At 61.5% G+C, this 57671-nt stretch carries 46 protein-coding genes (2 of these 46 only partly in view); 32 read left to right on the top strand and 14 right to left on the bottom strand.

Going from position 1 to position 57671, the window contains the following annotated elements:
* The 22 genes from spoT to AD665_RS11045 all read left to right on the top strand — a co-directional run.
* Positions 1-769, top strand: the 3' end of a protein-coding gene (spoT, locus tag AD665_RS11145; protein WP_024780259.1) for a bifunctional GTP diphosphokinase/guanosine-3',5'-bis pyrophosphate 3'-pyrophosphohydrolase. Its footprint begins 1337 nt before the window's first position; the window shows 769 of its 2106 coding nt (coding positions 1338-2106); its start codon lies off the left edge, out of view; it ends in the stop codon at positions 767-769.
* A 34-nt stretch (positions 770-803) separates the two neighbouring features.
* Positions 804-1184: a RidA family protein gene (locus AD665_RS11140; protein WP_024780260.1), complete on the top strand. Its 381-nt coding sequence runs from the start codon at positions 804-806 to the stop codon at positions 1182-1184.
* Between the two features lie 55 nt (positions 1185-1239).
* Complete coding sequence (locus tag AD665_RS11135) at positions 1240-1980, top strand: hypothetical protein (protein WP_024780261.1); 741 nt, start codon at positions 1240-1242, stop codon at positions 1978-1980.
* 316 nt (positions 1981-2296) lie between these two features.
* A complete protein-coding gene (locus tag AD665_RS11130; protein WP_024780262.1) occupies positions 2297-2959 on the top strand; it encodes a site-specific integrase in 663 nt (220 codons plus the stop codon).
* 25 nt (positions 2960-2984) lie between these two features.
* Positions 2985-4301, top strand: coding sequence for an AAA family ATPase (locus tag AD665_RS11125; RefSeq protein WP_024780263.1), 1317 nt, complete (start codon positions 2985-2987; stop codon positions 4299-4301).
* Complete coding sequence (locus AD665_RS26840) at positions 4298-4759, top strand: hypothetical protein (RefSeq protein WP_055136696.1); 462 nt, start codon at positions 4298-4300, stop codon at positions 4757-4759. The genes AD665_RS11125 and AD665_RS26840 overlap by 4 nt, the downstream gene beginning before the upstream one ends.
* A 906-nt stretch (positions 4760-5665) precedes the next feature.
* The gene (tssA, locus tag AD665_RS11120; protein ID WP_024780264.1) at positions 5666-7222 is read left to right on the top strand and encodes a type VI secretion system protein TssA; all 1557 of its coding nucleotides are present in this window, start codon (positions 5666-5668) and stop codon (positions 7220-7222) included.
* Positions 7223-7253: 31 nt separating this feature from the next.
* Positions 7254-7757 carry a type VI secretion system contractile sheath small subunit gene (tssB, locus tag AD665_RS11115; protein ID WP_024780265.1) on the top strand — a complete coding sequence of 168 codons (504 nt, stop codon included), beginning with the start codon at positions 7254-7256 and terminating at the stop codon, positions 7755-7757.
* A gap of 25 nt (positions 7758-7782) precedes the next feature.
* Positions 7783-9258: a type VI secretion system contractile sheath large subunit gene (gene tssC, locus AD665_RS11110; protein WP_024780266.1), complete on the top strand. Its 1476-nt coding sequence runs from the start codon at positions 7783-7785 to the stop codon at positions 9256-9258.
* A 9-nt stretch (positions 9259-9267) separates the two neighbouring features.
* Positions 9268-9678 carry a type VI secretion system baseplate subunit TssE gene (gene tssE / locus AD665_RS11105; RefSeq protein WP_024780267.1) on the top strand — a complete coding sequence of 137 codons (411 nt, stop codon included), beginning with the start codon at positions 9268-9270 and terminating at the stop codon, positions 9676-9678.
* Positions 9679-9684: 6 nt separating this feature from the next.
* Positions 9685-11469, top strand: coding sequence for a type VI secretion system baseplate subunit TssF (gene tssF / locus AD665_RS11100; protein ID WP_024780268.1), 1785 nt, complete (start codon positions 9685-9687; stop codon positions 11467-11469).
* Positions 11433-12455, top strand: a complete 1023-nt coding sequence (gene tssG, locus AD665_RS11095; RefSeq protein ID WP_024780269.1) for a type VI secretion system baseplate subunit TssG — start codon at positions 11433-11435, stop codon at positions 12453-12455. Before tssF ends, tssG begins: the two co-directional genes overlap by 37 nt.
* Positions 12452-15037 (top strand): type VI secretion system ATPase TssH, encoded by a 2586-nt coding sequence (tssH, locus tag AD665_RS11090; RefSeq protein ID WP_053192097.1) that lies wholly within the window; start codon positions 12452-12454, stop codon positions 15035-15037. Before tssG ends, tssH begins: the two co-directional genes overlap by 4 nt.
* Before the next feature lie 10 nt (positions 15038-15047).
* A complete protein-coding gene (locus AD665_RS11085) occupies positions 15048-16625 on the top strand; it encodes a sigma-54 interaction domain-containing protein (protein ID WP_024780271.1) in 1578 nt (525 codons plus the stop codon).
* Positions 16618-16758 carry a hypothetical protein gene (locus tag AD665_RS11080; RefSeq protein ID WP_024780272.1) on the top strand — a complete coding sequence of 47 codons (141 nt, stop codon included), beginning with the start codon at positions 16618-16620 and terminating at the stop codon, positions 16756-16758. The genes AD665_RS11085 and AD665_RS11080 overlap by 8 nt, the downstream gene beginning before the upstream one ends.
* A 15-nt stretch (positions 16759-16773) precedes the next feature.
* Complete coding sequence (tagH, locus tag AD665_RS11075) at positions 16774-17973, top strand: type VI secretion system-associated FHA domain protein TagH (protein ID WP_053192095.1); 1200 nt, start codon at positions 16774-16776, stop codon at positions 17971-17973.
* Between the two features lie 5 nt (positions 17974-17978).
* Complete coding sequence (gene tssJ / locus AD665_RS11070; protein WP_053192093.1) at positions 17979-18482, top strand: type VI secretion system lipoprotein TssJ; 504 nt, start codon at positions 17979-17981, stop codon at positions 18480-18482.
* The gene (gene tssK / locus AD665_RS11065; RefSeq protein ID WP_024780275.1) at positions 18479-19810 is read left to right on the top strand and encodes a type VI secretion system baseplate subunit TssK; all 1332 of its coding nucleotides are present in this window, start codon (positions 18479-18481) and stop codon (positions 19808-19810) included. The genes tssJ (AD665_RS11070) and tssK (AD665_RS11065) overlap by 4 nt, the downstream gene beginning before the upstream one ends.
* Before the next feature lie 5 nt (positions 19811-19815).
* Complete coding sequence (gene icmH / locus AD665_RS11060; protein ID WP_053192091.1) at positions 19816-20679, top strand: type IVB secretion system protein IcmH/DotU; 864 nt, start codon at positions 19816-19818, stop codon at positions 20677-20679.
* A 12-nt stretch (positions 20680-20691) separates the two neighbouring features.
* The gene (gene tssM, locus AD665_RS11055; RefSeq protein WP_053192089.1) at positions 20692-24105 is read left to right on the top strand and encodes a type VI secretion system membrane subunit TssM; all 3414 of its coding nucleotides are present in this window, start codon (positions 20692-20694) and stop codon (positions 24103-24105) included.
* Positions 24105-24833: a PP2C family protein-serine/threonine phosphatase gene (locus tag AD665_RS11050; protein ID WP_024780278.1), complete on the top strand. Its 729-nt coding sequence runs from the start codon at positions 24105-24107 to the stop codon at positions 24831-24833. Before tssM (AD665_RS11055) ends, AD665_RS11050 begins: the two co-directional genes overlap by 1 nt.
* Positions 24830-25774, top strand: a complete 945-nt coding sequence (locus AD665_RS11045) for a serine/threonine-protein kinase (RefSeq protein WP_024780279.1) — start codon at positions 24830-24832, stop codon at positions 25772-25774. The genes AD665_RS11050 and AD665_RS11045 overlap by 4 nt, the downstream gene beginning before the upstream one ends.
* 149 nt (positions 25775-25923) lie before the next feature.
* Here the strand turns inward: AD665_RS11045 and AD665_RS11040 are convergent, their stop codons facing one another.
* Positions 25924-26781 carry an SDR family oxidoreductase gene (locus tag AD665_RS11040; RefSeq protein ID WP_053192087.1) on the bottom strand — a complete coding sequence of 286 codons (858 nt, stop codon included), beginning with the start codon at positions 26779-26781 and terminating at the stop codon, positions 25924-25926.
* Positions 26782-26969: 188 nt separating this feature from the next.
* Here AD665_RS11040 and exbB point away from each other — a divergent pair, with 188 nt between their 5' ends.
* The 6 genes from exbB (at position 26970) to AD665_RS11010 (ending at position 33936) form a co-directional block, all read left to right on the top strand.
* Positions 26970-27965, top strand: coding sequence for a tonB-system energizer ExbB (exbB, locus tag AD665_RS11035; RefSeq protein WP_024780281.1), 996 nt, complete (start codon positions 26970-26972; stop codon positions 27963-27965).
* Between the two features lie 6 nt (positions 27966-27971).
* Positions 27972-28400, top strand: a complete 429-nt coding sequence (exbD, locus tag AD665_RS11030; RefSeq protein ID WP_003206888.1) for a TonB system transport protein ExbD — start codon at positions 27972-27974, stop codon at positions 28398-28400.
* A complete protein-coding gene (locus AD665_RS11025) occupies positions 28397-29155 on the top strand; it encodes an energy transducer TonB (protein WP_024780282.1) in 759 nt (252 codons plus the stop codon). Before exbD ends, AD665_RS11025 begins: the two co-directional genes overlap by 4 nt.
* A gap of 298 nt (positions 29156-29453) precedes the next feature.
* Positions 29454-30374, top strand: coding sequence for a hydrogen peroxide-inducible genes activator (locus AD665_RS11020; protein WP_024780283.1), 921 nt, complete (start codon positions 29454-29456; stop codon positions 30372-30374).
* Positions 30375-30383: 9 nt separating this feature from the next.
* A complete protein-coding gene (recG, locus tag AD665_RS11015) occupies positions 30384-32459 on the top strand; it encodes an ATP-dependent DNA helicase RecG (RefSeq protein WP_024780284.1) in 2076 nt (691 codons plus the stop codon).
* A 79-nt stretch (positions 32460-32538) separates the two neighbouring features.
* Entirely contained in the window at positions 32539-33936 is a 1398-nt protein-coding gene (locus AD665_RS11010) for an aminoacyl-tRNA deacylase and HDOD domain-containing protein (RefSeq protein WP_024780285.1), read from the top strand.
* A gap of 176 nt (positions 33937-34112) precedes the next feature.
* Here AD665_RS11010 and AD665_RS11005 read toward each other — a convergent pair whose 3' ends face one another.
* The gene (locus AD665_RS11005; RefSeq protein WP_024780286.1) at positions 34113-34490 is read right to left on the bottom strand and encodes a helicase; all 378 of its coding nucleotides are present in this window, start codon (positions 34488-34490) and stop codon (positions 34113-34115) included.
* 474 nt (positions 34491-34964) lie between these two features.
* On the opposite strand from AD665_RS11005, the gene AD665_RS11000 reads away from it, so the two are divergent.
* On the top strand, positions 34965-35330 hold the full coding sequence (locus AD665_RS11000; RefSeq protein ID WP_053192085.1) for a DUF6124 family protein: 366 nt from the start codon (positions 34965-34967) through the stop codon (positions 35328-35330).
* 1663 nt (positions 35331-36993) lie between these two features.
* Here AD665_RS11000 and tagQ read toward each other — a convergent pair.
* From tagQ to tagH (AD665_RS10940), 12 genes are all read right to left on the bottom strand, one after another.
* Positions 36994-37923: a type VI secretion system-associated lipoprotein TagQ gene (gene tagQ, locus AD665_RS10995; RefSeq protein WP_024776814.1), complete on the bottom strand. Its 930-nt coding sequence runs from the start codon at positions 37921-37923 to the stop codon at positions 36994-36996.
* Positions 37924-38007: 84 nt separating this feature from the next.
* Positions 38008-39753, bottom strand: coding sequence for a formylglycine-generating enzyme family protein (locus AD665_RS10990; protein WP_024776813.1), 1746 nt, complete (start codon positions 39751-39753; stop codon positions 38008-38010).
* The gene (locus tag AD665_RS10985; RefSeq protein WP_053192082.1) at positions 39746-40942 is read right to left on the bottom strand and encodes an ABC transporter permease; all 1197 of its coding nucleotides are present in this window, start codon (positions 40940-40942) and stop codon (positions 39746-39748) included. Before AD665_RS10985 ends, AD665_RS10990 begins: the two co-directional genes overlap by 8 nt.
* A complete protein-coding gene (locus tag AD665_RS10980) occupies positions 40942-41658 on the bottom strand; it encodes an ABC transporter ATP-binding protein (protein WP_053192121.1) in 717 nt (238 codons plus the stop codon). Before AD665_RS10980 ends, AD665_RS10985 begins: the two co-directional genes overlap by 1 nt.
* Positions 41658-44747, bottom strand: coding sequence for a serine/threonine-protein kinase (locus AD665_RS10975; protein ID WP_024776810.1), 3090 nt, complete (start codon positions 44745-44747; stop codon positions 41658-41660). Before AD665_RS10975 ends, AD665_RS10980 begins: the two co-directional genes overlap by 1 nt.
* Complete coding sequence (locus AD665_RS10970; protein ID WP_033034115.1) at positions 44744-45475, bottom strand: PP2C family protein-serine/threonine phosphatase; 732 nt, start codon at positions 45473-45475, stop codon at positions 44744-44746. The genes AD665_RS10975 and AD665_RS10970 overlap by 4 nt, the downstream gene beginning before the upstream one ends.
* The gene (gene tagF / locus AD665_RS10965) at positions 45476-46129 is read right to left on the bottom strand and encodes a type VI secretion system-associated protein TagF (protein WP_053192080.1); all 654 of its coding nucleotides are present in this window, start codon (positions 46127-46129) and stop codon (positions 45476-45478) included.
* Complete coding sequence (tssM, locus tag AD665_RS10960) at positions 46126-49626, bottom strand: type VI secretion system membrane subunit TssM (protein WP_053192078.1); 3501 nt, start codon at positions 49624-49626, stop codon at positions 46126-46128. Before tssM (AD665_RS10960) ends, tagF begins: the two co-directional genes overlap by 4 nt.
* Complete coding sequence (locus tag AD665_RS10955) at positions 49623-50927, bottom strand: DotU family type VI secretion system protein (protein ID WP_024776806.1); 1305 nt, start codon at positions 50925-50927, stop codon at positions 49623-49625. Before AD665_RS10955 ends, tssM (AD665_RS10960) begins: the two co-directional genes overlap by 4 nt.
* A gap of 6 nt (positions 50928-50933) precedes the next feature.
* Positions 50934-52268, bottom strand: coding sequence for a type VI secretion system baseplate subunit TssK (tssK, locus tag AD665_RS10950; RefSeq protein ID WP_024776805.1), 1335 nt, complete (start codon positions 52266-52268; stop codon positions 50934-50936).
* 15 nt (positions 52269-52283) lie between these two features.
* Positions 52284-52784 carry a type VI secretion system lipoprotein TssJ gene (gene tssJ, locus AD665_RS10945; protein WP_024776804.1) on the bottom strand — a complete coding sequence of 167 codons (501 nt, stop codon included), beginning with the start codon at positions 52782-52784 and terminating at the stop codon, positions 52284-52286.
* Between the two features lie 60 nt (positions 52785-52844).
* On the bottom strand, positions 52845-54371 hold the full coding sequence (tagH, locus tag AD665_RS10940; RefSeq protein WP_053192076.1) for a type VI secretion system-associated FHA domain protein TagH: 1527 nt from the start codon (positions 54369-54371) through the stop codon (positions 52845-52847).
* Positions 54372-54791: 420 nt separating this feature from the next.
* On the opposite strand from tagH (AD665_RS10940), the gene tssA (AD665_RS10935) reads away from it, so the two are divergent.
* From tssA (AD665_RS10935) to tssC (AD665_RS10925), 3 genes are all read left to right on the top strand, one after another.
* On the top strand, positions 54792-55829 hold the full coding sequence (gene tssA / locus AD665_RS10935; protein ID WP_024776802.1) for a type VI secretion system protein TssA: 1038 nt from the start codon (positions 54792-54794) through the stop codon (positions 55827-55829).
* An 81-nt stretch (positions 55830-55910) separates the two neighbouring features.
* Positions 55911-56417: a type VI secretion system contractile sheath small subunit gene (tssB, locus tag AD665_RS10930; RefSeq protein WP_003177230.1), complete on the top strand. Its 507-nt coding sequence runs from the start codon at positions 55911-55913 to the stop codon at positions 56415-56417.
* 2 nt (positions 56418-56419) lie between these two features.
* Positions 56420-57671 carry the 5' portion of a type VI secretion system contractile sheath large subunit gene (gene tssC, locus AD665_RS10925; RefSeq protein WP_024776801.1) on the top strand. Its footprint extends 245 nt past the window's final position, so only the first 1252 of its 1497 coding nucleotides appear in the window; it begins with the start codon at positions 56420-56422; the stop codon falls past the right edge of the window.

The raw sequence follows: 57671 nt of genomic DNA, 5'->3' as shown, positions 1-57671 counted from the left end.
CGTCAGCGCCCCCGGTGCGCGGCCGAACCCGGCGTGGCTCAACTTCGTGGTCACCGGCAAGGCCCGTACCCACATCCGCCACGCCCTGAAGCTGCAACGCCGCTCCGAATCCATCAGCCTCGGCGAACGCCTGCTGAACAAGGTGCTGAACGGTTTCGACAGCTCGCTGGAGAAGATCCCGACCGAGCGCGTGCAGTTGATGCTCCAGGAATACCGCCTCGAACTGGTCGAAGACCTGCTCGAAGACATCGGCCTGGGCAATCGCATGGCCTATGTCGTTGCCCGCCGCCTGCTGGGCGAAGGCGAACAACTGCCAAGCCCCGAAGGCCCGCTGGCGATCCGCGGCACCGAAGGCCTGGTGCTCAGCTACGCCAAGTGCTGCACGCCGATCCCGGGCGACCCGATTGTCGGCCACCTGTCCGCCGGCAAGGGGATGGTGGTGCACCTGGACAACTGCCGCAACATCAGCGAAATCCGCCACAACCCGGAAAAATGCATCCAGCTCTCCTGGGCCAAGGATGTCACCGGCGAATTCAACGTCGAGCTGCGGGTCGAGCTGGAACACCAGCGCGGCCTGATCGCCCTGCTGGCCAGCAGCGTCAACGCCGCCGACGGCAACATCGAGAAAATCAGCATGGACGAGCGCGACGGCCGCATCAGCGTCGTCCAACTGGTGGTCAGCGTGCACGACCGCGTACACCTGGCCCGCGTGATCAAGAAACTGCGAGCCCTGACCGGCGTTATCCGCATCACCCGCATGCGCGCATAACCCCCAATAGCCCAGCCATTACAAGGAGTCATACATGACCAAAACCGTCATCACCAGCGACAAGGCCCCAGCCGCCATCGGTACTTATTCCCAGGCGATCAAGGCGGGCAACACCGTGTACATGTCGGGCCAGATTCCCCTGGACCCGAAAACCATGGAGCTGGTGGAAGGCTTCGAAGCCCAGACCGTACAGGTCTTCGAAAACCTCAAGGCCGTGGCCGAAGCCGCCGGCGGGTCGTTCAAGGACATCGTCAAGCTCAACATCTTCCTCACCGACCTGAGCCACTTTGCCAAGGTCAACGAGATCATGGGCAAATACTTCGAGCAGCCCTACCCTGCCCGCGCCGCCATCGGCGTAGCAGCCCTGCCAAAGGGCGCGCAGGTCGAGATGGATGCCATCCTGGTCATCGAGTAACAAGGCCGGCGCAGCGTCCCCCGCTGCGCCGTTTTCGTTTTGAAAGGATTCCACCATGCGCAAAGCGCTTGCTCTCCCGCTGCTCGCCCTCCTCCTGGCCGGCTGCGCCAGCGACCCTGCCGACCGTGACATCAGCGGCACCTGGATCAACCAGGCCGCCATCGACGCTGCCGCCAAAGGAGGCCCCCTGCGCGAAGCGCTGCAGGCCTATGGCCCGAACCTGGAATGGGACGTCAACACCCGGGCTGGCCAGGCGCGCTACACCAACGGTTTTGAAAACGTCGAAGGCAAGTTGCTGGCCGAAGAAGACGGCCTGTGGAAAGTCGACATCTACGGCAGCGCCGCCAGCGAACTCAAGCGCGACGGCAACCAACTGAGCCAGGCCGCCACCGAGAACGAGCCGCAGCAAGTGTTCGACCGCGCGCAACTCCAGGTACCGGAAGGCGCCCCCATCGGCGCGAGCTTCGAGCGTGCGCTATACGCCGCCTACCTGAGCGGCACCTGGAACATCGTCAACGGCCCCGGCCAAGGCACCACCGTACAGTTCCAACCCGACGGCCAAGTCAGCGGCCTGCCGGGCGTAGACCGCTACGCCCTGTGCCTGGCAGGCGACTGCGCCACCATGAGCAACGGCAACGACACCATCTGGCTGCAACAGCGCGGCCATGGGAATACCTGGATCTTTGCTCGCGATGGGGAGCAACTGGAAATCTTCCAGACGGTGAATGCGTCGTTGGCGGATGAGATACCGTCTTATACGGCGGGGCCTCGGCAGTGGGTGCTGGAAAAGCAGTAAGCTCGCTCTCTGTACCAGTCCGCCCGTCTCAACGACGGGCCGTCACGCTATCACCGGGAGCATGCTCAGCGCCCGCAAGGCTGCCCTCTCAACCACAAGCCTCGGGAAACTAAAAATCTAATTCGCGAGGGTGCTACAGCCGCTTTCGGGCGAACGGCTACAGACCTGAACCCATTTTCCTCACCCCACTTATGTCCCTTCAACTGTTCTGTAATTTTCCGTGAACACGAGCAGCACCAATAGGCTGAGGTATCCTCGGCCTTTTTGATACCTTACTATGTCAGGATTGATGCGTATTCGACACCCAGAGTGATTCATGCCCAAGGCAATCGTTATTGAAGATGAACAACTTGAACATGCTGTAGAGGTCGCCAAAGTAAGCAGTCCCGAGAACGGCGGTCGTGATGCGGCGTTGTTGCTGACGTGCTTTGGCACTGGCATGACCGTGACGGAGATTTGCCGTCTACGCGTGAGCGATTACCTGACTGAGTCCGGCGCTGTACTGATCGACTCCCAGGTACGAGCAGAGATTGCTTATAACCATCGTTCAAGACCGCTGTGCTGGACCAGTAAGAAACTGACCAATGCGATAGATGCGCACCTCGCAGAACGGCTGGTGCGTGGTCACGGAGTTTCAACCAGAGTGATGGCTTTCCGTGGCCTCGATCCTGAGTCGCCGCTGTTTGTCTCCGGGAGAACCGGCGAAGGCTTGAAGATCAGCAGCCAGCGCCGTGACGGAAAGACGTACTACAGCGCGAACCAGCTCAGTCGTTTGTACACTAGGCTATTCGCTCAAGCAGGTATTGAGGGAGCCAGCGCACAGTCGGGGCGGCGAACCCTTGCCGTCAAGCTTAAGCGCCAGGGTATCGATCCACGGCATATCAGCAAAATACTGGGCGTCGAAAGCCTTGAAGCAGTCAAGAAGCTCTGCGCCGGAGACCCTGTGCGCTTGGGCGACATTGTACGGAGAATTATTTAATGACGCTTATACGAGCATCAGAAGTATGTTGATTTCGATTGAGCTGAAAAACTTCAAGAGTTACGAGAGGGCGAGCCTGCCTTTGTCGGCCATGACCTTTTTGATCGGCGCCAATGCCTCAGGCAAGAGCAACGTGCTTGAGGCTATCCGCCTGCTTAACTGGCTGGCCAAGGGCAGTCGTCTTGATGACATTACGCGCTCCATTCAGAGTGGAGATGCGGTAGTCCGTGGACAGGCAAATGATTTGTTACGCGACCCTCTTGTCAGCTTTAGCCTAGGAGGTCGATTCGAGAGTATGCCTCAGGGCTGGGGCAAATTTGAGATATCGATCGGCCTGGTGGCCGATCAATTGGTAGTCACGGCGGAAAGTGTTGCAAAGCCAGGCGAAGCAGTTCCTTTGTATCAAGTGGACGGTTTGCCGAACACCCACACTGATGAGATCAGTGTGGCTTATAACAATTTTAAGCGAGGGAGAAATAAACCCCATATTCCTTGCTCGAACCGGCAAGCAATTTTTTATCAGCTTGAAACACCCGGTCGATTTGAATCGGGTCACCAAGACTCACAGCGCGTGATCCCAGCAGTGACAAAGGCCATACGCGAGACCTTGCGTAATGTCGTGTTTCTTGATCCGCGTCCTGCGCTGATGCGTGACTATGCATATGTGAAAGACGACCTCATCAAAGAGGACGGCAGCAACCTTTCCGCTGTGCTGTATCAAATCTCTCAAACGTCGGCACAGAAGACCAAGCTGCTTGCGTTCATCAAGTCTTTACCCGAACAAGACATCACTGACATCGATTTCATCAAGACTGACCGCAACGACGTTATGGTTCGACTGGTCGAATCCTTTGGCCAGAAAAGCAGGACGGTGGATGCACCGTTACTTTCTGACGGTACGCTTCGTGTTCTGGCTATCGGAGCCGCTCTGTTGACTGCTCCGGTGGGGGCTTTGGTGATTATCGAAGAAATCGACAATGGTGTTCACCCCAGCAGAGCGGAAACCTTGGTAAGGCAACTCCAGGCCATTGCCTCCGAGAGAGGGCTGCGGGTTCTGCTCACTTCACACAACCCTGCCCTGTTGGACGCATTGCCTGATAGTGCTTTGGCTGATGTCGTTGCTTGTTATCGCGATCCTGAAGAAGGTGACAGCCGTCTGGTGCGCCTGGGTGACCTTGACCGCTACCCCGAACTGGCAGCTCAGGGGCCATTAGGTCAGTTAATGACGCGGCGCGTTCTTGATCGCTTTTTAAAGGACAGCACAACCCCAGAAGATCGTAAGTCAGAGGCGCTGGATTGGTTAAATGAGCTTCGCCAGAGCACGCAAGGAGGTGGTGAGTGACTGCAGTTTGCTTGGTAGATACGTCAATCTTCGTCGAAATCCTTAACGTGCCCATGAAGGCCCAACAACACAATGAGACACTTCAACAGTTAGAACAACGCATACGTGATGGAGAATCTCTGTTCTTACCGATGGCAACAATACTCGAAACGGGCAATCACATAGGACAGAACGGCGACGGTGGTGCTCGGCGCGGTTGTGCAGAACAGTTTACTCGGCAGGTTGGCGCAGCATTAGAAGGTCGTTCACCGTTCAAAGCGATCAGCTTCTTGCAGGAAGATGAGATGCGCGCTTGGTTGTTGGAATTTCCGGCGCACGCAATGCGTGGCAGTGGGCTCGGTGACCTATCCATTATTCATGACTGGCAACGACTTTGCTCTCTGAATCCGGCAAGACGAGTCTATATCTGGTCCTCGGATATACATCTCAGTGCTTTTGATCAGCCACCTCGACTGTAATTCCATCAATAACGAATGTCCTGCTTCGCCAATACGTTCCTTTTTTTGACGAGTGGCTGTTGTCGTCAGGCAAGGCGCCGCGACGAGTCATAGCCCGCTACGGCAAGGAATGGCAACGCAGTCTGGCAAATCCTGGCGCCGAAGTTGAGTGCACGAATTAGCCACACAGGCCGTTAGATAACACGGGCTACTAAACCCGACCACTGATGGGCAGTGGCAGGAAAACGATAGAGCCCTGGGACAAGCCGCGCAGGCGGGCGGATTCTGGCGTAGTTGTAGGCAACGACGCAAGGATGTGTGGCTTGGCGGAAGCACGACGGTCAGTAGTTGAGCCGCGACCCGGGATTGCCTGGGTTTTGTGGGAACGGGCCGGATCGGAATGCACCTGAACTCAACGGCTGCTGGGATCCTTGTGGGAGCGGGCTTGCTCGCGCAGGCGTCAGCACATCCAGCATCATTGCAAGCTGGACCAACGCTTCCGCGAGCAAGCCCACTCCCACAAAGGAAGTGGTGTTCGGAGAATTGAGCTTCGAGGACAGCAGCCCAATCAACCCATTACCTGCTGAAGAATGCCCTCACCTTTATAAGCAAGTGAATGCAACACTCTGCCTGTAAGAAATTGTAACCCCTCAAAAATCCATCCAATAGTTAACGGAAAGTTATCTCACATTTAAAAGTTCCTTTTGACGAACTCTTTTACAGAATAATCCTACATCGCCCATTTTTTATTTTTGGCATTCTTGGCACCGAGCACAGCCCCCGCATTTGAATAGACTGCGGCTCAAGGCATTCGGTTATGCGATGCGAAAACTCCTACGTGTAATTCTGAAAATACGCATTGAAGTTCGTAGCCATTTGCTGACTGCCGAAAGTTCCAATAACCGTACCACCCCAAAAGGCCATGGATTGTCCTACGCAAACAAACTGTCCGCCCATTACCTTGATCTCGCCAGAACACCTGTTTCCAAGGACAGCTTCGCGGGTGTGGACGTACGTTTTTCAAATGAATTCGAAGCGTTGGAATGCGAACTGGGGAAAGCTCAATCAATCCATGTGTGCGGTCAGGTCGATTGGCTGAAGATCCTTGAACAAAGTGAAGCCATGTTGCACACCCAGTCGAAGGACTTGCGGGTGGCGGCTTGGCTGACATGGGCGTTGTACCAGCTTGAGTCTTTCCAGGGTTTGTTGGCCGGTCTTTGCCTCCTGCACTACTTGTGTAAACACCATTGGCCCGAGATCCATCCGGCCAAGGCAAGAACCCGTGCAGCCAGTATCAGTTGGTTGTTGCCGCGCCTGGAGCAGGCGTTAGGTGAAGATGTTGCGATCAAAGAGCAATTGCCGCTATTCCAAGATCTGCTGGAACAGCTGAAAGGCCTTGAGGCTGTGTGCACTGCTCACCTCGGGAATGAAGCCCCGCTGATACTGCCGATGAGCCGTCGGCTCGACAATATGATCCGGCGCGTGACTGAACACGCATCACAACCCGCCGTCATCGAAACGGTGGTGGCTCAGGTCAAGCAAGCCGCCACCCAACTGCTCAACCCCGGCGCTCATATCGAAACCGAAAAAGAAGCCCACAAGGCGCTGCGTGCCCAACAGGAAAGTGCGCGCGCGCTGTGCGCCTGGTGGCTCAAGCAAAAAGCTACCGACGTTCGTGCCCTGCGGCTGAATCGCGTCCTGCCTTGGCTGGCCATCGACGCAATACCCGAGCGCAACGCCGAACAGATCACCCTGTTGCGCGGGCTGCCCCCGGACAAGCTCAGGGGTTATCAAGACAGCCTCCAACGAGGCAACTATGCGGATCTGCTGGTAGAGATCGAGGCCAGTCTGGCGAAAGCACCGTTCTGGCTCGACGGCCAAAGGCTCGCCTGGGAATGCCTGCAAGGCCTGGGCGCAGAGCTGGCCATGCGTGAGCTGGAGATCCATTTCGCACTGTTCATCCAGCGTTTGCCGGGCATAGTCGAGTTGCGCTGGCATGACGGCGTGCCGTTCGCCGATCCAGCCACCCGGACGTGGATCGCCGCTCAGGTCATGCCCCGTCTGCAATACCCCACCGACTCGCCCGCCGTCGATATCGCCGACAGTCATGCGCCTTGGGAGCAGGCTCTGGAAGAGGCTCAGGCGGCCTTGCTCAGGGAGGGGCTCAAACCTGCCGTGCAATCGCTCCGTCAGGGAATGCAGGCCGCCAAGGGTGCTCGCGAGCGGTTTCTCTGGCGGTTCGCAATGGCTCGGCTGTGCTTTTCGGCCAAAAAATACGAACTCGCCAAGATCCAGCTCGAAGCACTCGATCAGCGACTGCAAAGCCCGGAGTTGAATGCGTGGGAGCCCGAGCTGGCGTTGCAGGTATTGCACCTGCTGCACCACTGCTGCGAGTTGCTGCCGCAGAACCACCCCGTACGTGAACGCAAGGAAGAGACATTCCGCAGGTTGTGTCACCTCGACCTGGAACGAGTCATTGAATAGGCCTCCGGGTCCCCATCGTAAGGAGAAAATCATGGCCAAAGAAGGCTCGGTCGCACCCAAGGAACGCATCAACGTCACCTTCAAGGCTGCCACTGGCGGCGCTCAGGAAGAAATCGAACTGCCGCTCAAGCTACTGGCGATCGGTGACTACACCCACCGCAAGGACGATCGCAAGATCGAAGATCGCAAGCCGATCAGCGTCGACAAGATGACTTTCGACGAAGTCCTGGCCAAGCAAGAGCTGAGCCTGACCCTGAGCGTACCGAACCGTCTTCAGGAGGACAGCGATGCTGACGAATTGGCCGTGCAACTGCGCTTGAATTCGATGAAGGACTTCACCCCCGCCAACGTGGTGGAGCAACTGCCAGAGCTCAAGAAACTGATGGCACTGCGTGATGCCCTGGTGGCGCTCAAAGGACCACTGGGCAATACGCCGGCATTTCGCAAGGCCATCGAAGATGTACTGACCGACGATGAATCCCGTGGACGCGTACTGGACGAGCTGGGCCTGAACGCCCCGGCTACGGACGCTTGACGCAGACAGACAAGGAAGCCGAGACATGAGTACCCAAGCAGCCCTCCAACCGCGCCAGGACACTGGCGAATACAGCATTCTTGAAAGCATCATCGCCCAGACCCGCCTGACTCCGGACGATGAAGCCTATGACATTGCCAGACGCGGCGTGTCGGCCTTCATCGAGGAGTTGCTCAAACCACAGAACAACGGCGAGTCCGTCAAGAAGGCCATGGTCGACCGCATGATTGCCGAAATCGATGCCAAGCTCAGCCGCCAGATGGACGAAATCCTCCATCATCCGGAGTTCCAGGCACTGGAGTCCGCGTGGCGCGGTCTGCAGCTATTGGTTGATCGCACCAATTTCCGCGAAAACATCAAGATCGAAATGCTCAATGTCTCCAAGGGTGATTTGCTGGATGACTTCGAAGACTCACCGGAGGTCATGCAATCGGGCCTTTACAAACATATCTACACCGCCGAATACGGTCAGTTCGGCGGACAGCCCGTAGGAGCGATCATTGCCAATTACTTCATGTCCCCAAGCTCGCCGGACGTGAAATTGATGCAGTACGTCGCCAGCGTGGCCTGCATGGCCCATGCGCCGTTCATCGCCGCGGCCGGCCCGAAGTTCTTCGGCCTCGAAAGCTTCACTGGCCTGCCGGATCTCAAGGACCTGAAAGACCACTTCGAAGGCCCGCAATTCGCCAAGTGGCAGAGCTTCCGTCAGTCGCAGGACGCTCGCTACGTCGGCCTGACAGTACCGCGCTTCCTGCTACGCACCCCGTACGATCCCGAAGAGAACCCGGTGAAGTCGTTCGTGTACAAGGAAACCGTTGCCAACAGCCACGAGCATTACCTCTGGGGCAACACGGCGTTTGCATTCGGCACACGGTTGACCGACAGCTTCGCCAAATTCCGCTGGTGCCCGAACATCGTCGGCCCGCAAAGCGGAGGCGCGGTTGAAGACCTGCCGTTGCATCACTTCGAAAGCATGGGCGAAATCGAAACCAAGATACCGACCGAGGTGCTGGTTTCCGATCGTCGCGAATACGAGCTGGCCGAAGAGGGGTTCATTTCCCTGACCATGCGCAAGGGCAGCGACAATGCTGCGTTCTTCTCCGCCAGCTCTGTGCAGAAGCCGAAGTTTTTCGGCATCAGCGCCGAAGACAAAGAGGCCGAGCTCAACTACAAACTGGGCACCCAGCTGCCGTACATGATGATCGTCAATCGCCTGGCTCATTACTTGAAGGTCTTGCAGCGCGAGCAGTTGGGATCATGGAAGGAGCGTACGGACCTGGAGCGTGAGCTCAATAACTGGATCCGCCAATACGTTGCCGACCAGGAGAATCCCAGCGCCGAAGTCCGTGGCCGTCGTCCACTGCGCGCGGCCAGGATCATCGTCAGCGATGTCGAAGGCGAGCCCGGCTGGTACCGGGTCAGCCTCAATGTTCGTCCTCACTTCAAGTACATGGGAGCCGATTTCACCTTGTCGCTGGTCGGCAAACTGGACAAGGCGTAAGCGCAGCCCATGACTTACGGCAGTCTTTTCGAACGCCTGAACGGCGATACCGAGGACCGGGCGGGCTTGAGCCGCGAGGCCTGCGTCATAGCCTCCGTGGCGGCTCATCTGGCCAGGATGCTGGGTACGCGCGCAGGTAGTGCGCAGACATCACCCGATTATGGCTTACCGGACCTCAACGACATGCGCCGGAGCTTGCATGACGCACGGAGCCAAGCCATTACCGCGATCAGGACGCTCATCGAGACTCATGAGCCACGGCTCCACAACGTCCGTGTCACCTCGATACCGAATGACGCCAATCCGCTTTGCCTGTTCTTCAGCATCGATGCCTTGCTTGATACGCAGGGCCTGAAGCGACGGATGAACTTGTCCGTTTGCCTGGACGGCAACGGTCAAGTCAAGGTCAGCCAAGGATAGCCAACCATGTCATTCAACCACTACTACCAGAGCGAACTGACCGCGCTTCGTCAGTTGGGCAGGCGTTTTGCCGAGCGCAACCCGGCCCTGGCACCGTTCCTGGGCCAGGCCGGACGGGATCCGGATGTGGAGCGTTTACTCGAAGGGTTCGCGTTCCTGACCGGACGCTTGCGCCAGAAGCTCGATGACGAACTGCCAGAGCTGAGTCATTCGCTGATGCAACTGTTGTGGCCAAACTACATGCGGCCGCTGCCGGCTTTCAGCATTCTGCAATTCGATCCGCTTGGGCGATCCGGCCCCCCGTTGCGGGTGGAACGCGATACGCCGGTCGAGAGCAAGCCTGTCCTGGGGGTGCGATGCCGTTTCCGTACATGCTATCCGACTGAGGTATTGCCACTGGATCTGACCGACGTGGGTTATTCGGTAAAGGGCGATGGCTCACTGCTGAACCTGCGCCTGGAGATGCAGGGCGACGGCCACCTGGGTGAGGTGCAGTTGAGCCGCTTGCGCTTGCACTTTACTGGTGAGCGCTACATCAGCCAGATGCTCTATCTCAGCATCCTGCGCAACCTTGAGGGGATCGAGCTGATCCCGCTGGACGGTGCCGGCAAGCCTGTCAACGCGGCCAACGGCACGCCAGTGACGTTCAGCATCCCTGCCAACCATGTCCAACCGGTGGGGTTCGCCGAAGAGGAAGCGCTGGTACCGTATCCATTGAATACCTTCCGTGGCTATCGCTACCTTCAGGAGTACTTCGCCTTTCAGGACAAGTTCCTGTTTGTCGACGTCACAGGCTTGAACGTGCTCGACACCTTGCCGGTATCCATCCTGGAACAGATGCGCGGCCTGGATCTGCGCTTCGATATCGGCAAGAACGCGATCCAGCGGCTGCGTCCGACACTGGACAACGTGAAGCTTTATTGCACCCCTATCGTCAACCTGTTCAAGCATGACGCAGAGCCGATCAGGCTGGATGGAAAGCAGGACGAGTACCTGCTGTTGCCGGCCGGTTACGATCGAGAGCACTGCGGCGTGTATTCAGTGCACAGCGTGACCGGCTGGAACCCCGGCGGCTTGGGGTATCGAACCTATGTACCGTTCGAGTCCTTCGAGCACGACTCAAGCTTTGATGTTCAGAGCAGTCCTTATTACAGCGTTAAGCAACGGTCTTCGCTGCTGTATGACGGCTTGGACACCTGCCTGGGCTTTGGTATCCGGGACGTTGAGCGCCATGAAACCCTGTCGATCGAACTGACGTGCACCAACCAGAACCTGCCGCGTCAACTCAAACTGGGTGACATCGACCAACCCGGTGAAAGAAGCCCTCAGTCGCTTGGCTTTCGCAATATCAGCCCGGTCACCTCCAGCTTCGCACCGCCGCTCAATCAGGATTTCCTCTGGAAGCTGATCAGCAACATGTCACTCAACTACCTGTCGCTGGCAGACGTGAACGCGCTCAAGGTGATTCTCGAAACCTACGACTTTCCCCGCTATTACGACGAGCAGGCAGAAAGAACCAGCAAATGCCTGTTGGACGGGCTCAAGTCGATCAGGCATCGACATGTCGACCGATTGCACCGAGGCCTGCCGGTTCGCGGCTTGCGCACTGAATTGACCATCGACCCGCAGGGCTATCTCGGTGAAGGGGACCTGTTCGTTTTCGCGTCGGTTCTCAATGAGTTCTTCGCGCTTTATGCCAGCCTCAATTCGTATCACGAACTGCGGGTGAACAGCACACAGGGAGAGGTGTACCAATGGACACCCCGCATGGGCCAGCAACCACTTCTATAAGCGCACTGACGCGGGGAATACGCGAGTACTCGCTGTTCCAGGCCGTGTTGCTGGTCATCGGCCGGCTCCGCGAGGCCCATCCGCTTATGAGCGACGAGCATTTGTACGAGCGACTGGAATTCCAGGCCAACCCAAGCCTCGGGTTTGCGGCCAGTGATATCGATCGCGTGGAGTTTTTCGAAGAGCATGGACAACTGCGAGCGCGCCTGCGCCTGAATCTGCTCGGTCTTGTGGGTGCAGGCTCACCGTTGCCCGCGTTCTATGGCGAACAGGCCCTGGGAGATGACGGGGACGGTAATCCGACTCGTCACTTTCTCGACCTGTTTCACCATCGTCTTCAACGGTTGATGCTGCCGATCTGGCGTAAATACCGCTATAGCGCAAGCTTCCAGAGCGGTGCCCGGGACCCGTTTTCCGAGCAGCTATTTGCCCTGGTTGGCCTGGGTGGCGATGCCATCCGCCAGGCCACTCAACTGAACTGGAGACGACTGCTGCCCTACCTGGGCCTCCTGAGCCTTCGCGCTCACTCGGCGGCGCTGTTCGAAGCGGTGTTGCGCTATTACTTCAAACACGCCGAGCTGAATCTCGAGCAGTGCATCGAGCGCCGCGTGCACATCATCGATGAACAACGCAATCGCCTGGGGCTCACCAACAGTCTGTTGCATGAGGACCTGGTACTGGGCGAACAGGTGCGAGACCGCAGCGGCAAGTTCCGCATCCATATCCGCAACCTGGATTGGCAACGTTTCCACGAGTTCCTGCCGATCGGTGTCGGTTACCAGCCGCTGTGCGCGCTGGTGCGATTCATCCTGCGCGATCCACTCGAATATGACATCCGCCTGGTCCTGCACCAGCAGGAAATACGCGCACTCCGCATTGGCGAACACAACACCTGCCACCTGGGGTGGACCAGTTGGCTGGGCCACGAACGCGCCGATGGCGCGGTGATCCTGGGCAGTAAAATTCAATGGGAATGGATGACATGATCAACGTAGACCTGCAGCAACTCATCCAGGCACTGGATGCCGACACCAGGAACGACCTGGAGTGCTCGGCCGGGCAATGCGTGGCCCGTGGCGCTGACAAGGTCCTGGTGGAAGACCTGCTGCTGGGCCTTCTGGAGCGCCCGGACAGCCTGCTCACCCGCGCCCTGCAGGATGCCCGCATCAATCCGGACGAATTGATCGCTACCCTGCAACCACGCCCCGGGCACAGCGTCTCGTGCAATCCGTCATTTGCCCCGGAGCTGGTGCGATGGCTGCAAGACGCCTTGCGAGTGGCCAGTCTGGAGTTGGGTGAGAGCCGGGTCGGACAAGCCGCACTGATCCTGGCGTTGCTGCGCCACCCGGCTCACCATACCGACACGCCCTATCAAGCGGTGCTTGCCGAACTCAACATCGGCCGGTTGAAAGATTATGTCTTGGCGCAACTGGCCAGACCGATCGCCAGTTCATCCACCACCAAGGACGAAACCCTACTGGAGCGCTTTACCCAAGACCTGACCCAACAGGCCCGCGAAGGTCGGTTAGACCCGGTGCTTTGTCGGGATGCTGAAATCAGGCAACTGATCGACATCCTGACACGCCGTCGCAAGAACAATCCGATTGCGGTGGGTGAAGCAGGAGTAGGCAAGACAGCCATCGTGGAAGGACTGGCCTTGCGTATCGTTGCGAAGGAAGTACCGGCGGTACTTGAAGACGTCGAACTGCGTTCGCTGGATATGGGACTGCTGCAGGCTGGAGCCAGTATCAAAGGTGAATTCGAGCGCCGTCTCAAGGGCGTTATCGATGAGGTCAAGGCTTCGCCCAAGTCCATCATCCTGTTCATTGACGAAGCCCACACATTGATCGGCGCGGGCGGCAACGCCGGTGGTTCCGACGCAGCCAATCTGCTCAAGCCGGCCTTGGCCAGGGGTGAGCTGCGTACCATCGCCGCCACCACGTGGAGCGAGTACAAAAAATACTTTGAAAAAGATCCAGCCCTTTCTCGCCGATTCCAGCCGGTTCAGTTGCACGAGCCGACCGTCGATGAGGCGGTCACCATCCTGCGCGGCCTCGCCCCGGTCTACGAGAGTAGCCATGGCATCTATCTGCGCGATGACGCGGTAGTCGCGGCCGCGCAATTATCGGCCCGTTACCTGACCGGCCGTCAACTGCCGGACAAGGCCGTTGATGTGCTCGACACCGCCTGCGCTCGCGTTCGTATCAGCCTGGCCGCTGCGCCGCAAAGCCTCGAGCGGCTGCGCAGCGAGTTGGCTGAAGGTGAGCGCCAGCGCCAGGCAATGCGTCGCGACGCCCAGGCCGATTTGCCGATTGATCTCCAAGCGCTGGAAGCGCTGGAAACGCGTCTGGACACCATCGAAAAAGAGCGCCAGACACTGGAAGCAGACTGGAGCGAGCAGCGCATCCTCGCTGAACGCTTGCTGTCGCTACGTCAGCAACTGACTGCAGCGCAGGAAACACTGGCGGATCAAGGGGAGGACATCGAGATCCTGAAGTCGGTGCTGCGCGAAACCCATGATGCACTAATGGCCTCGCAAGCTCGGGAGCGCCTGGTCAGTTTCGAAGTCTGCCCAAGATTGGTGGCCGAAGTCATCAATGCCTGGACCGGCGTACCGCTGGCCCAACTGGCGCGGGAACACAGCACGAGCGTTGCCGGTTTCGCCGCAGATTTGCGTGCCCGTATTCGCGGCCAGGAACAAGCCGTACAGGCCCTTGACCGCGCGATGCGCGCGGCCGCCGCAGGTCTGAACAGACCCGGCGCCCCGGTGGGCGTGTTCCTGCTGGTGGGGCCGAGCGGGGTCGGCAAGACCGAAACGGCGCTGGCGCTGGCTGACCTGTTGTATGGCGGCGAGCGTTTCATCACCGTAATCAACATGGCTGAGTTCCAGGACAAACACACCATTTCCCGACTGATCGGCGCACCGCCGGGCTATGTAGGCTTTGGCGAGGGCGGCATGCTCACCGAAGCCGTGCGGCATAAACCCTATTCAGTGATCCTGCTCGATGAGGTCGAAAAAGCTGATCCGGACGTACTGAACCTGTTCTACCAGATCTTCGACAAAGGTCTTGCCAATGATGGCGAAGGACGGGAAATCGATTTTCGCAACACGCTGATTCTGATGACGTCGAACCTGGGCAGTAAGCGCATCAGCGAGCAGTGCGGAGGCGGCGCACGACCGAGTGCCGAACGCCTCGAGGAAAGCATTCGTCCGATACTCAGCCGGCATTTCCAACCGGCACTCCTGGCGCGCATGTGTGTGGTGCCCTACTACCCGATCAGCGGCCCGGTGCTGCACGAGCTGGTGGAAATCAAACTGAACCGCCTGGGCAAGCGTCTGCAGGCTCGTCGGCTGGGTTTCAGCTACTGCAAACACCTTTTGGAACACCTGGTTGAACATTGCATTCGCGACGACAGTGGCGCGCGTGCAATTGACCGCCTGCTCGACCTGTATCTGATGCCTCAGGTAACCGATCGCCTGCTCGCAGCCATGGCCAGCGGCGAATCGTTGCGACAGGTGCACGTCACCCTGGATGGCAACAGCGACATCGTCTGTGAGTTCACCTGAAATGGGCGCGATGTTTGAGCAGGTACCGCGACCGCTGGCCTATGCCGAGGCTCTGCTGACTCAATTCTCCAGCCTGTCGGGCGCAACGGATGTCGCCATGTTGCTCGCAGACTTTATCCACGCCGCAGCCCGCCTCAGCGGTTGCGAGCTGACGCAGTTGTATTTGCTCGATGCCACCCATGCCCATCTGCAAATGCACACCGAATGCCTGGAAGGCCAGTTGTGGTTCCGTGACCGGACGTTGCTTCCCTCCGACTACAGCGGCGAGCAACTGCTGCAATTCGCCCTCTGCCAGAACCGTGTAATCAGCCTCGACGCGTTGAACTCAAGTCTTTATGAAACCGGCTTCCTGCCGAGCCGGTCGACACCCTGGCAGTCGCTGCTCTGCGTGCCACTTCTCAATCCACACAAAACCGTTGAGGGCCTGTTGTTATGCGCCACCGGCAAGCACCTCAAGCTGCATGGGTTTTCCAGGTCCCTGAGTCAACTTGGGGCTTTCGCGCTTGGCCAGAAGCACCTGTTGCAGCGCGTGCAGCGTCCCGCCAGCGCCCCCGACTCCGTCACCACGACCATGCCTGGTATCAATGGCTACGGCCTGATCGGCAAGAGCCCGGCGATGCGCCAGACCTGCCTGTTGATCAGCAAAGTCCTGCACAGCCCCTACACCGTTCTGCTACGTGGCGAGACGGGCACCGGTAAGGAAGTGGTGGCCAAGGCCATTCACGATTGTGGTCCGCGTCGAACCAAGGCGTTCATTGTGCAGAACTGCGCAGCGGTCCCCGAAAACCTGCTGGAAAGCGAGCTGTTCGGCTATCGCAGAGGCGCGTTCACTGGGGCTGACCGGGATCGTCTCGGGTTGTTCGATGCGGCAGAAGGAGGCACGCTGCTGCTCGATGAAATCGGCGACATGCCATTGTCCCTCCAGGCCAAGCTGCTGCGGGTGTTGCAGGAAGGCGAGATCCGTCCATTGGGATCTAACAAAACCCACAGGATCGACGTTCGCATCATCGCCGCGACTCACCGCGACCTGAGACAACGGGTAGAGGAAGGTCAGTTTCGCGAAGACTTGTACTACCGACTCGCCCAGTTCCCGATCCAGTTACCGGCGTTGCGTCAGCGTGAAGGCGACATCATCGAACTGGCGCGGCACTTCGCCGACAAGGCCTGCACTTTCTTGCGGCGCGACCCTGTGTATTGGTCCAACGCAGCCCTCGACCATCTGGCTGCCTACGGTTTCCCTGGAAACGTGCGCGAACTCAAAGCCATCGTGGAAAGGGCCGTATTGCTGTGCGAAGGCGATGAGCTGCAGGTCGAGCATTTTGCGCTGCACACCGACACGCCGCCCGCCCGGGCTCCCATGAGCCTGCGTGAGCGGCTGGCGCAGATCGAACGAGGCCTGCTGATCGATTGCTTGCGCAAGAACGCTGGCAACCAGACGCTGGCCGCCCGCGAACTCGGCTTGCCACGCCGCACCCTGCTCTATCGCCTCGGCCGCCTGAGGATTCAGCCGAGGGACTTCGATGACTGCCCCCCAGCGCCTGTTCCTGGTACCCGACCTTTTCAATCCTGGAGACCTTCCAATGCCTGATTTTTCCTGGCAAGTCGTCCTGCTGGCCATCGTCGTGTCATTCGGCCTCGGCGGCTGCAACGGCAATTACAAATTCAGTGACAGCAGTTATCGCCCCTTGGGGGATCCCCAAGCCGTCAATCGCGGCAAGTGACCGCAAGGAGTATCGATGGAGCTCGTTCTTGAAATGCTGAACGCCAGACAGTTCATTCCGGCGCCGTTGTGCCGCAAGACGTTCGGGGCGGCTGGCGGCGTGATTGGCCGGGGCGAAAGCTGTGATTGGAGCATTCCCGACCGCCAGCGCCTTTTATCCAAACGTCACGCGCAGATCAGCTCGCGCGAAGGTGCATTTTTCCTGACCGACACCAGTGGCAACGGCGTGAGCCATCAAGCAAGTGGTGAACGCTTGCCCAAAAGCGAGCCGGTACGCATCCAGGATGGCGATGTCTTCCTCATGGGGGATTTCGAAATCCTGGCGCGGCTGGCTTCCGGTGCAACGAGCAGCACCGCAACGGCAGACCCATTGTCGATCGATAGTCTGATTCCGGACGATGCCTTTCTGGATCTCGACCCACTGAAGGCGCTGGATCAACCACCCGGTGTGTTTTCGGAAACAGATGAACTGATCAGCCCCTCTGGCATACCCGAGGACGCTTTCAAATGCTCAGATTATGCGCCCATCGACATGGAGAACCTGCTGCTGCCGGAGCTGGTCGAAGCGTCGCCCGAAGCCAACCTGGAGCCGGTCTCGCCGGCCACCGCAACCCATCATCCACATGAAGACTTCTGGGAACGTTTCGGCACAGCACTAGGCATGGACCTTGGAAACCTGAACAACGAGGCCCGTGAGACCCTGGCATTGAATGCCGTGAAGTTGCTCAGGCAAAGCATCCAGGGATTGCAGCAAAGTCTGCATACCCGGTCGGAGTTGAAGAATGAACTGCGTCTGGCCCGGACGCTCATCCAGGTTGAGCCGAAGAACCCGTTGAAGGTCGCCGACGACGCCCGGCACGCCTTGCAGATGCTATTGCAACCGAACACACCGGCCCAGTCGGCCGCCGACCAGTCCATTGCCCGCGCCTTCCGCGATCTGCAGGCCCATCAAGTGGCCCTGCTCACCGCAAGCCGCGCCACGTTGCGCGCGACGCTGGAACATTTTTCACCCCAACGACTGATGTTCCGACTGGAACGCGACCACAAGCCGCTGATCAGGACGAGTGGGCGCTATTGGAAGGCCTACATCCGTTATCACCAGGCCTTGCGCCAGGACGACGACTGGGCAGGACGATTGCTTGCCCGAGATTTCGCCCAGGCCTACGACGAGCAGGTTCGCCTGGTCTCCACCCTGCACACCGATCACCATGGATGATGCACATGTCTCGTTGCACGATGCTTTTCCTCACGGCATTGATGGCCGTTGTCACCACGCAGCTGTTGGCCGGTTGCGCCACGTTGTCGCCCTTTTCGGCGATGACCAAGCTCAACCTCACGCTGACGGCCAGCGATCAACTCAACCCGGACCTCAACGGACGAGCATCGCCAGTGGTGGTGCGGCTGTTCGAGCTCAGGCGCCCGGTGGCCTTCGAGAATGCGGACTTCTTCAGCCTTTATGAACGCCCCAGGGAGACGTTGGCGCCAGATCTGCTTTCCAGCGAAGAGCTGGAGCTGCGTCCGGGTGAAACCCTGGAACTGAAGCTCGACATCGCTGGGGGTGGTCGTTACGTCGGTGTCGTCGCAGCGTACCGTGACCTGCCACAAGCTCGCTGGCGTTATACCTTGCCAGTCACTGTGGCGCAGATCACCGAGGCAAGCCTGACCCTCGATCAGGATGGGATTGTCAACGGTGTTGAACCACCTGCCGGGGCCGACGCCCGATGAATCACGATAAAGTCATCTGGCAGGAAGGCATGCTGCTGCGCCCGCAACATTTGCAGCACAACGATCGCTACTTCGACCACCAGTTGAAATTCCGCACGCGCTTCCTGACCCAGTACACCTGGGGATTCCTGGCGCTGGAAATCGATTCCCAGTTTCTCAACATGGGTCAGTTGGTGATCAGCCAGGCCTCTGGGGTCCTGCCGGATGGCAGCCTGTTCGAGCTGAACAGCAGCGCCGCCCCCCTGGTCCTGGAAATCCCTCCCAATACCAGCAACACGCCGATCTATCTTGCTTTGCCGCTGGTAACCGGCAATCGCGTCGAGTCCCGCCGCCCGGAGCAATCTGATGTACTGGCGCGCTACATCACCTACGAAATGCAGGTGGCCGACTGCAACGCCGCAGACGCGCTCAGCAGCCAGATCAGTTGTGGCCGCCCGGATCTGCGCTTGCTGCTCGGCGAACAGCAGACCGATCAGGCGTTCGTAAAGCTCAAGCTCTGCGAGGTACTCGATGCCACATCCGATGGCGTGATCAGGCTCGACCCGGACTTTGTCCCGTCTTTCATCCAGGTCAGTTCGTCCAGTTATCTACGCTCGTGCCTCAAGGAGGTCATCGGCATGCTGGGCCACCGGGGGGACAGTCTCGCTGAACGGATTCGCTCCAACGGCAAGGCAGGAGGTACGCAAGTCGGCGACTTCATGATGCTGCAGTTGATCAACCGTAACGAACTGCTGTTGCGCCATGACCTGAACCTGGAGCAGATACATCCCGAACGGCTGTACCGCACCTTGCTGACCCTGCTGGGTGAGTTATCGACGTTTTCCGGGGAGAGCAAACGCCCACCGTTCAACAACCATTATCGTCACAGTGATCAAGGTGGTTGCTTCCGAAGCTTGATGCAGGGCATTCGCCAAATGCTTTCCATGGTGCTTGAACAGCATGCGATTGAACTGCCGTTGCAGGCGCGCCAATACGGAATCATCGTCTCACCGGTCCACGATCTTTCACTGCTGGGCTCGGCTTCGTTCGTCCTGGCGGCGAGCGCCCATTGCGATGGCGAAGAGCTGCGTCAGCGCTTGCCTTCGCAGCTCAAGGTCGGTCCGGTGGAACGCATCCGTCAACTGGTCAATCTGCACTTGCCAGGCATCCGGATCAGACCCCTGCCCGTGGTACCGCGGCAGATTGCGTTCCATGCCAACAAGACCTACTTCATCCTCGAGCCCAACCCCGAAGACCTGTCCCAACTGAAGCGCTCCGCAGGCTTTGCCTTCCATGTTTCCGGAGACTTCACCGAGCTTGAACTGAACTTCTGGGCTATCAGGAACTGACCGAAATGGACAAGGAAAATCCTCAGGACGAAACCACAGTCCTGCTCGACCACTATGGACAACGCCCGGCTTCGCAGCCATTGACCGACGCCGCCACGCCGCCGCGTATCGAGCAGTTGCAGGAGCGCATGATCTACGCCGCGCACCAACCATCCACACGAACATCAACAGCGGGCCTCAATCCGCTGGTGGCGGCGGCATCCGGGTTGCTGTCGCGGCTGGCAAGGCTTAAACACGGTCGCGACCGTGAGGAGTTGCAGACCCTCAAGCGCGAGCTGACCCGGGATCTGGAGCAGTTCGAGGCCCGAGCGGTGCAAAGCGGTATCGAAAGCAGCCAATTGGTCGCTGCCCGTTACGTGCTTTGCACAGTGATCGATGAAGCGGTGGTCACTACATCGTGGGGCAATGGAAGCGGTTGGTCGCAAATGAGCCTGCTCAGCACCTTCCATAACGAAACCTTCGGCGGCGAAAAGGTCTTCCAGTTGCTGGATCGCTTGTCGAGAAGTCCCACCAGGCACTTGCCGATGCTCGAGTTGCTGTACCTGTGCCTGTCTCTCGGTTTCGAGGGTAAATACCGGGTCCAGGCGCGCGGATCACTGGAGCTCGAAGGCGTCCGTGACAGCCTCTACCGGCTGATCCGCCAAGTACGTGGCGAGGTTCCCAGCGAACTATCACCCCATTGCGAAAGCCTCGATGGGGTACGCCGCGACCCGGTTCGCATTGTTCCAGCCTGGACCGTGGCGCTCTCGACCCTGGTGTGCCTGGGGATGATGTACTCGAGCTTTACCTGGGTTCTGGCCGAGCAACGCAAGATTGTCCTGCACCCTTATCGATCACCAGAACCGGTCACCGCTCAGTCGTTGCCATAACAGGGATGTGTCATGAAATTTCTTTTCAGAAAAGTGGGCGCCTGGGTGCGTCCAGCCTGGGTCTGGACGTTGCTGCTGGTCCTCTGCGCGACACTGCTGGTCTGGTTCCTCGGGCCGCTGCTGGCAGTCGATGACTATAAGTTCTGGGCAAGCCCGACGGCACGTTTGCTGACCATCAGTGCACTGCTGCTGGGTTGGGGGCTGGCAATGGTATTCATCAGCGGGCGTACTGCCGCTGGCACGGAGCCCCAGGCAATCGACATCGACCGGCATCACCGCCTTCGCCAGGCCAGCATGGATGATGAACGACGCGAACTGCACTCGCGCTTCAAGGAAGCGTTGCGCACACCCAGGGCTTCACCTGTGCACTCCGGCCACAACCTGAACCTGCACAACAGGTTGCCCTGGTACTTGCTGATAGGCCCGCCAGCCTGCGGCAAGACCAGCCTGCTCGACCGCTCAGGCATTGAGTTCTTCATCAACAAGCCAGAACGCAAGCCTACGGACGACGCGCCGGCCACCCGGTATTGCGACTGGTACTTTTCCGAGCAGGCGGTGTTGGTCGATACCGCAGGGCGCTATCTGACCCAGGAGGACGCCGAAGTCGATGGCAGTGCATGGAACACCTTGCTCGGACGGCTACGCAAGCGTCGCCGCAATCGGCCCCTGAGTGGCGTGCTGGTCACTGTACCAATCGAGCTCCTGCGTAGCGGGAGCGAGGATGAGGTCATCACCCTGGCCAGTCACATCCGTGGTCGTTTGCAGGATATGCAACGGCAACTGCACGTGGATGCACCGATTTACCTGGTACTGAGCAAGGCAGACTGTGTGCCGGGCTTCAACGAGTTCTTCGATTCGCTGACTCGTGAGGACAGTGATCAGGTGCTGGGGGCGACGTTCGGTCGGAACCAGCGAGGCACTGACGTGACTGTACTGCGGGATGAACTCGAGACACTGCTGCACCGGCTTAACAGCCAGGTAATCATGCGAATGCATGAGGAGCGCGACCTCCAGCGTCGCAGTCATATTCTCGACTTTCCTCATCTGTTGGGACAGATCAGCGCCAACCTGTGCCTGCTGGTCGAAAAAGCTTTCACCGGTAGCGTCTGCCCGCTGCGTGGGTTCTACCTGACCAGCGCCTCGCCGTCCGGCCGCCCACGGTTCATCCAATCACTCCTCAATCGGGTCATTTTCCCCGAAGCCGATCTGGCTGGCCTAGATAAGCGCGAGCGCAGCCTTATCCACTGGGGCCAGCGAGCCCTGTACCTGGGGGCACTGTCAGCACTCGGCCTGTTCGGGCTGTTGTGGGCGAACGGTTTTTCGACCAACCATGAACGCCTGGAACACTTGCGTACATTGGCACAACGCTGGGAGCAACAGCACTCCGCCCTGCAACCGAATGATGATTGGCTCGCTCCGAGGGAATCACTCGATACACGTTTCGCAGCCACGCGGATTTTCCCTCCCGCCGCAGAGATGCCACTGCATGAGCGCACCGGTTTGTATCAGGGCGAACTGAGCGAACCGGCCGTGACTGATGCCTACAGGCGTGAATTGCAAGAGCAATTGCTGCCACGGGTCACGCGGATGCTTGAAGGACATATCCGAGACAATCTGGATAACCGCGAGCATCTGTTCAACAGTCTGCGCGCGTATCTGATGCTGAACCTGCCTGAACGACGCGATGGCCCGTGGCTCAAGGATCGGGTTGCTCGCGATTGGTCCTTGCGTTACCCCGGCAACACGGCACTCCAGGATGGTTTGAGTGGTCACCTCGAGCGCTTGTTGCAACAACCGTTTACCCAACTGCTCAATGAATCGCTAGTGACTGAGGCCCGGGAAGTTCTGCGCAGCGAGTCCATGGCCGCCGTGGCTTATCGCATGCTGCGCGAGCAGGCCAGACACCTGCCGCAATACCGGCTCAGCCAGCACCTGGGCCCACAAGGGCCGCTGTTGGTCGGCATCGACCATCCGATTCCCGGCTTCTATACACGCCGAGGGTATGAGCACTACTTCTCGGTTCAGGGCATGACACTGATCACCGAACTTTTGCGGGACAACTGGGTATTGGGCGAAGGAACAACCCTCAGCGGCGGGGACTTGCGACGCCTGATAACCGAACTCGAACAGCTGTATTTTCACGACTACGCCGACCATTGGAGCGAAGCCATCGGACAGGCAGCCTTGCAATCGCTCGGCGGCACTGGCGAAGGGGCCGAACAACTGGCGGGGCTGACATCCGCCCATTCGCCGATTCTGCAGATGCTGGTGCAGGTACGCGATAACACGCGGCTCCAGACCGCTGCCGAACGTATCGACGAGGCGATGCCTGGAGTCGGAGATGGCGCTGGCGTGCAACTGGTTGCCACCACTCAAAAAATCTCCGGGAGCCTCGTCGAGAAATTACCGAACACCGCACACAAATCCCTGCAGCGGCGCTTCGAACCCTTGCACCGTCTGCTGGCCCCCGACAACGGCCCTTCTGCCGACCTGACCCAAGCCCTGCGTGCCCTCGACGAAGTCCAGCTGCAATTGGCGAGCGTGGCCCGTGCCAGCGTACCAGAGCAGGCCGCATTCGAACTGGCCAGGAGCCGTATGAGCGGCAAGCGTGACGCCCTGAGCAACCTGCGTGATGCCTCCACTCGTCTGCCCCGGCCGATCAGCGCGTGGTTCAACAGGCTGGCCGACGACAGCTGGCGTCTGGTGCTCAACGACTCATACCGTTTTGTGAACCAGCGCTATCAGAGCGAGCTGTACGGTTTCTACGGCAAAGCAATCAACAAGCGGTATCCGTTCAGCGCCCACAGCGCCAGTGACGTTGCGATCAATGACTTCCGGGAGTTCTTCAAGGACGAAGGTATTGTCGATCGCTTCTTCGAGCGTTACCTGCAACCTTTCGTCAGCGGCGCTGCTGGGCACTACCGACTTCGCGGCGTCGACGGCCAGAGTTTGCCGATGTCCCGAGCCTTCCTGGATCAACTGACCGCGGCGCACACCATCCGCCGGAGTTTTTTCGCCGAGAACCCGGCCGAGCCGCAGGTACAGTTCAAACTTGAGCCGTACACGCTCGACCCGGCAGTGAGCCGCTCCGAATTCCGCTTCGGTGACAAGGCGCTTGAGTACCGTCACGGCCCGATCCTGCCCATAGCGTTCACCTGGCCGAGTGACGCGCAAGACGGTCGGGCCGCCCTGGTACTGGAAAAATGGGTCGGGCGCGGCGTGGGCATCGAGAAAAACACCGGACCGTGGTCGCTGTTTCGTCTCTTTGACCTGATGGAAACCGAATACCTGACCGGACGCGACGTACGGGTGCTCAAGGCAGACCTGGGGGGCCTGCGGGCCAACTTCCTGTTGATGAGCCAACGCACGCCAAACCCTTTCGACATGAGCGCACTGCGTACATTCCGAATGCCGGTACAGCTCTGATGCATGGCGCAGATACCTGGCGCAGCGCGGCGCGCACGGACCCTGGCAAACTCCGGTCACGCAACGAGGATGCCTTTCTCGACTACCCGCAGCAGGGGTTGTGGGCGGTAGCCGACGGGATGGGTGGGTATGGCGGCGGTGATATCGCCAGTCAGTTGATTGTCGCCAACCTGGCGGCGCTGCCGCTGCACCAAGACCTGAGGGAGCGTTCCAAGGCCGTGCGCCAATGCCTGCGCTGGACCAATCGACGACTCAGCCAGGAACTGACCATCACCGCCGAACAGCATCCCGCCATCATGGGCAGCACCGTAGTGGTATTGCTCCTGGAAGGTGATCGGGGTGCGTGCATCTGGGCAGGCGACAGTCGTTGTTACCTATGGCGTGGTCGACGGTTGTACCAACTATCCAAGGACCACTCGTTGCAACAACAACTGATCAGCAAGCAACACCTGAGCGTCGACGAGGCCAGCGCCCATCCCGCGGCCAAAGCGTTGACCCGTGCGGTGGGCGCCGCGCCAGAGCTGACACTGGAAGTGCTGGAACTGGACGTTCAGCCCGGCGACACGTTTTTGCTGTGCAGTGACGGCTTGCATCAGGACCTCACCGGCCAAACCCTGGGAGATGGGCTAAGCCTGGCCTCACCACAGATGGCGCTGGATTATCTGTTTGAACAGGTACTGCACGGCTCGGCACGGGATAACCTGACGGCTGTGGTGATTACACAGTGACACTTCCTGAAGCACCCCCGCCCCCTCAGTCCACGTATGTCGCGTTCGCTGGTCGTCCATCTGCCAAGCCGCCAGGACAACGGTGCATCGGCGAAATGCCGGACGTCCTCGCGGGACGCTATCGCCTTGAACACCTGCTCGGTGCTGGTGGCATGGGTGTTGTGTACCGCGCACGAGACCTGCTGCAAGAGCAATACAGCGACCCTGATCCGTACATTGCACTGAAAATGCTCAATGAGGACGTTGATGAGTCCCCCGACGCCAGTGCCCTGCTCTACAGCGAATTCACCCTGACCCGACGATTGCATCATCCGAACCTGCTGCGTCCCTACACCTTCGAAGTGGATGCGAACCGGCAACGGGCTTTCATCACCATGGACCTGATGCGCGGCCTGACCCTGGACAAACTGCTCTGCGAGCGCCCTCTCGGATTGCCTTGGCATGAATGGCGCGCGATTGCCGTGCCCCTGCTTGATGCTTTGGCCTACATCCATCGCCGAGGTGTTCTGCACGGCGATGTGAAACCAAGCAATGTAATGCTGAGCGAAGACGGCGTGCGCCTGTTCGATTTCGGCTTGGGCCTGGCAACAGAAGGCCCCTTGAAAGACCTGCCCCACCTGAATCGCAATCGCCTCAACGCCTGGACCCCAGGCTATGCCGCGCCTGAACTGTTGGACGGCTCGCCGCTGTCGACGGGTGCCGATGTCTATGGCGTGGCTTGCGTGTTGTATGAACTGGTGGGCGGCAGGCATCCATTCCGCCGCGTACCTTCGACCCAGGCCCGCGATGACGGACTGGAACGTGAGCTCAAGGCCCCGCCCAACCTGCCCAGGCGCTGCTGGCCAGCATTCCGAACGGCCCTGGCGCTCGACCCGGGGCGACGCAATATCGGCGCGGCTCAGTTGCGTGATGCCCTGGGGAGTGTTTCGTCCTGGTGGTGAGGGGGTGGGACGAGATGCAATACCTGCCAACCGACCTCAAAAACCTGCCCGCGCAAGCGATCTGTCAGTCGACATCAGTGTTGACTGCTACGGCCTCATCGCGAGCAGGCTCGCTCCCACAGGGGGTTTGCGTTTGGCTCACTGGCCTTTCAGCAACGCCCTTCCAGAATCGCCGCATAGCCTTCGCGAAAGCTCGGGTAGCGCGGAGTCCAGCCCAGGGCTTTGGCCCGGGCATTGCTGCAGCGCTTGCTGCCGGCGCGGCGCACACTGGCGTCTTCGGCCCATTCGGTGACGCCCATGTATTCGCGCAGCCAGCCCACGACCTCGGCGAGCGCGGCGGGGGCGTCGTCGACGCCGATGTAGCAGTCGTCGAGAGTTTTGCCCTGGCGATCCGCCTCCAGCAGAAACGCCAGCAGGCCTGCGGCGTCGTCGGCATGGATGCGGTTGGCGTACAGCGGCGGATCGACCACCACGCGATAGCCTTGGCGCACCTGGCTCAACAGCCATTCGCGGCCCGGGCCGTAGATGCCGGTCAGGCGCACGCGGCTGGCCGGGATGCCGCTGTCGAGGGCCAGTTGCTCGGCTTCAAGCATTAACCGGCCGGAATAACCGCCGGCCTCGGTGGGCGAGGTTTCATCGACCCACTCCCCCGCTTTCTGTCCGTATACGCTGCTGCTGGACACGAACAGCAACCGTTTGGGCTGCTGGCCATGCTGCTTCAACCAGCCCAACACATGTTGTAACCCTTCAATGTAGGCGGCCCGATAGCCCGCTTCGTCATGCTCGGTGGCGGCGGCGCTGTACACCAGGTAATCCAGCGGCCCGGTCGGCCAAGCGGCTGGGCATTGCGCGCTGAACAAATCCCCCGCCACCCCGATAACCCCCGCCGGCAGGCTCGAAACCGAGCGTCGCAAGCCATAGACCTGCCAATGTTCGGCCAGCAACTGGCTGGCGAGGCGGCCGCCAATATCACCGCAACCGGCGATCAAAACAGAAGACGCGGACATCAGGATCTCCTCTGGATAAAGCCGCAGACTAGCGCGCGCAAGAGGCGGGCGGCTAGGAATGCAGGAAAAAAAGATACTCTATTACTTTTGCTAACAAGAATTACTTGCAATAATGCACCCCACTTTTGTTCTCGGCCTCACGAGGCCTGGAAGAACATCGACTTCTTTTCCTCTCAGGTCCGGCCAGCATGAAACGCTCTCTATCCTCCGCTTCGCCAACCAACCGACCTCGCGCCTGGGGCGCCGTGGCAGCGCTGTTTTTCAGCCTGTTGCTGCCGCCTGCTGCCGCGTTCGCCGACGCCGCCATCCCTGCAGCCGCCAACGAACCCGCCGCGAACACCCAGGCAGACGTACCGAGAAACCCTGACGGCAGCGTCGATACCTCGGCCCTCTCGCCCGAAACACAAAAGGCGCTGGCTGAATTCGGTGAAGCCATGAAGCATCTGGGAGAAGAGCAGAAGGACGACAACTCCCTGGGCATGGCCCACGACCTGTCCCCATGGGGCATGTACCAGAACGCCGACATCATCGTGAAACTGGTGATGATTGGCCTGGCGATCGCTTCGATCATCACCTGGACCATCTGGATCGCCAAGGGCTTCGAGCTGATGGGCGCCAAGCGTCGCTTGCGCGGTGAAATCGCGGCCCTGAAGAAAGCCACCACCCTCAAGGAAGCCAGCGCCACGGCGGCGAAGGAAGGCACCCTGGCCAACCTGCTGGTGCACGACGCGCTCGAAGAAATGCGCCTGTCGACCAACAGCCGCGAGAAGGAAGGCATCAAGGAACGCGTGAGCTTCCGCCTCGAGCGCCTGGTGGCTGCCTGCGGTCGCAACATGAGCAGCGGCACCGGCGTACTCGCCACCATCGGTTCCACGGCGCCGTTCGTGGGCCTGTTCGGCACCGTGTGGGGCATCATGAACAGCTTCATCGGCATCGCCAAGACCCAGACTACCAACCTTGCCGTCGTCGCCCCCGGCATTGCCGAAGCGTTGCTGGCAACCGCCCTCGGGCTGGTGGCGGCCATTCCTGCCGTGGTCATCTACAACGTGTTCGCTCGCTCCATCGCCGGCTACAAGGCCCAGGTGTCCGACGCTTCGGCCGAAGTGCTGCTGCTGGTCAGCCGCGACCTCGACCACCAGCCCCCCGAGCGCAGCTCGCAACCGCACATGGTGAAAGTGGGGTAAACAGCCATGGGCCTGCATTTGAAGGAAGGCGCAGACGACGATCTGGCCGAGAACCACGAAATCAACGTCACGCCGTTCATCGACGTGATGCTGGTGCTGCTGATCATCTTCATGGTGGCCGCTCCGCTGGCGACCGTGGACATCAAGGTTGATCTCCCGGCGTCGACGGCCAAGCCATCGCCGCGTCCAGAAAAACCAGTGTTCCTCAGCGTCAAGGCCGACCAGCGCCTGTTTCTGGGCGAAGACGAGGTCAAGGCCGAAACCCTCGGTGCCACCCTCGATGCCAAGACCCAGGGCAAGAAGGACACGACGATCTTCTTCCAGGCCGATAAGGGTGTGGACTACGGCGACCTGATGAGTGTGATGGACGCCCTGCGCGGTGCCGGCTACTTGAAGGTCGGCCTGGTCGGACTCGAGACGGCGCCGAAAAAATGATCAATACGCGCCAAAAGCTGACGCGTTACGGGGCTAGTCTGGCGGTGGTGTTGGGCGTGCATGCGCTCGCCATCGCGCTGGCGCTGAACTGGACATCGCGCCCGCCCATCGAATTGCCGCCCCAGGCCATGATGGTCGAGCTGGCACCGCTGCCGGCTCCACCACCGCCGGCACCGCCGAAAGTCGTCACGCCGCCGCGGCCACCGGAGCCGGTTGAAGAACTGCCATTGCCGAAAGTCGCCGAAGCGCCGAAGCCGGAGATCTCCGTGCCCAAGCCGGTCAAGCCCAAGCCCAAACCTCAACCACCCAAGCCCAAGCCCGTGGAGGAGAAAAAGCCGGAGCCGCCCAAGGAAGAGCCGTCGGAGAAGAAGCCGAGCGACACCCAGCCGACCCAGGCCCCGACCGAGAAGTCCGCGCAACCGGCCCCTGGTCCGTCGCCTGCGCAAATGGCAGCCAAGGCCAGTTGGCAAGGCAAGCTACTGACGCACCTGGCCAAGTACAAGAAGTACCCGCTCAGGGCCCGGCAGATGAACAAGGAAGGCACCAACCGCCTGCGCTTCGTGGTAGACGCTCAAGGTAACGTGCTGTCGTTCAAACTGGTGGACAGCGCCGGCACGGAGTCCCTGGACAAGGCCACCCTGGACATGATCCGTGACGCCCAGCCGCTGCCCAAGCCGCCGGCCGAAATGCTGACCAATGGCTCCGTCGAAATCGTCGCGCCGTTTGTGTATTCCATCGAGAAGCGTCGGCGCTGAGCCCCCCCTGAAAGCCCCTGCGACAGAACGGGGCTGCTTCATTGTGGCGAGGGGATTTATCCCCGCTGGGCTGCGCAGCGGCCCCAAAGCGGTGTGCCTGGCACAGAGAGGTAGGTTGAGGGGCGCTGCGCGCCCCAGCGGGGATAAATCCCCTCGCCACAAGATAAATCCCTCACCACAAGCCAAATCCCTTCGCCATAGACACATTGGACAGTGTCACACCGCGCCCTCTGTCTGATAACGTGCGTCTATCGATTGCAGCCGGTATGCTTGGTTTGCAACTTCACGGACGCTCGCCATGACCCTCACAGAATTACGCTACATCGTGACCCTCGCCCAAGAGCAGCACTTTGGCCATGCGGCCGAGCGTTGCCATGTCAGCCAGCCGACGCTGTCGGTCGGTGTGAAAAAGCTCGAAGATGAACTCGGCGTGCTGATTTTCGAGCGCAGCAAGAGCGCCGTGCGCCTGACGCCGGTGGGCGAGGGCATCGTTGCCCAGGCGCAGAAAGTGCTTGAGCAGGCCCAGGGCATCCGCGAGCTGGCCCAGGCCGGCAAGAACCAGCTGACCGCTCCGTTGAAAGTCGGCGCCATCTACACCGTCGGCCCGTACCTGTTCCCGCACCTGATCCCGCAACTGCACCGGGTTGCCCCGCAGATGCCGTTGTACATCGAAGAAAACTTCACCCACGTGCTGCGGGACAAGCTGCGTAACGGCGAGCTGGACGCGATCATCATCGCCCTGCCCTTCAACGAAGCCGACGTGTTGACCCTGCCGCTCTATGACGAACCGTTTTACGTGCTGATGCCAGCCCAGCATCCCTGGACCCAGAAAAAGTCCATCGACGCCGGCCTGCTCAATGACAAGAGCCTGCTGTTGCTCGGCGAGGGCCACTGTTTCCGCGACCAGGTGCTTGAGGCTTGCCCGACCCTGACCAAGGGCAGCGAAGGCGCCAAGCACACCACGGTGGAATCCAGTTCCCTGGAAACCATCCGCCACATGGTCGCCTCGGGCCTGGGCATTTCGATCCTGCCGTTGTCGGCGGTGGACAGCCACCACTACGCCCCTGGGGTGATCGAAGTCCGCCCGATGACGGCGCCCGTGCCGTTCCGTACCGTTGCCATTGCCTGGCGCGCCAGCTTCCCGCGGCCCAAGGCCATCGAGATCCTCGCTGACTCGATCCGCCTGTGCTCCGTGGCCAAGCCGCCTTCGGTCAAGTAAGCCTCGGCCATGACTGAGTTGTCCAAAGTCCCGGTCACGACACTCAAGGGTGTCGGTGAAGCCATGGCCGAGAAACTGGCCAAGGTCGGCCTGGAAAACCTCCAGGACGTGCTGTTCCACCTGCCCCTGCGTTACCAGGACCGCACTCGCGTGGTGCCCATTGGCCATCTGCGGCCGGGGCAGGATGCGGTGATCGAAGGCACCGTGAGCGGCGCCGACGTGGTCATGGGCCGCCGCCGTAGCCTGGTGGTGCGCCTGCAGGACGGCACCGGCGGGCTCAGCTTGCGCTTCTATCACTTCAGCAATGCACAGAAGGAAGGCCTCAAGCGGGGCACCCGCGTGCGTTGCTACGGCGAGGCGCGGCCCGGTGCGTCGGGGCTGGAGATCTATCACCCGGAATACCGCGCCATCACCGGCGACGAACCGCCGCCGGTGGACGAAACCCTGACCCCGGTCTATCCGCTCACCGAGGGCCTGACTCAGCAACGCTTGCGCCAGCTCTGCCAGCAGACCCTGACCCTGCTGGGCCCCAGCAGCCTGCCCGACTGGCTGCCCAAGGAACTGGCCCGAGACTATCAACTGGCACCGCTGGCCGATGCGATTCGTTACCTGCACCACCCGCCAGCCGATGCCGATGTCGAGGAACTGGCCCTCGGTCATCACTGGGCCCAGCACCGGCTGGCCTTCGAAGAGCTGCTGACCCACCAACTGTCGCAACAACGCCTGCGCGAAAGCCTGCGTTCGCTGCGCGCCCCGGCCATGCCCAAGGCCCGGGACCTGCCGGCGCGCTACCTGGCCAACCTGGGCTTCACGCCAACCGGAGCCCAGCAACGGGTCGGCAATGAAATCGCCTATGACCTGAGCCAGCCCGAGCCAATGCTGCGGCTGATCCAGGGCGACGTGGGTGCCGGCAAGACGGTGGTCGCCGCACTCGCCGCGCTCCAGGCCCTGGAGGCCGGTTACCAGGTGGCGCTGATGGCGCCCACCGAGATTCTCGCCGAGCAGCATTTCATCACCTTCCAGCGCTGGCTCGAACCCTTGGGCATCGAAGTCGCCTGGCTGGCGGGCAAGCTCAAGGGCAAGAACCGCATCGCCGCCCTGGCGCAGATCGCCGAAGGCGCACCGATGGTGGTGGGCACCCATGCGCTGTTCCAGGACGAGGTGCAGTTCAAGAACCTGGCCCTGGTGATCATCGACGAACAGCACCGCTTCGGCGTGCAACAACGCCTGGCCCTGCGGCAGAAAGGCGTGGGCGGGCGGATGTGCCCGCATCAGTTGATCATGACCGCCACGCCGATTCCGCGCACCTTGGCCATGAGCGCCTACGCTGACCTCGACACCTCGATCCTCGACGAACTGCCCCCCGGACGCACCCCGGTCAATACCGTGCTGGTCACCGATACCCGGCGGGTCGAAGTGATCGAACGGGTGCGCAGCGCCTGCGCCGAGGGGCGGCAGGCCTACTGGGTCTGCACGTTGATCGAGGAATCCGAAGAGCTGACCTGTCAGGCCGCCGAAACCACTTACGAAGACCTCACCGCCGCCCTCGGTGAGTTGAAGGTCGGGCTGATCCACGGCCGCATGAAACCCGCCGAAAAAGCCGCCGTCATGGCCGAATTCAAGGCCGGAGCCCTGCAATTGCTGGTCGCCACCACGGTGATCGAAGTCGGTGTGGACGTGCCCAACGCCAGCCTGATGATTATCGAAAACCCCGAGCGCCTGGGCCTCGCGCAGCTGCACCAGCTACGCGGTCGGGTCGGCCGGGGCAGCGCCGCCAGCCATTGCGTGTTGCTGTATCACCCGCCGCTGTCGCAGATCGGCCGCCAGCGCCTGGGTATCATGCGTGAAACCAATGACGGTTTCGTCATCGCCGAAAAAGACCTCGAGTTGCGCGGCCCAGGTGAAATGCTCGGCACGCGCCAGACCGGTCTGCTTCAATTCAAGGTAGCCGACCTGATGCGCGACGCCGATCTGCTCCCTGCGGTACGCGACGCCGCCCAGGCTCTGCTGGAACGCTGGCCCGACCACGTCAGCCCGCTGCTGGACCGCTGGCTGCGCCACGGGCAGCAATACGGCCAAGTGTGAGCATGCTCGCAGTTTCCGGGCGCACCTGCCTCGGCAAGCTGGTTATACTGCTCGACTTGTAGGAAAACGGATACAGACCATGACTGAAGCTGCCCTCGCCCCCGAAATTCCGCACGCTCCGTCAGTGATTCGGCAGCTGCTCGAGAAATTAGGCATCGGCTTTGACGAAGTGACCGAACGACCGAGCCTGAATCCCGCCCGCAAAGTACAGGCGGTTCTGCTGCACGACGCCGTAGGCGCGCTCATGGTGCTGTTTCCACAAAGCCAGCTCCTGGACCTCAACCGCCTGGCCGAACTCACCGGTCGCAAACTCACGGCAGTACCGACCGAACGCCTGGAGCGCATGCTCGGCAAACACAACCTGAGCCTGCTACCCGGCCTGCCGGCGCTGACCAGCTCGCCGTGTCTGTACGAAGAAAGCCTGCTGCGCGAGCCCAAGCTGCTGATCCATTCGGGTGAGCCGGGGGTGCTGCTGGAAATCACCAGCGAGGCCTTCAAGAGCATGCTCACCAAGGCCAGCGCCGCGACGTTCGGCGAGCCCGTGAGCAATGTCACCCCAAACCTGGACCGCCCGCACGACGACCGCGCGGAAATCACCCAGGCTGTACAGGCTTTCACCGCGCGCCGGATCCAGCAACGACTGGAAGAAACCATCGAAATCCCGCCGCTGGCGGAAACCGCGCAAAAAATCATCAAGCTGCGGGTCGACCCTGACGCCACCATCGACGACATCACCGGTGTCGTCGAAACCGACCCGGCCCTGGCCGCGCAGGTGGTGAGCTGGGCGGCATCGCCCTACTACGCCTCGCCGGGCAAGATCCGTTCGGTGGAAGACGCCATCGTCCGGGTGCTGGGCTTCGACCTGGTGATCAACCTGGCGCTGGGCCTCGCCCTGGGCAAGACCCTGAGCCTGCCCAAGGACCACCCGCAGCACGCCACGCCGTACTGGCAGCAGTCGATCTACACCGCCGCCGTCATCGAAGGCCTGACCCGCGCCATGCCCCGTGCTCAGCGCCCGGAAGGCGGCCTGACGTACCTGTCCGGCCTGCTGCACAATTTCGGCTACTTGCTGCTGGCCCACGTGTTCCCGCCGCACTTCTCGTTGATCTGCCGCCACCTGGAGGTCAACCCGCACCTGTGCCACAGCTACGTGGAACAACACCTGCTGGGCATCAGCCGCGAACAGATCGGCGCCTGGCTGATGCGTTACTGGGACATGCCCGACGAACTGGCCACCGCCCTGCGCTTCCAGCACGACCCGCACTACGACGGCGACTATGCCGCCTACCCGAACCTGGTATGCCTGGCCGTGCGCCTGCTGCGGGCCCGTAGCGTCGGCTCAGGCCCGGACGAAGAGATTCCCGATGCACTGCTCGAGCGTGTGGGCTTGACGCGGGAGAAGGCTAACGATGTGGTCAGCAAAGTGCTGGAAGCTGAAGTGTTGCTGCGGGAGTTGGCTTCGCAGTTCCATGGCTGAAGGCCACACCGGGTCACTGCGTCACCGAGTCTTTGTGACGAGGGGATTTATCCCCGCTGGGCTGCGTAGCAGCCCTAAAATCTGTATGCCGGGTGTGTCAGGCTGATTGCATCCAACCTTGTTGGGGCTGCTTTGCAGCCCAACGGGGATAAATCCCCTCGCCACAAAGGCAGTCGCTAGGCTTTCGCCTTCTTCGGCTTCAGATACCGCATCAACCCCTGGAACCAGATCACCAGCGCCGGGTTGCCCTTGATCTGGATCGACTTCTCCTGAATCCCGTTCATGAACGCCAGTTGCTTGTTCTTGGCCTGCATCGTGGCGAAGCCGTAGGCGGCGTCCTTGAAGGCGATGGCGAAGGCCGGGGTTGGGTAAGTGCCGGAGTGGCTGGTGATGCGTTGATTCTTCACGGTGAAATGCCGGGCGACCTTGCCGTCCAGGGTTTGCAGCTGGAACACGAGTTCCTTGTCGCCCAATTGTTGCTGAAACGCTGGATTGGTCCGACTGGCCTTGCCCATCAGCAAGCCCAGCATCCACAGCAGGAAACGAAATTTCATGGGCAACGTCTCGAAGAAAGATGAATGGCTGGCGCAGTTTAGCGGTTCTTCGGCTAAACGCCATCATCTGATCGATTTGACCGGAGATGAATAGCTTTTCTTGCAAGATGACTGCTAAGTCACGTCTTACAGATAAATGCCTCGGCTTTCATTTTCGTCAGCCGCTTCGGATATTTCCTGCAAAACGCCGGGCTGTTCATGAACTAGGCAGTGTGCCGAGGCACCGATAACCTTTGTTCGTCATCGCAAAAAACGGTGACACGGACGTGCAAGTCCGAGTAAAACAGCCACCTCAAAATGCCTCCGTCGATTCAAGGCGCGTTCGTGCCTGTGTTCTATGGCGGCTGTGTTCGGGAGACTCTTGAAGTCTGCCGGGGTTTGGTTGGCTTTACCCGGTCTTGCACACTCGCTCACAGCTGCCACCTTCAATCGCGTGCAAGCGGTTCAAAGTGGTTCTCCATTGGAAAACCAACCATGTTCAAAGTCACTCCGAATCCGCCGAACCCGGCAAAGTCCCGCGTCGAAGCCTCCGAAGCCAAAAAACACGAAGACGCCGCCACCCGCGCCCTCGATTACTACCTCAACCCCCAACCCTCCCCGCCTGAAGCCGACAAGCACCAGCTCTTCATTGTCGCCCCCCACATCGACACCGAAACCCTACTGGCCAATGCCTCCGAAGACCTGCAATCGATCAGCACCATCGCCGCCGACCTGGCCGATGATGTCGACGACTCGCGCCGTTGCATTGCCCTGGCGATCAGTCGCATGGCCGATGGGGTTCAGTTGTTGGTGGAGCGGGCGCTGGATCGTCTGGAAGCGCAGGAGACGGCGGCGGGGTAATCTCGGCAGGACTGGCGCCATCGCGAGCAAGCTTTGCTCCCACAGGTTCAACTCCACAGCCGAAAGTGACAGGTCGGCTATAAGGCCGCCTTGCTTTTGCTTTGCTTTGCTTTTGATCTTCGGGCCCCGTTAACCACGACGGCCGAACGCAGGCATTGCGCAGTGGGCATCCCGGCATGGATGCCGGGATAGCCGCGCTGGGCCATGGATGGCCCTTCGCGGCGGGCCCACGGAGCAATGCCGGAGTGAGGGCACACCGAGCCTAGGCGAGGTGCCGAGTGGTGGGGCCAAGCCTTTTTTGCTTACTTTTTTTGGCGTCTGAAAAAAAGTGAGCCGCCGTAAGGGCGGAACCCCAAGTGGCCGTTACCGCAGCAATGGATATGTACTCGACGCAAGACCGCCATCGCGAGCAGGCTCGCTCCCACAAGGGAATCGGGGATAACGCGGATACTGCGGCCAACACAAAACAACTGTGGGAGCGAGCCTGCTCGCGATGGCGGGGTGTCAGTCGGCAGCGATACCAACTGAACCGACGCTATCGCGAGCAAGCTTTGCTCCCACAGGTTCAACTCCACAGCCGAAAGTGACAGGTCGGCTATAAGGCCGCCTTGCTTTTGCTTTGCTTTTGATCTTCAGGCCCCATTAACCACGACGGCCGAACGCAGGCATTGCGCAGTGGGCATCCCGGCATGGATGCCGGGATAGCCGCGCTGGGCCATGGATGGCCCTTCGCGGCGGGCCCACGGAGCAATGCCGGAGTGAGGGCATGCCGAGCCTAGGCGAGGCACCGAGTGGTGGGGCCAAGCCTTTTTTGCTTACTTTTTTTGGCGTCTGAAAAAAAGTGAGCAGCCGTAAGGGCCGAACCCTAAGTGGCCGTTACCGCAGCAATGGATATGTACTCGACGCAAGACCGCCATCGCGAGCAGGCTCGCTCCCACAAGGAAATCGGGGATAACGCGGATACTGCGGCCAACACAAAACAACTGTGGGAGCGAGCCTGCTCGCGATGGCGGGGTGTCAGTCGGCAGCGATACCAACTGAACCGACGCTATCGCGAGCAAGCTTTGCTCCCACAGGTTCAACTCCACAGCCGAAAGTGACAGGTCGGCTATAAGGCCGCCTTGCTTTTGCTTTGCTTTGCTTTGCTTTGCTTTGCTTTGCTTTGCTTTGCTTTTGATCTTCGGGCCCCATTAACCACGACGGCCGAACGCAGGCATTGCGCAGTGGGCATCCCGGCATGGATGCCGGGATAGCCGCGCTGGGCCATGGATGGCCCTTCGCGGCGGGCCCACGGAGCAATGCCGGAGTGAGGGCATGCCGAGCCTAGGCGAGGCACCGAGTGGTGGGGCCAAGCCTTTTTTGCTTACTTTTTTTGGCGTCTGAAAAAAAGTGAGCAGCCGTAAGGGCCGAACCCTAAGTGGCCGTTACCGCAGCAATGGATATGTACTCGACGCAAGACCGCCATCGCGAGCAGGCTCGCTCCCACAAGGGAATCGGGGATAACGCGGATACTGCGGCCAACACAAAACAACTGTGGGAGCGAGCCTGCTCGCGATGGCGGAGGACCAGTCGACATTGAAGCCAACTGAACCGACGCCATCGCGAGCAGGCTCGCTCCCACAGGGTTTATGCAGTGATCAAATGATCAGCAGCAATCACTCAATCAAACATTCGGGCAAGGAACCGGTGCCCAGTCGCCCAGGTCCGGGTTTTTGCACATGCTGTTGACCTGAGTGGTGCCGGCGCTGGCGACCTGCTTGCTTTCATCCTGCTTGGCCTTGGCGGTCTGCAGGGTTTTCTCGGTGGTGACCGCTTCTTTCGGCACGGTTGGCAAAACACGTTTTTTCGCCGGTTTCACGGCTTTCTTGGTCTTGGTGGTTACGACTGGGGTGGTTTCGGCGGTTGCCACGGTGACCACGTCAGTGCGCTGCACGCCCACTTGCTGCAGGTCTTTCTCGTAGGCCTGGGTGTAGTTGTTCAGGTCTTCGGAGGCTTTGCCGTTGACCGCGACGATCAGGTCGTTGGACTCTTTCAGGCCAGCGACGATTTCCGCCAGGCGCTTGCGGCCTTCGGTATCGTTGACGGTCTTGGCTTTGCGGTCGGCGACCAGTTTGGTAAAGGCGCTCTGGTAGCACTGCTGCGAAGACTTGGCATAGGCGGTGCTACGGTCGATGTCGCTCACGCTCTTGTTGACGTCGGCGGCGTAGGAGGCGATGCGCTGGTTGTCATCGGCGATCTGCTTCTGGCGCTCGTTGTAGTAACCCACTGCGCCGCCCGCCAGGGCACCGCCTGCTGCGCCGATGGCAGCATTGCGTCCACGCTTATCGGAATCGCCAGAGAGGGCACCCAGCAGCGCTCCGCCCACCGCGCCCACGGCTGCGCCGGTGATCACCGACTTGGTCATGTCGCCCTCGGTAGCGCGCAGGTGCTGCACCGGCTCGTAGCAGTTCGGGTAGTACTCGACCTTGGTGCTCGATGCGACCTTGGACGTCGGCGACGTCGCGCAACCTGTCAGTACGGTGCTGAAGCCGACAGCGACCATCAGCAAGTGACGCTTGGAAACCGAAGTAGAAGGTTTACGGGAGAAAAGCATAGTTGTGTTCTCTTTTAAGTTTTGACCAACTCATCACGGCCCGACGCCGCCTGAGTTCCCTCCAAGCTTGCCAACATTGAACGCTCAAGACCTCAGGGCGCTCGTTGCCAGCAATTGCTTCAATATCGCCGCCGGGTCGGCTCGTTTTTGTTGACGATATTCCCCGACATGACGAACGAATAAAGTCGCGCGCGCCACCAGGCTCTTGCCCAACACCGGCTTGCGCTCCATCTCCTCCTTGATGCGTTGAAACTGCGCCTGGATCACGGCATCGGTGTAACGCGTGCCGGTCGCCAGGTTGTCGATATAAATCGCCACCGCGCCATCGAGCGCGCTGCGGCCGTTGTCGATGGCCGTGGCGAACAGTTGCGCGCTGGCATCGTCCTTGGCGTCCACCGCTGCCTGGTGACTGCGCTGCAGATTGGTCAGGCGGATGTTGTAGTTGTTGACGGTCTCGGCCACCAGGGCCGCCGACTGGATCAGGTTGCCGGCCGCTTCCTCGCGCTGCTGGGCGATGAGCGAGACGTTGCGCTTGAGCTCTTCGTTGACCAGCCCCAGCTCGGCTTGCAAGCGCGGGTCGACGCTGGCGGCGATGATGCTGTCCAGGCGCTTGGTCGGATCCTGGGCGTCGTCGATGGCATCGGTCAGGGACGCGAGGCGACCTTCTTTCTGCCATTGGGCGAACAGTTCCTTGTAGCGCGAACGCGGTGCCGACAACGCACCGATCGCCACCCGGAAGCCGGTGGTCTCGTTGCTCTGCTCGGTGCCGTCGGCAGCGAACAAGGGGTATTCGCGGCGCATGCCGGTAAACAGCGTACCCTCGCCTTCCAGGTAGTTACCGCCCTTGACCACAAAACCGCCGTAGGCGCCCTGGCGCCGTCCGGAATGCACCAGTTGGAAGGACTCCTGGACCATCTCGGCAGCGTTGCCGATCACGTCGAACAGGCCGATGGGGTTCGGCAACTTGGTGCCGATGGGCAGCAGTCGCGCCGCCTGGCCAGTGCCGCCGGCCACTTGGTTGAACACCGCCCAATCGGCCAGTGGCCCGTCGCTTTCACTGCCTTCCAGACGTCGTGGGAACAGGCGGCCTTCCAGATCCTGGCGGCTGACGGCCTGCCCGCCACGGGCGGCGAATTCCCACTCGACTTCGGTGGGCAGGCGCACGAAACCCAGCCCGCCGTCTTCGGCGGAGGTGCCGCGACCGCTCACCGGCAGCAGGTCCTTGTGGTATTTCATCAGCCAGGCGCTGTACACCGCCGAGAAACGTTCTGCCTCGAACTTCGACAGCTTTACCTTGGGCAAGCGCCCAGCCATGCCCTGGGGAAGCTCGGTTTGCAGGGCTTCGCAGGCCGGTGCGGGTTCGCCGCTGGCCAGGGACTGCGCCTGGGCCATGACCTGGGCGTACTGGCGCGCGGTGACTTCGTATTTGCCGATGAAATACAGCATCGGCTTGAGCGGGGTCTGGGCGTCGGTCTTGGGCATCAACGGCGTGATGGTTTTGTTCCAGTCCTTGGGCAGGTCCTTGAGGGTGAACTGGCCGTTGATGAAATCGCGCCGATAGCCGGAAATGAACGACTGCTTGTAGCCCGCCTCACCTTCGCTGAACGGGTAGCCCAGGTTGATCTCGCGATCGTCCAGGGTGCCCTGGGCGAGAATGTAGACGTAACGGAACACCATCTGCCCGTCACACGGCAGCGGCAGGCTGACGTCATCGGGCAACGGTTTGGGGTTGTCCAGTTTGTCGCTGCCTTCATCGGCGCTTGCGATGTTGCTCAGAGCGGCCAGACTGGCCAGGCTCAGCGCCACGGCGGCGCCCAGTAACTTATACATCACGAATTCCTTCAGAGGCCTGGATGCGCGCCACCCGCCAGCCGCCACAGGCTGCCGCCACGGCACTGACGCCAAGCACGGCCACCAGGGCCAGGGTGTAGTGACGCAACAGCAGATGGCTGGCGTACTCGCCCGGCATCTGTGCAAATAAATGATTCAGGCCCGACTGCGCCAAGCCGTACAACCCGGCACTCAGCAGAGCCGCGAGGGTTGCGCTGTACAGCGCTTGCAGTACCACGAACAGCAGCAGTGCGGCGGTGGACACTCCCAGCAGGCGCAACACCGACAGCTCGCGCCGCTTGCGCTCGACCGCCGCCAGCGCCCCGGCAAAAATTGCCGCGAACGCCCCCGCCAATGCCAACCCGGCGATGATCCAGAACACGATCGACAGGTTGCGGCTCAACGATTGCACTTGTGCGATGGTCTGGGCCTGGGTCGACACCAAAAGATTCTGCGCCGCGAAATACTGCCGCAGCGGTTCCACATCAGCGAGACTGCGGGCGTACAAGCGAAACGCCGGATAGACGCGCTGCCCGGCCACACCCACCGCATCGCCCGGCCAGCCGAACGCGGGCACGGCACGCCCGTCGCGGTAGTCCTCAGCCGCTTCCAGCAAGGCCAGCGGCGCGAACAGCCCATCACGGGCAAAGGCTTGCAGCGGCAATACGTGCAGCACCCGGACCCGGGTCCGCTGCGCCTCACTGCGACCGGCCACCTGCCGACCGAAACTGGCCTGCAACCAATCGCCGGCCTTGGCGCCGAGCTTTTCGGCAGCGGTCTGGCTGAGCACCACTTCATCCAGCCCTTGGGGCAACGGCAGGTGCTCGAGCAAGGGGTCGTTGGCGGCGGTGGGAATCATTTCGACGGTGACCGCCGCCGTCGCGTTGTTCAGGTCCGCCGTTGCAGCGATCTGCCGGGTGCGCGGCAAGGCGAACGATACATCGTTGCGCTGGCCCAACTGCTCGATGAACTCGGCGCTGAAGCGGCCGCCGCCCAGGGGAATGATTTCCCGAGTGGCCGGATCGCTCTGCAGGCGCTCGGTCAGGCTGCTGATCAGGCCGAACTTCAGCCCGAACAGCACCAACAGCGGCGCCACCACCGCCACCAACGCCAGCACCGAGCAGGCCGACAGCCAGGCGTCGTTGCGATAGTCCTGCCAGGCCAGGGAAGCCACCAGCGCGCCGCGCATCAGCAAGCCTCCCCAAGGGTAGCGGTGACGCCGCCGTCGATGTCGCGACGGCAACTGATATGCCGCACCTGCAAGCCGCTGGCGCGGGCCAGGGCTTCATCATGAGTGGCAACTACGCAGCACACGCCGCTGTCGCGGGCCTGGGTCACCAGCAATTGCATGACCCGCTCGGCGTTCAGCGGGTCGAGGGCCGCCGTCGGCTCATCCGCCAGCAGCAACCGTGGGCCGTGGGCCAGGGCCCGGGCACAACTGACCCGCTGGCGCTGGCCGACGGACAGGTCCGCCGGTTTCTTGTCCAGTTGATCGGCAATATCCAGTTGTCCGGCCAGGCGCGCCACGCTGCCGTCATCCTTCAAGCCGAGCAGTTTGCGCGACAACTCGATGTTGCCGCGCACATCCAGGAATCCGAGCAACCCGCCGGTTTGCAGTACATAACCCAAGTGCCGGCTGCGCAGCTCCGCCAATGTACTTTGCTCGGTGCCCCGCCACAGCCGGGCGATGTCCAGCGTCGTATCGGCAGGGGCAAAGTCGAACTGCCCGGCCTGATCCGGCGCCAGCACCAGCGCCAGCATGTCCAGCAAAGTGCTCTTGCCGCAGCCGCTGGGACCGACCAGCGCCAATTGCTCACCGGCACGCAGCTGCAGCCGTGGGATCACCAGGCTATAGCGTTGGCTGCCGGTGCCCCGGCTTTTATGCACTGCGCTCAGGCTCAGCATCATGGCAAGGTCGACAATGGAACGCGGTACAGGGCATCGCCCGGCTCGGCATCGCCGAAGCGTACCCAGTTGGCGAGGTCGTTGTGGAAGGTTTCATAGAGGCGGATTTTCGAATCCAGCTCGTCGATGAAGTCTTCCTGCTCGGCCACGCTCAAGGACAGCCACAGATCCTGGGTCATGCTCAGCGACTTGCTGCGGTACGGCAGCCCTTCGAGGTATTCGCCCAGGACCCCGCCGTCGGCGAGGTTGCCACCCTTGCGCAGAGCCGAGGGATCGCGGCTCATGTAAGCACTGGCACTGGCGATTTCCTGGAAGAAATCCTTGGGCGAACTCTGGGTCTTGCGGGCCGCGTCGACGATCAGTTTCAGCGACTGCTGCAGGTCGTTGAGTTGCAGCTTGGTCAGCATCACGCAGACCTGGAACGCCGGCAGCGCCGGGTTGGTCAGGTCGCGGTCGGCGGTCCAGGCGCTGACCAGTTGCGGTGCCTGGCTGGCGGCCTTGCGTCCGAGGAAATCCATATGCATCGCGTAGCCGACCGCAGCCGATTTATCGGCCAGGCTCGGTGCGGCGCCCAACTGCGGAACCGCCTGTTCCTTGTTGCTGCGCACCTGGTGCACCAGGTCGGCGAATACCGAGCCGATCTCGTCCACCCGCTCGCCCAGCTTGTGCACATCCGCACCTGCAACGGGGATGTACAGGTCACCGATCTGCGGGTTGGCGTCGGCCGTCAGGGTGCGGTATTGGCTCTGGGCACCGGCGTGGGTTTTCTTGCCGGCGTCGCTGAGCAGGTGCAGGGCGTAGATCTTGATTTGCTTGCCCAGAGCCGCCTGACGCACTTCGGCTTCGTTCATCTGCGTGGTGGAAAAGGGATCGTTCTTGCGCAAGGCACCGGCGTCGGTAACGAGCAGGATCAGGCGCCCGCCATAACCGGACCAGTCCATGCCCTCCACCGCTTCCATGACCCCGGCAAACGCATCCTCGTTGAACGAATGGCTGGACACCGTTGACGCCTTGACCTGCCGCGCAAGGTCCAGGAAGCGTTGCGGGTCACGGCCCTGCTCCAGGGTGATCAGGGTCTTGGCGACGTATTCCAGGCCCGGGGTTTTCTTGGTGCTGTTGCGGAACCCCACCAAGCCGAAGCTGACGCTGTCCAGCTCGCCGCGTTCGGCGATGCGGGTCTGCAACTCATGGACCACGTCGCGCACCTGATCGATGTAGGGCTGCATGGACACGGTGGTGTCCACCACCAGGACCACAGCAGTGCGGAACGCATCGGCATTGGCGGTCAGGATCGGCGTGTTGTTGGACGCTGCCCGAGGGGTGTTGCCAGGGTCGATGGAGGCCACGTTGAGCAACTGCACCGGCTGGCCATTCTCGTCAAAGCTCTCGCGAGAGTCGAAAATCGGCAACAGGTAGAACTGGTTCTGCGGCACGGCGCTGGCGGCCGGTTCCAGGGCCAGCACCTGCTGGTTATCCTCGTGGTTCTGCTGGGCCTTGAGCAGCACGTTCTTGGCGTTCGAAGGGTTGGCCAGCAGCTTTTCCACTTCACCAGGCTGACGCAAGAACATCACCGGCGCCCGACCGGAACGTTCGGTGAACTTGAGCACCAGGCTCTGTTTCCAGTCGCTGACCTGGGCAGCCGGCAACCAGCCGTCGCTGCGCCCGTCTGTGGCAGCGCCGACCCGCACCCAGGCGCCGCCATCGACGTCTTTGCGCTGATACACATACAGCACCGAGAACGCCGGCAGCTCCTTGCCGGGCGCGGCACCCGGTTCGGCGGCAAGTTTCGCCCCCGGTTTGCTGAGCACTCGCTGGAACAGGGTTTTCTTGCCGGCCATCAACAGTGGACGCTGACCGCCATCGGCTTCCGCCGCCGCGGGCGGCTTGACCGGTGGCGCTTCGGGGTTCTTCACCGGAGGCGCTTCAGGTGCTTTCACCGGTGGTTTACTGGACGAGGTCGTGTATGCCACCGACTGCTGGGTGGTTTTGCCGCTATCACCGGATAACCACCAATACCCCGCGCCACCCAACGCCAACGCCACGGCCACCGCGACGGCGGCAAGTGCGAACACCGGGGTCTTGCGCGGTTGCCCAGCGGCAGGCCGCTGGGGCGGGCTGACCGGTGGCGCGGTTGGTTTCGGTTGTGGCTCAGGTCGTGATTGCGATTGCGCGGGGCCGCTCGGGATGTCGATGGACATCGGCGTCAATCCCGCCAAGTCATCGCGGTTCGATTGCGGCGGCACGGGCAGCGGCAATGGCCGGATAAGGGTCGCCTCGGCCGCGTCTGCAGGCAGATTGTCCAGGGCCCGCAGCAGCGCCGCCGCATCCGGGAAACGTTCCGCCGGGTCCTTCGCCAGCAGCTTGCGCAGCACGTCCTGGTAACGGCCATGGTGCACCGGCAGCTCCGGCAGCGGTTCGGTCAGGTGCGCCAGCGCCGTGGACAGCGCATCGTTGCCGGTATACGGCAGCTTGCCGACGAGGATTTCGTAGAGCACCACTCCCAGGGCATACAGGTCGGCGCGGCCATCAATGTCCTGACCCCGGGCCTGTTCCGGGCTCATGTAGCTTGGCGTGCCCACCGCGAAACCGGCCTGGGTGAATTGGGTGCGGTCGTCCAGGGACTTGGCGATGCCGAAGTCCGAGAGCACCGCCGTGCCGTCGGCGCGGAACAGGATGTTCGCCGGCTTGACGTCGCGGTGCACCAGGCCCAGCCCATGGGCGTAGCCCAGGGCCGAGGCGATCTGGCGAATGTAGATCAGGCCCTGCTCCGGCGACAGCCCGGCGGCGATGCGCTCCTTGAGCGTACCGTTGGGCAGGTATTCCATCGCCATGTAATACAGCTCACCGACATTGCCGATGTCATGGATGGTGACGGTGTGCGGGTGCGACAGACGTGCCAGGGTCTTGCCTTCGCGCAGGAAACGCTCGCAGAACGTCGGGTCGGCGGCCAGTGCGGCAGCCATGACCTTGAGCGCCACCTTGCGCTCCAGGGAGCGCTGGGTCGCCAGGTAAACGCTGGCCATCGCGCCTTCGCCAATCTCGCCGTCGATATCGTAGCCGGGGATCTGGATGTTCAAAACGGGGTTCATGACGGCACCTTCACAACCACCACGGTGATGTTGTCCGGGGCACCGCGCATCAGGCCCAGGGAGACCAGGCTGCTGGCGATTTCGCCCGGTTCGTCGTGGCTCAGCACTTCGCGGATTTCTTCATCTTCGACAGTCTTGGTCAGCCCGTCGCTGCACAGCAGGTAGCTGTCGCCCGGCACCAGCAGCAGCTCGGTCATCGCCACGTTCAACTGCGCCTCGACGCCGATGGCGCGGGTGACGATGTTGGCCCGCGGATGCACCCGGGCCTCGGCTTCGCTGAGCAGGCCGCTGTCCTGCAGGTCCTGGACGTAGCTGTGATCCCGGGAGATGCCTTCCAGCACGCCATCGCGCAGGCGATACAAGCGGCTGTCGCCGGCCCACAGGCACATGCCGCGCAGGTCACGGACGGCAAGTACCACCACGGTGCTGCCCATCATGGTCACGCCACGGTTGGCGGTCTCTTCACGCACAGCGGCGTTGACCCGCTGCAGGTCGCTTTGCAGAGCCGCGACGTATTCGTCCAGCGAACGACCCACGGCAATGTTGCGCAGGCTGTCGACGATCAGGCTGCTGACGTAGTCGCCCGCCGCGTGCCCGCCCATGCCATCGGCGACCACCCAGAGGCCGTTCTCCGGCAGGTCCAGACATGCGTCTTCGTTAACCTGCCGGACCATGCCGACATGGCTCTTGCTTGCAGACTTGCAGGCTTTCCCAGCACTTGGACGCATCTACACAACACCTTCTTGGCCGAGCAAAAATTGCGCAAAGTCAGCAGCGGCCGGCAGGCCCTGGCAGCGCATCAAACCGGGCGCGATGCGCTCCGAACCCTGACCCCACCACAAGCTGGCACCTTCGCAGGCCGACTCGGCCAGAGCGCTCATGCGCCGCTGCGGCTCAGTGGCATCGAAGCGATGCAGGCTGGCAAACCGGCTGCTGGGCACTCGTGGCAAATACATTGGGCTGCCGAGGTTTTCCAGTTCCGCGCCGAAGGCCTCGAACGTGGCTTCTACGTTCAATGTGCTCAGCAACAGGTTCTCCACCCGCTCGAACCATTCGTCCGCACCGCCAACCACCGACGCAGGGTCCGCGTCGGGCTCCAGCAGCACCGCGACGGTCAGCGGAAAATAACGCCCGACCCGGTCGATGCTCGGCATCACCACTCCAACCGCTGCGTCCGGCCCGCACACTCCAGGGGCGACCATGAAGCGCCACAGCGGGCTGACCAGATAGGCGTCCAGCCAACGCTCGCCGAGGCTGGTCTGGCTGGCGAGCAAGCCGGCCGCCAGCCACGAGTCCCACGGACCGATAAAACTCTGGGGCAAGCCACGGCTGACAAAATCCCCACGGCTGGCCAACTTTCCATAGAAACCCGGTGTACTCATAGCCGCTCCGGCAGGCTGAAGCCGCTGAGCACGCGGCTCTTGAACGGGTTGAAGGCGCTGTTGGCCCGCAACTCGTAGGAAACGCTGGCGTTATCGACCCGCAGCCGCAGGTTGAAGCGGTCCGGCGAGTTACCAGCGGTCAGGTCCGACTGCTCCAGCAGCCGGAACCAGGCCCACGGGCCGTCCAGGGTGATGCCGGAACGACCGCTGGACGACGGCGGCATGATCGAGATCCGCACCACGCCGATGCTGCCCGGATTCGGCCATTGCATGGCGGTCGGCCGGCTCGGGCCGTGGTCGTAGCTCAACTGCTGGCCATCGAGATCGAGCAGGAACTGGGTGATGGTCGAATCCATCGCCACCGGCTTGAGCTCGAAGCGCACCATCGGCTGGGTGCCGCCGGAACGGAAGAACGCATCGCGGATGCTCGCCGCGCGCTGGAAGGTCTGCAACACGCCAGGGGCAATGCCGAGCTTCTGCGCCGCGCCCGGCTGCCAGCGCCAGGTTGGTGTGGAGGTGTCGACGTAGGGTTGCAGGTACTTGCGGAAGTAGTTGTCCATCACCCCGCCGACGCCGAAGAACTGGCCGAAGTCATCGAGGGTTGCGTCCCGCGCACTGCCCGGCGACATCGGATAACGCCCGGCCAGGGACTGACGGTAGATGTTCACCACTTCGCTGGTCCAGGCGGCGTTCAGTTGATTGCGCACCCCGCCCATCATGCTGTTGGTGGTGGAGTTGACCACTGACTTGACCAGTCCCTGCACCAACGGCGGTTGCCGCTCGGCGTTGAGGCTGACCCGGGTGGCAGCCGCCGCGGCCTGGTTCTTGGCCTCGCCGAGCAAGGCATCGCCGCTGGCCCCGACCATGGCACTGACCTGAACATACAGCGCGTTCATGTCGGCCAGCAGACCATCGATAGCGGCCGGTTCACCGTCGTTCTTGCTGACAATGCTGTTGAGCTCGGCAAAGTGTGCCGTGACTGGATCATCGCTGGCCTGCGGTGCGTTTTGCGTGGACTGCTCCTGGCCGAGCAAGCTGCCCAGGCGCTCCTTGAGCTTGTCCACGCCGCCCTCCACCGGAGCGCCTTGGGCGGCCAGCAGGCGTTCGTCCTGTTGCAGGTCGGTTTCCTTCGCCACCGCCACCAACAGCTTCTTCAACGGCGAGGTCGGCCCGGAAATCACCCGAAGCACATCGGCGGCCTGGGCGACGCTGGTGATCGGCACGAAATCGATGTCGGCGAGCAAGGCGTCCCATTGACGCTGATAGTCCTGGAAATACAACCGGCGCACATCGGCGGCCAGGCTGGCAACGTTCTGCTGATCGGCCCCTTCGTGACCCAGCACCCATTGCTCTTCGGCCAGGGTGCCGGCCTGGCTCAGGCTGGTGAGCAAAAAGCCCTGGCGGTAACCCTTGACGGTGAAGAACCCGCTCAACGGCTCGCCCAACGGCTTGCCGCTCTTGCGGCTGAACACCAGCGCGGCGTCACGCCCGGCGGCTTCGTTGATGCGAAAGTCCGGGACGCCCTCGGGCAGTTTCTGCCGTTTGATCCGATCGTAGACACGCTGGGCCACGGGCAGCTGTTGCAGTTGGCGGCGCAGGTCTTCGATCAGCCGTGGGTCCAGTCGTGCAGTAGGCGGATGACGTTCAAACAGCGCTTGCAAATGCTCGCTCAGGGCCAGCCGCTGTTCGGCCGGCAAATCGCGAGGCAGGCTGCGATCCCAGTCCAGGGCGATCCAGGCCTTGATGAAGTCGGCATCGTAATGCTCGTTGTCGGCGAGCATCAGATAGGCCTTCAAACCTTCGTAGATGAAGTCCGAATTGCCGCCGCTATGCAGTTGTTCTTCAATGCGCGTCAGCAGGCGCGGCGCGAACACTGCGATCAGCAACTTGCGATAGACACTGCCGGACTCGGCTTCCAGCATGTCGCCCTGGTACAAGCCCAAGCCTTCGGCCCAATCCGGCGCATCGCCCGCCAGGTGTTTCACGGCGTTGAGCAACGGCAGTACCGCGAGCACATCACGCTGGGCCGGGCTGAGGTTCTGCACGGTCTGGCCCAGTGGCGCAACCTTCTGGTCGACCTGGGCGATGTAGGCCTGGTTGGCGCGATAACTGACCCACCACAACGTGCTGACCACCAACACCAGCACCACGGTGGAGGCCAACACGCCCCGGGCGATCCATTTGCGCCGACGCTCGACTTTCGGATCGACGCCCACCAGCCCGCGCTCGGCGAAAGCCACGGCGGTGAACAGTTTCTCGATGAAGTAGCTGCGCCCGGTGCCGGTCTGGCGCGCCAGGTGCTGGCGGTCCAGATTCATGCTCTGGGCCATGGAACCGATCAGCCGGTCGATCGGGCTGCCTTCCTGGGTACCGCTGGTGAAATACACACCGCGCAGCAGCACGCGTTCTTCAAAGGCGTTGGGCTTGAAGACGCCGTCGAGGAAACTTTGCAGACAATCCTTCAACGCGCCGAACTGCTGCGGGAAGCCGTAGATCAGATCACGCCGCGCCGGGTCGCGCTCCTGCTGCAAGCGCTCCACCAGACGGTCGTTGAGGCGCTGCTCCAGGCCGGCGAATTCGCTTTGCAGGTGCGCCAGTGGACTGTCGTTGCTCTTGCCATCGTCAAGGGCGAAGGTCATGCCCCAGACCTGGGCGCGCTCTTCTTTGCTCAGGGTGTCGAAATACTCCATGAACCCCGGCACCAGATCGAGCTTGGTCAGCATCAGGTAGACCGGGAAACGCACGCCCAGCTGGGTGTACAGCTCCTGGATGCGCAGGCGGATCGCCGCTGCATGGGCGGCGCGCTCGGCGTCGCTGCCCAGCAACAGGTCGGACAGGCTGATGGCGATGAACGCACCGTCAATCGGACGCCGGGCCCGCTGTTTTTTCAACAGGCCCAGGAAGCCCAGCCAGGCGGCCTTGTCGATAGCCGCGTCGCTGTCCTGGGTGGTATAGCGTCCAGCGGTGTCGAGCAGGACGGCCTGATCGGTGAACCACCAATCGCAATTGCGCGTACCACCGACGCCGCGCACCGCACCGGCGCCCAACTGGGCCGCCAACGGAAAATGCAACCCGGAGTTGACCAACGCGGTGGTCTTGCCTGAACCCGGCGGACCGATGATCACGTACCACGGCAGCTCATAGAGGTTACGGCGCTCGTCACCGCCCAGCTTGGCTTTCTTCAAGAGCGTCAGGGCTTCGTCCATGCGCTGGCGCAGGGTTTCGAGTTCTTCGGCCGTGGCGATGCTGGTGGGGTCGGGTGGCGTCTGCTCGGCCAGACTGCGCATGACTTCAGCGGCCTGACGACGGGCCTGGATGATGCGGAACACGCGGTAGGCGATCCACACCGCGAACACCAGGACGATCAACGTCCAGCGCCGGCCTTCGGGCACCAGCCAGTCCAGCAGCGGGCCGACGAACCAGATGATCAGGCTCAGGGCAATCAGCCCCAGCAACGGGATGACCCAGCGGATCATGAAACTGAAAAACGCCTTCACTCGACTCCCTCCGCCAATACGGTGATTTCAACCCGACGGTTGCGTGCACGTCCTTCCGTGGTGGCGTTGGACGCCAGTGGTTCGGTGTCGCTGCGGCCCTCTGCGCTGAAGCGCTCGGGCTGGCCGGTCTTGGCCGACAGGATCTGCAGCACCGACTGGGCCCGCGCTTCGGACAACGCCCAGTTGGACGGGAAGCGCAACGTGGCAATCGGACGATTGTCGCTGTGGCCGGTCACCAGGACCTGGCCCTTGACCTTGCGCACCGCATCGGCGATGCGCAGCATCAACGGCTCGAAATCGTCCTTGATGCTGGCGCTGCCCGAAGCGAACAATTCATCGCCACGAATGGTCACCACCGAACGGTCGACGGCATCTTCCACTGCGATCCGGCCGGCCCTGATTTCATCGGCCAGGAAGCCGGCCAGGCGTGGTCGCTCGATCACTTTCGGCTGCACCACGGGGCGGTCGATGGTCTGCACCGGGATCTCGCCCAGGAAATGAATGTTCTTGAACACCGGCTCGGCATCGGAGGCGAGTTTCATGCGCAAGCCGAACAACAGCGCCAGCAGCAAAGCCGCGCCGATGGCCACCGCGATCCACGGCGGCATGAACTGCGCCAGGCGGTCGCGGGCCACGGTGACGCCGCGCCAGTGTGGCGACAACTCGCGCTCGTAGTCGCCGCGGGCACTGCGGATCACCGCACTGGTACGTTCGCGTAACGCTTCGAGTTGGCTGCGACCGTCGTTCATCACCCGGTAACGCCCCTCGAAGCCGAGGCACATGCACAGGTACAGCAGCTCCAGCAGGTACAAGCGCTCCCGTGGACTTTGCAGGCAATGCTCCAGCAACTGGAACACTTTCTCGCCGCCCCAGGCTTCGTTGTGCACGGTGATCAACAGGCTCTGCTTGCCCCAGTCACTGGTGCCGCCCCACGGCGTGCTCAACACCGCTTCATCCAACGCGGTGCACAAGGCATAGCGGGCCAGCAGCACGTCGTTGCGTACCACGCCGGCAGCCTCGGCGCGCTCCTCGAACTGGCGCAGGTAGGCCAGCAGTTGTGCGCGCAGGCTGGCGGGTGCCGGATGCGCAATGGTATTGCGCAGGCGCGTCAGCAGGGCCAGCAGCGGGCCGGCGGCGCTTTCCAGCGGATTGAGGCCCTGGGCCTTGCCCGTCAGCACCGGCGCGGCCGGCATCGACAGCGGCGCGGGGGCGGGTTGAGGGCGACCGGCATCCGGGCGGAACGGGTCGGCGCCACGACCACCGGGCGTCGGCATGAACTGGGTACGATCGTCGTTGCTCATCGCGAATTATCCTCGGATCGCCCAGAACGCCAGGTTCAGCCCTGGGAATTGGCCGGCGATGTGGAACGCAAAGCCGCCGGAGTTGCTCAGTTGCTGCCAGTGGTCGCTGCCCCGGTCCAGTTCGTAGTAAGTGGAACCGGCGTGGTACGGAAGCTGACGTGGCGCCACCGGCAACGGCAACAGGCCGATGCCCGGCAATTGCAGGTTGACCAGGTCGCGGATGTGCTCCACCGAGCCGACCTTGCTCTGCTGGCCAAAGCGGCTGCGCAGGGTTTCGGCGGGGACGTCGGCGCGCACCACCAGGATGAAGCTGGCGCTGTCGAGCAGGGTCTTGTCGGCCAGCATCGCGACGTGGATGCCATAGGCTTTTTCCACAATCGGAATCGGTGTGGCCTTGCTGTCGATCAACATCGACAAGGCCTCACGCAGCGCCTGCATCACCGGAGTGAAACTGAGCGCCAGGTCATCGTGCTGATAGGGCGGGAATTCCTGCGGTCGTCGCCCGGCCGCGGTGAACGTCGAGAACTCTCCGGCCAGCGTCACCAGCTCGCTGTAGAAGCGCTCGGGGTGCAGCGGGCTCAATTGGCCCAAGTGCTGGATCAACGGCTGGGCACGGTTGACCAGTTGCAGCAGCATGAAATCGGCGATCTCCGAAGCGCCACCGGCACCGGACGCCACGACCCGCCCGGCGAGGGCTTCGCCACGTTGATGGAGCAGGCCCAGCAGTTCGCTGCGAAACGCCGCCAGCGGCTTGGAGGCGACCACATCCAGCAGCGGCGGGATGTAGGTGTCGTCGAGCACCAGGGCGCGGTCGGCGCGCTTCTCCTTGATGCGCACCACGCCAACGGCGGCGTAGTCGTCGATGCCGTCCTGGATGGTCAACAGACGCAACGCCCGGGAGCCGAGGGCCACCGGCGCACGGTTTTCAAACGGTGCGTTGTCGTCGCGCACTTCACTGACCTGGCTGACGTAGCGCGCAGCGCCCAGTGCTTCACCTTCATCCACGGTGTCACGGGCACCGGCGCGCTTGAGCGGCAGGGCCAGGTAGACCAGGCCGTCGCGCAGGTTGTCGTCGATGTTCAGCGGGGTCGGCGCCACGTCATCCTGGGGAATGTTGAAAGGCGTGCCATCCGGCAACAGACCCCGCGCCGAAATGATCGCCAGCTTGCCCTGGGCCAGCAGGCCCTGGTCGATGAGCAGTTCGGAAAAGCCCCAGGCGCCGGCAGACAAGGGCCGGCTGCGTGCGTCGATGAGGTTTTCCAGGTAACGGTCGTGCTGTTGGAAGTGCTGCGTTCCGATGAACATGCCTTCCGACCAGACCACGCGATTGTTCCAGGACATGGGGGCTCCGATTGCTTATTGGGCAGGGCTGGATGGGGGAACGACGACGTCGCTGCGCACGGCGCGCACATCGAGGCTGATCTGGTATTCGGTGTACGCGCGGGGCGGGACATTCAATACCGTGCGCCACAACGATTGATCCAGTTCGCGGTAGCCCACCAGGATGCCGATGTGGCGGGTCGATGGGTCGAGGTCGCGTTGCAGGCTCAACTGCTGGCCGGGTTGGATCAGCACTTCATCCTGATCGATCAGATCGGCGCCCAGCGTCGCCTGGGCCCGTTCGGCCAGGGCGAAATAATCGGAACGGCCGAAGGTCGCCGCATTCTTCAGTTCGAAAATCCGCACCCGCACCGGGGCCGGATGGCCGGTGGCACCGGGATTGAGACCGTTGATGGCATGGAAGTGCAACTCGACGGCGGCGGTATCAGCCTCTTCAGACTGGGGATTGGCCCCATCCTTGGCGCACGCCGTCAACAGAAGCGCGCTGGCAACTGCGAGTAAAAACCTGGGAATCATCCTGCGTCCTCAATGACGTTTGAGCTATCCGTTGTTTGTCTTATGAAGGGACAGCGACGCTTAACGGCGTCGCTGCCGGGTACTGTGTTCTTCGTAGGCACGGCTGAATTCACGACCGAACAAGTCTTGGAAATCCTCCTGGGCTTCCCGGGAAATATTGCTGTAGAGCTCGGTAAATTGTTGCCAATACTGGGCCTGCCGCGAGCCGCTGAAAATCCCGGTCAGCCCACCAGGCTTGCCCATGCGCTCTTCCAGTTGCGCCGGTTCGAAGCGCGCCAGCAAATGTTTGATCGCCGCCTCTACACCGGCCATTACCGCCAGTTGGTGTGCCCGCAGATCGTCGAAGCTGTCCCGTACGGCCGCGTCCGGCGCCATGAACGCCTGGTTGCCATGGCGCAGCAGCAACAACAGGGCTTCGTCGACGTTGGGGGCGAATTTCAGCGGGTTGTTTTCCACCGGCTGGATCATCGTCTGCTGGATGCGGAACTCGCCCTTGAGACTGCTGCGGGCACGCAAGACGTCGATCAGACCTTCGACCATCAACCGATAGCTGCGCCCGATGCTTTCCATCTGCGCCTCGGCCTGGGCCTTGTCCAGGCGCAACTGATCCAGGCCGGCGCCGCGCAGGAAGGCTTGCAACAGGTCGGGTTGGGCTGTGTCGACCGGAACGGCCGGCGTAGCAGGCGCGACTGGCGGTTCGACACGGGCCACTGGCGGCTCGGGCAGCGGCGCAGGTTCGGTCGGTATGCGGATATCCGCCAGGTTGAACTCGGCGACACTCGTCTCAGGGGCGAAAATGTCTGGCACCGGGATCCCAGGTTCGGGTATCTGAGGCACGGCTACCGCGACCGGCTCAACCACCGGCCGTTGTGCAACCGGCGGCGGGGCGACGTTCATCGGGGCAACGGGCGCGGGTGCCGGTTTGTCGCTGAACAGGTCCCAATCCTCAGGGATCACCGAGGCAGAACTCATCGCCACCGGCTCGGCCGCAGGCGGCGGGCTGGGACGGGGAATCGGCGTCGGCGGACGGAAATCATGCTGCTGGGCCGGCACATGATCAGACTGGGTGGCCGGCGGCACGCTGGGCGGCGCGAGGAAATCGAACAGGTCCGGCATCGTGTCCATGGCTGACACGCCCTGGAACTGCGCCGGCGGGACCATGGGGATCGGCGCGGGGGTATTCACTGCGGCACCCTGGCGGCCCATCAGGGCTTCGAAGCTGCTGGGCGACTCGGCGAAAGGGTTGCTGTCGGTGACCGGCAGACTGAAGTCGACACGCGCCTGGATTTCGTAATCACCGATGCGGATGATTTCGCCATCCTGCAGGGGTTCACTGTTGCCTTTGCGCAGGCGAACACCGGCCTTGACCAATTCCACACCATTGGTGCTGTTATCGGTTAAATAATACCGGCCGTCTTTGTATTGAATAACGCAATGTTTACCGGACACCAAACGTTCAGGGTCCGGCAATACCCAGTCATTATCGGAACTACGGCCAATTGCCATCACTCCCTGATCCATGGACTTTTCAGAACACTGACCGGGGGTAATCTTGTGATAACTAGTGATAGTCAAACACAGCGGCATCTCGCCTCCTTGCCAAATACTTTCAAACATCTGTGCGCGCGGTAAGCCCCAGGCGGATATTCATCCTCGTGCCTCACCGGAGAACCTTGCCAACCACCGTGAAACGGCTTTTTGCCAGCATGATGGCTGATATTAACCGGCCTGCATGACAAAAAACCGCTCTCAGGACCTTCCTCGACCAGCCAGTCGCGCGGGTTGTTAAGCGCCTCACAACTGTAACAGAGTGGAAATAGCTTACCTTGACAAGCGATAAGTACTACACCAAAAATGCACAACTCCTTGAATATAAATGATGGCACTTTAAGATCATCACGCATCTAAGGGGCCATTACCGTCAAGGGAGATGCGAAGTTCCACCCGGAACTTGCATGTGAACTGCCCGACTTCATTGTTCCTCGGGCGATAGGGAGATCGATCCAAGTGGATGTGCCTTTGTTGCTCGCCGCCGTTTCCGCGAACTCGCCGTGTGGCGAAGACCTGGAATATGACGCGGATTTCCTGCGCCTGGAGCGTGATTCCCGAGGCCAGCCCGAGCGCAGCATGGGCGACTCGATATTGCCTGCCGAGCCCCCCGAGTGGCGCAGCATCCAGCAACAGAGCCTGGACCTGCTGCAACGCAGCAAAGACCTGCGCATCACTCATTTCCTGTTGCAGAGCTCCCTGGCCCTCGAAGGCCTTCCAGGCCTGGCCCGCGTCTTGACGCTGATCAGCGAATTGCTCAAGCAATACTGGGCCGACCTGCACCCGCGCCTGGATGCCGATGACGACAACGATCCCACCGTTCGCATCAACGCCCTTGCCGGCCTGACGTCCGATGTCACCATCCGCCTGCTGCGCGAGAGCATCCTGGCCCGCTCGCGCGCATTCGGCGCCGTCAGCCTGCGCGCCGCCGCCAACGCCAGCGGCCTGCAAATTTTTGCCGACGAAAGCCTTGGTGCCGAACAACTTGCCGGCGCGCTGCTCGACTGTGACCCCGAACAACTGGAAATCACCCGTGCGGCGCTGCTGGAAGCTCGCGCCGCCGCCGAGGCCATCGAACAACAGGTCAGCGATCAGGTCGGCTCAGCCCAGGGTGTGGACCTCGGCCCGCTGAAGCAGCCACTGAAGATGGCCTTGCAGATTCTCGGTCAGTTCGCGCCGCAGAGCGGCGACAGTCCCCTCCCGGACACGGTCGCCGATGACAACGGCGCATCGGCCGAGTACACCAGCGCGCCGAGCGCACCGCGCAACACCGGCGCGAACACGGTCAGCGGTGAAATCAACAACCGCGACGACGTGCTGCGCAGCCTGGACCGGATTCTCGCTTACTACACCCGTCACGAGCCCTCCAGCCCCCTGCCGGTGCTGTTGAATCGGGCCAAGAATCTGGTGCATGCCGACTTCGCGGCTATCGTGCGCAACCTGATTCCCGACGGCATGAGCCAATTTGAAAACCTGCGCGGCCCGGACAGCGAATAACAGCGAGCGGATCACGCAGTCACGTCACCGGCCCCACCGGATGACGCCAACACCGTCGCTCAAGCGACCAGGAGCAGCAACGTGGCGAAGCAAAGTTCTCAGAAATTCATCGCGCGCAACCGCGCGCCTCGAGTGCAGATCGAGTACGACGTCGAGCTCTACGGCGCCGAGAAAAAGGTCCAGTTGCCCTTCGTCATGGGGGTAATGGCTGACCTCGCCGGCAAGCCCGCCGAGCCTCTGGCACCCGTGGCCGACCGCAAATTCCTTGAAATCGATGTCGACAATTTCGACTCGCGCCTCAAGGCCATGCAACCGCGCGTAGCGTTCCATGTACCCAACGAACTGACCGGCGAAGGCAACCTGAGCCTGGACCTGACCTTCGAGAGCATGGACGACTTCAGCCCGGCAGCCGTGGCTCGCAAGGTCGACTCGCTGAACAAGTTGCTCGAAGCACGCACTCAACTGGCCAACCTGCTGACCTACATGGACGGCAAGACCGGCGCCGAAGAAATCATCATGAAGGCGATCAAGGACCCAGCGCTGTTGCAGGCCCTGGCGAGCGCGCCGAAGCCAGCACAGGATCAATGATCATGACCGACAATACCGTCCGCGAAGGCGCACAGAACCTGGGTGCGACTGAAGAAACCAGCGAGTTCGCGTCCCTGCTGCTGCAAGAGTTCAAGCCCAAGACCGAGCGTGCTCGCGAAGCGGTCGAGACCGCCGTGCGTACCTTGGCCGAACAGGCCCTGGCGCAGACTGACCTGGTGTCCAACGACGCCATCAAGTCGATCGAGTCGATCATCGCCGCCATCGATGCCAAGCTCACCGCCCAGGTCAACCAGGTCATCCATCACCCGGATTTCCAACAGCTGGAAAGCGCCTGGCGTGGCCTGCACTACCTGGTCAACAACACCGAGACCGATGAGCAACTGAAGATCCGTGTGCTCAACATCTCCAAGACCGACCTGCACAAGACCCTGAAGAAATTCAAGGGCACCGCGTGGGACCAGAGCCCACTCTTCAAGAAGATGTACGAAGAAGAATACGGCCAGTTCGGCGGCGAGCCTTACGGCTGCCTGGTAGGCGACTACTATTTCGACCAGTCGCCACCGGACGTGGAACTGTTGGGCGAACTGTCGAAAGTCTGCGCAGCGATGCACGCCCCGTTCATTTCCGCCGCCTCGCCAACCGTGATGGGCATGGGCTCCTGGCAGGAACTGTCGAACCCGCGCGACCTGACCAAGATTTTCACCACACCGGAATACGCCGGCTGGCGTTCGCTGCGTGAATCGGAAGACTCGCGCTACATCGGCCTGACCATGCCGCGCTTCCTGGCGCGTCTGCCATACGGCGCCAAGACCGATCCGGTGGAAGCCTTCGCCTTCGAAGAAAACACCGACGGCGCCGACAGCTCGAAATACACCTGGGCCAACGCCGCCTACGCGATGGCCGTGAACATCAACCGTTCGTTCAAACACTTCGGCTGGTGCTCGCGCATCCGCGGCGTGGAGTCCGGCGGTGAAGTGGAAAACCTGCCGGCCCACACGTTCCCGACCGATGACGGTGGCGTGGACATGAAGTGCCCGACCGAGATCGCCATTTCGGACCGCCGTGAAGCGGAACTGGCGAAGAACGGTTTCATGCCGCTGCTGCACAAGAAAAACACCGACTTCGCCGCGTTCATCGGCGCCCAGTCGCTGCAGAAACCGGCCGAATACGACGATCCGGACGCCACCGCCAACGCCAACCTGGCCGCACGCCTGCCGTACCTGTTCGCCACTTGCCGTTTCGCCCACTACCTGAAGTGCATCGTGCGCGACAAGATCGGTTCCTTCAAAGAGA

It is taken from the genome of Pseudomonas corrugata (genome assembly GCF_001269905.1).
In the GTDB taxonomy this organism is placed as follows: Bacteria; Pseudomonadota; Gammaproteobacteria; order Pseudomonadales; family Pseudomonadaceae; genus Aquipseudomonas; species Aquipseudomonas corrugata.
Note: the sequence above shows the minus strand (reverse complement) of the source record. Positions and strands in the feature narration are given on the sequence as shown.

Excerpts from the sequence above, each read along its gene's own strand:
- tssF (WP_024780268.1), top strand. The coding sequence starts at position 9,685 with ATGTCATTCAACCACTACTACCAGAGCGAACTGACCGCGCTTCGTCAG.
- tagH (WP_053192076.1), bottom strand. The coding sequence starts at position 54,371 with ATGCCGCTGTGTTTGACTATCACTAGTTATCACAAGATTACCCCCGGT.
- AD665_RS11140 (WP_024780260.1), top strand. The coding sequence starts at position 804 with ATGACCAAAACCGTCATCACCAGCGACAAGGCCCCAGCCGCCATCGGT.
- AD665_RS10980 (WP_053192121.1), bottom strand. The coding sequence starts at position 41,658 with ATGCTGAGCCTGAGCGCAGTGCATAAAAGCCGGGGCACCGGCAGCCAA.
- AD665_RS11040 (WP_053192087.1), bottom strand. The coding sequence starts at position 26,781 with ATGTCCGCGTCTTCTGTTTTGATCGCCGGTTGCGGTGATATTGGCGGC.
- recG (WP_024780284.1), top strand. The coding sequence starts at position 30,384 with ATGACTGAGTTGTCCAAAGTCCCGGTCACGACACTCAAGGGTGTCGGT.
- tssH (WP_053192097.1), top strand. The coding sequence starts at position 12,452 with ATGATCAACGTAGACCTGCAGCAACTCATCCAGGCACTGGATGCCGAC.
- AD665_RS10955 (WP_024776806.1), bottom strand. The coding sequence starts at position 50,927 with ATGAGCAACGACGATCGTACCCAGTTCATGCCGACGCCCGGTGGTCGT.
- exbD (WP_003206888.1), top strand. The coding sequence starts at position 27,972 with ATGGGCCTGCATTTGAAGGAAGGCGCAGACGACGATCTGGCCGAGAAC.
- tssK (WP_024780275.1), top strand. The coding sequence starts at position 18,479 with ATGAATCACGATAAAGTCATCTGGCAGGAAGGCATGCTGCTGCGCCCG.
- AD665_RS11135 (WP_024780261.1), top strand. The coding sequence starts at position 1,240 with ATGCGCAAAGCGCTTGCTCTCCCGCTGCTCGCCCTCCTCCTGGCCGGC.
- AD665_RS11010 (WP_024780285.1), top strand. The coding sequence starts at position 32,539 with ATGACTGAAGCTGCCCTCGCCCCCGAAATTCCGCACGCTCCGTCAGTG.
- AD665_RS11050 (WP_024780278.1), top strand. The coding sequence starts at position 24,105 with ATGCATGGCGCAGATACCTGGCGCAGCGCGGCGCGCACGGACCCTGGC.
- tagQ (WP_024776814.1), bottom strand. The coding sequence starts at position 37,923 with ATGCTTTTCTCCCGTAAACCTTCTACTTCGGTTTCCAAGCGTCACTTG.
- AD665_RS10975 (WP_024776810.1), bottom strand. The coding sequence starts at position 44,747 with ATGAACCCCGTTTTGAACATCCAGATCCCCGGCTACGATATCGACGGC.
- AD665_RS11085 (WP_024780271.1), top strand. The coding sequence starts at position 15,048 with ATGTTTGAGCAGGTACCGCGACCGCTGGCCTATGCCGAGGCTCTGCTG.
- icmH (WP_053192091.1), top strand. The coding sequence starts at position 19,816 with ATGGACAAGGAAAATCCTCAGGACGAAACCACAGTCCTGCTCGACCAC.
- tssK (WP_024776805.1), bottom strand. The coding sequence starts at position 52,268 with ATGTCCTGGAACAATCGCGTGGTCTGGTCGGAAGGCATGTTCATCGGA.
- AD665_RS11025 (WP_024780282.1), top strand. The coding sequence starts at position 28,397 with ATGATCAATACGCGCCAAAAGCTGACGCGTTACGGGGCTAGTCTGGCG.
- tssE (WP_024780267.1), top strand. The coding sequence starts at position 9,268 with ATGACTTACGGCAGTCTTTTCGAACGCCTGAACGGCGATACCGAGGAC.
- tagF (WP_053192080.1), bottom strand. The coding sequence starts at position 46,129 with ATGAGTACACCGGGTTTCTATGGAAAGTTGGCCAGCCGTGGGGATTTT.
- tssJ (WP_053192093.1), top strand. The coding sequence starts at position 17,979 with ATGTCTCGTTGCACGATGCTTTTCCTCACGGCATTGATGGCCGTTGTC.
- tssJ (WP_024776804.1), bottom strand. The coding sequence starts at position 52,784 with ATGATTCCCAGGTTTTTACTCGCAGTTGCCAGCGCGCTTCTGTTGACG.
- AD665_RS11130 (WP_024780262.1), top strand. The coding sequence starts at position 2,297 with ATGCCCAAGGCAATCGTTATTGAAGATGAACAACTTGAACATGCTGTA.
- tssB (WP_024780265.1), top strand. The coding sequence starts at position 7,254 with ATGGCCAAAGAAGGCTCGGTCGCACCCAAGGAACGCATCAACGTCACC.
- tagH (WP_053192095.1), top strand. The coding sequence starts at position 16,774 with ATGGAGCTCGTTCTTGAAATGCTGAACGCCAGACAGTTCATTCCGGCG.
- AD665_RS10970 (WP_033034115.1), bottom strand. The coding sequence starts at position 45,475 with ATGCGTCCAAGTGCTGGGAAAGCCTGCAAGTCTGCAAGCAAGAGCCAT.
- AD665_RS10985 (WP_053192082.1), bottom strand. The coding sequence starts at position 40,942 with ATGCGCGGCGCGCTGGTGGCTTCCCTGGCCTGGCAGGACTATCGCAAC.
- AD665_RS10990 (WP_024776813.1), bottom strand. The coding sequence starts at position 39,753 with ATGTATAAGTTACTGGGCGCCGCCGTGGCGCTGAGCCTGGCCAGTCTG.
- AD665_RS11000 (WP_053192085.1), top strand. The coding sequence starts at position 34,965 with ATGTTCAAAGTCACTCCGAATCCGCCGAACCCGGCAAAGTCCCGCGTC.
- AD665_RS11020 (WP_024780283.1), top strand. The coding sequence starts at position 29,454 with ATGACCCTCACAGAATTACGCTACATCGTGACCCTCGCCCAAGAGCAG.
- tssG (WP_024780269.1), top strand. The coding sequence starts at position 11,433 with ATGGACACCCCGCATGGGCCAGCAACCACTTCTATAAGCGCACTGACG.
- AD665_RS11080 (WP_024780272.1), top strand. The coding sequence starts at position 16,618 with ATGCCTGATTTTTCCTGGCAAGTCGTCCTGCTGGCCATCGTCGTGTCA.
- exbB (WP_024780281.1), top strand. The coding sequence starts at position 26,970 with ATGAAACGCTCTCTATCCTCCGCTTCGCCAACCAACCGACCTCGCGCC.
- AD665_RS11005 (WP_024780286.1), bottom strand. The coding sequence starts at position 34,490 with ATGAAATTTCGTTTCCTGCTGTGGATGCTGGGCTTGCTGATGGGCAAG.
- tssM (WP_053192089.1), top strand. The coding sequence starts at position 20,692 with ATGAAATTTCTTTTCAGAAAAGTGGGCGCCTGGGTGCGTCCAGCCTGG.
- tssC (WP_024780266.1), top strand. The coding sequence starts at position 7,783 with ATGAGTACCCAAGCAGCCCTCCAACCGCGCCAGGACACTGGCGAATAC.
- AD665_RS11125 (WP_024780263.1), top strand. The coding sequence starts at position 2,985 with ATGTTGATTTCGATTGAGCTGAAAAACTTCAAGAGTTACGAGAGGGCG.